51 protein-coding genes and 1 tRNA gene (2 of these 52 running past the window's edge) are annotated in these 56,492 nt (G+C 65.6%); 25 read left to right on the top strand and 27 right to left on the bottom strand.

Annotated features, from left to right (window positions below):
• Both AC1DSD_RS00470 and pyrE read left to right on the top strand, forming a co-directional pair.
• Positions 1–72, top strand: partial view of an alpha/beta hydrolase family protein gene (locus AC1DSD_RS00470; protein ID WP_478027654.1) — the 3' portion only. It extends 1,947 nt beyond the left edge of the window; the window shows 72 of its 2,019 coding nt (coding positions 1,948–2,019); its start codon lies off the left edge, out of view; it ends in the stop codon at positions 70–72.
• A gap of 90 nt (positions 73–162) precedes the next feature.
• Complete coding sequence (pyrE, locus tag AC1DSD_RS00465) at positions 163–756, top strand: orotate phosphoribosyltransferase (RefSeq protein ID WP_478027653.1); 594 nt, start codon at positions 163–165, stop codon at positions 754–756.
• Positions 757–836: 80 nt separating this feature from the next.
• On the opposite strand, the gene AC1DSD_RS00460 is transcribed toward pyrE, so the two are convergent.
• The 3 genes from AC1DSD_RS00460 to AC1DSD_RS00450 form a co-directional block, all read right to left on the bottom strand.
• Positions 837–1,586, bottom strand: a complete 750-nt coding sequence (locus AC1DSD_RS00460; RefSeq protein ID WP_478027652.1) for an isocitrate lyase/PEP mutase family protein — start codon at positions 1,584–1,586, stop codon at positions 837–839.
• Positions 1,587–1,699: 113 nt separating this feature from the next.
• Positions 1,700–2,497 (bottom strand): LytR/AlgR family response regulator transcription factor, encoded by a 798-nt coding sequence (locus tag AC1DSD_RS00455; protein ID WP_066826631.1) that lies wholly within the window; start codon positions 2,495–2,497, stop codon positions 1,700–1,702.
• Positions 2,494–3,654, bottom strand: a complete 1,161-nt coding sequence (locus AC1DSD_RS00450) for a sensor histidine kinase (RefSeq protein ID WP_478027651.1) — start codon at positions 3,652–3,654, stop codon at positions 2,494–2,496. Before AC1DSD_RS00450 ends, AC1DSD_RS00455 begins: the two co-directional genes overlap by 4 nt.
• Positions 3,655–3,773: 119 nt before the next feature.
• Here AC1DSD_RS00450 and AC1DSD_RS00445 point away from each other — a divergent pair, with 119 nt between their 5' ends.
• The 3 genes from AC1DSD_RS00445 to AC1DSD_RS00435 are packed head-to-tail and all read left to right on the top strand — an operon-like array spanning position 3,774 to position 7,819.
• The gene (locus AC1DSD_RS00445) at positions 3,774–4,184 is read left to right on the top strand and encodes a hypothetical protein (RefSeq protein ID WP_478027650.1); all 411 of its coding nucleotides are present in this window, start codon (positions 3,774–3,776) and stop codon (positions 4,182–4,184) included.
• A gap of 48 nt (positions 4,185–4,232) precedes the next feature.
• Positions 4,233–6,479, top strand: coding sequence for a TonB-dependent receptor (locus tag AC1DSD_RS00440; protein ID WP_478027649.1), 2,247 nt, complete (start codon positions 4,233–4,235; stop codon positions 6,477–6,479).
• Entirely contained in the window at positions 6,476–7,819 is a 1,344-nt protein-coding gene (locus AC1DSD_RS00435; protein WP_478027648.1) for a PepSY-associated TM helix domain-containing protein, read from the top strand. Before AC1DSD_RS00440 ends, AC1DSD_RS00435 begins: the two co-directional genes overlap by 4 nt.
• 115 nt (positions 7,820–7,934) lie before the next feature.
• On the opposite strand, the gene AC1DSD_RS00430 is transcribed toward AC1DSD_RS00435, so the two are convergent.
• Both AC1DSD_RS00430 and ligA read right to left on the bottom strand, forming a co-directional pair.
• Positions 7,935–10,679, bottom strand: coding sequence for a TonB-dependent receptor (locus AC1DSD_RS00430; protein WP_478027647.1), 2,745 nt, complete (start codon positions 10,677–10,679; stop codon positions 7,935–7,937).
• Between the two features lie 150 nt (positions 10,680–10,829).
• The gene (gene ligA, locus AC1DSD_RS00425) at positions 10,830–12,965 is read right to left on the bottom strand and encodes an NAD-dependent DNA ligase LigA (RefSeq protein WP_478027646.1); all 2,136 of its coding nucleotides are present in this window, start codon (positions 12,963–12,965) and stop codon (positions 10,830–10,832) included.
• A gap of 20 nt (positions 12,966–12,985) precedes the next feature.
• On the opposite strand from ligA, the gene AC1DSD_RS00420 reads away from it, so the two are divergent.
• On the top strand, positions 12,986–13,390 hold the full coding sequence (locus AC1DSD_RS00420) for a hypothetical protein (protein ID WP_478027645.1): 405 nt from the start codon (positions 12,986–12,988) through the stop codon (positions 13,388–13,390).
• A gap of 251 nt (positions 13,391–13,641) precedes the next feature.
• On the opposite strand, the gene AC1DSD_RS00415 is transcribed toward AC1DSD_RS00420, so the two are convergent.
• The 3 genes from AC1DSD_RS00415 to AC1DSD_RS00405 form a co-directional block, all read right to left on the bottom strand.
• On the bottom strand, positions 13,642–14,190 hold the full coding sequence (locus AC1DSD_RS00415) for a hypothetical protein (protein ID WP_478027644.1): 549 nt from the start codon (positions 14,188–14,190) through the stop codon (positions 13,642–13,644).
• A 46-nt stretch (positions 14,191–14,236) separates the two neighbouring features.
• A complete protein-coding gene (gene recN / locus AC1DSD_RS00410; RefSeq protein WP_478027643.1) occupies positions 14,237–15,901 on the bottom strand; it encodes a DNA repair protein RecN in 1,665 nt (554 codons plus the stop codon).
• 235 nt (positions 15,902–16,136) lie between these two features.
• A complete protein-coding gene (locus tag AC1DSD_RS00405) occupies positions 16,137–17,087 on the bottom strand; it encodes an outer membrane protein assembly factor BamD (protein WP_478027642.1) in 951 nt (316 codons plus the stop codon).
• Positions 17,088–17,229: 142 nt separating this feature from the next.
• On the opposite strand from AC1DSD_RS00405, the gene AC1DSD_RS00400 reads away from it, so the two are divergent.
• Together AC1DSD_RS00400 and AC1DSD_RS00395 are read left to right on the top strand one after the other, a co-directional pair.
• The gene (locus tag AC1DSD_RS00400; RefSeq protein WP_478027641.1) at positions 17,230–18,054 is read left to right on the top strand and encodes a class I mannose-6-phosphate isomerase; all 825 of its coding nucleotides are present in this window, start codon (positions 17,230–17,232) and stop codon (positions 18,052–18,054) included.
• A 50-nt stretch (positions 18,055–18,104) separates the two neighbouring features.
• A complete protein-coding gene (locus tag AC1DSD_RS00395) occupies positions 18,105–19,274 on the top strand; it encodes a glycosyltransferase (RefSeq protein WP_478027640.1) in 1,170 nt (389 codons plus the stop codon).
• On the opposite strand, the gene AC1DSD_RS00390 is transcribed toward AC1DSD_RS00395, so the two are convergent.
• The 5 genes from AC1DSD_RS00390 to yajC are packed head-to-tail and all read right to left on the bottom strand — an operon-like array spanning position 19,261 to position 23,897.
• Positions 19,261–20,511 carry a DUF3089 domain-containing protein gene (locus AC1DSD_RS00390; RefSeq protein ID WP_478027639.1) on the bottom strand — a complete coding sequence of 417 codons (1,251 nt, stop codon included), beginning with the start codon at positions 20,509–20,511 and terminating at the stop codon, positions 19,261–19,263. The two genes, AC1DSD_RS00395 and AC1DSD_RS00390, sit on opposite strands and share 14 nt — an antisense overlap.
• Positions 20,512–20,568: 57 nt before the next feature.
• Positions 20,569–20,940, bottom strand: coding sequence for an MTH938/NDUFAF3 family protein (locus tag AC1DSD_RS00385; protein WP_478027638.1), 372 nt, complete (start codon positions 20,938–20,940; stop codon positions 20,569–20,571).
• Positions 20,940–21,914, bottom strand: coding sequence for a protein translocase subunit SecF (gene secF, locus AC1DSD_RS00380; RefSeq protein WP_478027637.1), 975 nt, complete (start codon positions 21,912–21,914; stop codon positions 20,940–20,942). Before secF ends, AC1DSD_RS00385 begins: the two co-directional genes overlap by 1 nt.
• 13 nt (positions 21,915–21,927) lie before the next feature.
• A complete protein-coding gene (gene secD / locus AC1DSD_RS00375; protein ID WP_478027636.1) occupies positions 21,928–23,553 on the bottom strand; it encodes a protein translocase subunit SecD in 1,626 nt (541 codons plus the stop codon).
• Positions 23,553–23,897, bottom strand: a complete 345-nt coding sequence (gene yajC, locus AC1DSD_RS00370) for a preprotein translocase subunit YajC (RefSeq protein WP_478027635.1) — start codon at positions 23,895–23,897, stop codon at positions 23,553–23,555. Before yajC ends, secD begins: the two co-directional genes overlap by 1 nt.
• Positions 23,898–24,283: 386 nt before the next feature.
• On the opposite strand from yajC, the gene AC1DSD_RS00365 reads away from it, so the two are divergent.
• From AC1DSD_RS00365 to AC1DSD_RS00355, 3 genes are all read left to right on the top strand, one after another.
• Positions 24,284–24,360 (top strand) — tRNA-Pro (locus AC1DSD_RS00365).
• Between the two features lie 559 nt (positions 24,361–24,919).
• The gene (locus tag AC1DSD_RS00360; RefSeq protein WP_478027634.1) at positions 24,920–25,489 is read left to right on the top strand and encodes a cation efflux transmembrane domain-containing protein; all 570 of its coding nucleotides are present in this window, start codon (positions 24,920–24,922) and stop codon (positions 25,487–25,489) included.
• Between the two features lie 164 nt (positions 25,490–25,653).
• Positions 25,654–26,034, top strand: a complete 381-nt coding sequence (locus AC1DSD_RS00355; RefSeq protein WP_478027633.1) for a nuclear transport factor 2 family protein — start codon at positions 25,654–25,656, stop codon at positions 26,032–26,034.
• A gap of 94 nt (positions 26,035–26,128) precedes the next feature.
• Here AC1DSD_RS00355 and AC1DSD_RS00350 read toward each other — a convergent pair whose 3' ends face one another.
• Positions 26,129–27,745, bottom strand: coding sequence for an FAD-dependent oxidoreductase (locus tag AC1DSD_RS00350; RefSeq protein ID WP_478028227.1), 1,617 nt, complete (start codon positions 27,743–27,745; stop codon positions 26,129–26,131).
• A 41-nt stretch (positions 27,746–27,786) separates the two neighbouring features.
• Positions 27,787–28,149, bottom strand: coding sequence for a UBP-type zinc finger domain-containing protein (locus tag AC1DSD_RS00345; RefSeq protein WP_478027632.1), 363 nt, complete (start codon positions 28,147–28,149; stop codon positions 27,787–27,789).
• A gap of 91 nt (positions 28,150–28,240) precedes the next feature.
• Between AC1DSD_RS00345 and AC1DSD_RS00340 the strand changes: the two genes are divergently transcribed.
• Entirely contained in the window at positions 28,241–29,614 is a 1,374-nt protein-coding gene (locus AC1DSD_RS00340; protein WP_478027631.1) for an FAD-containing oxidoreductase, read from the top strand.
• Positions 29,615–29,782: 168 nt separating this feature from the next.
• On the opposite strand, the gene AC1DSD_RS00335 is transcribed toward AC1DSD_RS00340, so the two are convergent.
• Positions 29,783–30,679 (bottom strand): N-acetylmuramic acid 6-phosphate etherase, encoded by an 897-nt coding sequence (locus AC1DSD_RS00335; protein WP_478027630.1) that lies wholly within the window; start codon positions 30,677–30,679, stop codon positions 29,783–29,785.
• 239 nt (positions 30,680–30,918) lie between these two features.
• On the opposite strand from AC1DSD_RS00335, the gene AC1DSD_RS00330 reads away from it, so the two are divergent.
• The 4 genes from AC1DSD_RS00330 (at position 30,919) to AC1DSD_RS00315 (ending at position 35,912) form a co-directional block, all read left to right on the top strand.
• Entirely contained in the window at positions 30,919–31,791 is an 873-nt protein-coding gene (locus AC1DSD_RS00330) for a glucosamine kinase nucleotide-binding domain-containing protein (RefSeq protein WP_478027629.1), read from the top strand.
• Between the two features lie 244 nt (positions 31,792–32,035).
• Complete coding sequence (locus AC1DSD_RS00325; protein WP_478027628.1) at positions 32,036–33,088, top strand: serine hydrolase domain-containing protein; 1,053 nt, start codon at positions 32,036–32,038, stop codon at positions 33,086–33,088.
• On the top strand, positions 33,085–34,329 hold the full coding sequence (locus tag AC1DSD_RS00320) for an exo-beta-N-acetylmuramidase NamZ family protein (RefSeq protein WP_478027627.1): 1,245 nt from the start codon (positions 33,085–33,087) through the stop codon (positions 34,327–34,329). Before AC1DSD_RS00325 ends, AC1DSD_RS00320 begins: the two co-directional genes overlap by 4 nt.
• Positions 34,329–35,912 carry a sodium:solute symporter gene (locus AC1DSD_RS00315; RefSeq protein ID WP_478027626.1) on the top strand — a complete coding sequence of 528 codons (1,584 nt, stop codon included), beginning with the start codon at positions 34,329–34,331 and terminating at the stop codon, positions 35,910–35,912. The genes AC1DSD_RS00320 and AC1DSD_RS00315 overlap by 1 nt, the downstream gene beginning before the upstream one ends.
• 33 nt (positions 35,913–35,945) lie before the next feature.
• On the opposite strand, the gene AC1DSD_RS00310 is transcribed toward AC1DSD_RS00315, so the two are convergent.
• Positions 35,946–37,007 carry a class I SAM-dependent methyltransferase gene (locus AC1DSD_RS00310; RefSeq protein WP_478027625.1) on the bottom strand — a complete coding sequence of 354 codons (1,062 nt, stop codon included), beginning with the start codon at positions 37,005–37,007 and terminating at the stop codon, positions 35,946–35,948.
• Positions 37,008–37,157: 150 nt separating this feature from the next.
• Positions 37,158–37,559, bottom strand: a complete 402-nt coding sequence (locus AC1DSD_RS00305; RefSeq protein ID WP_478027624.1) for an SRPBCC family protein — start codon at positions 37,557–37,559, stop codon at positions 37,158–37,160.
• Positions 37,560–37,704: 145 nt separating this feature from the next.
• On the opposite strand from AC1DSD_RS00305, the gene AC1DSD_RS00300 reads away from it, so the two are divergent.
• Entirely contained in the window at positions 37,705–38,277 is a 573-nt protein-coding gene (locus AC1DSD_RS00300) for a bifunctional transcriptional activator/DNA repair enzyme AdaA (RefSeq protein WP_478027623.1), read from the top strand.
• A 180-nt stretch (positions 38,278–38,457) separates the two neighbouring features.
• On the opposite strand, the gene AC1DSD_RS00295 is transcribed toward AC1DSD_RS00300, so the two are convergent.
• Both AC1DSD_RS00295 and AC1DSD_RS00290 read right to left on the bottom strand, forming a co-directional pair.
• Positions 38,458–39,474, bottom strand: coding sequence for an LLM class flavin-dependent oxidoreductase (locus tag AC1DSD_RS00295; protein ID WP_478027622.1), 1,017 nt, complete (start codon positions 39,472–39,474; stop codon positions 38,458–38,460).
• Entirely contained in the window at positions 39,474–40,379 is a 906-nt protein-coding gene (locus AC1DSD_RS00290) for an ATP-grasp domain-containing protein (protein WP_478027621.1), read from the bottom strand. The genes AC1DSD_RS00295 and AC1DSD_RS00290 overlap by 1 nt, the downstream gene beginning before the upstream one ends.
• Positions 40,380–40,578: 199 nt before the next feature.
• Between AC1DSD_RS00290 and AC1DSD_RS00285 the strand changes: the two genes are divergently transcribed.
• The 4 genes from AC1DSD_RS00285 (at position 40,579) to AC1DSD_RS00270 (ending at position 45,082) form a co-directional block, all read left to right on the top strand.
• Positions 40,579–42,450, top strand: a complete 1,872-nt coding sequence (locus AC1DSD_RS00285; RefSeq protein ID WP_478027620.1) for an ABC-F family ATP-binding cassette domain-containing protein — start codon at positions 40,579–40,581, stop codon at positions 42,448–42,450.
• 164 nt (positions 42,451–42,614) lie between these two features.
• Positions 42,615–44,168, top strand: a complete 1,554-nt coding sequence (locus AC1DSD_RS00280; protein WP_478027619.1) for a WS/DGAT/MGAT family O-acyltransferase — start codon at positions 42,615–42,617, stop codon at positions 44,166–44,168.
• Positions 44,168–44,632 (top strand): phasin family protein, encoded by a 465-nt coding sequence (locus AC1DSD_RS00275; RefSeq protein WP_478027618.1) that lies wholly within the window; start codon positions 44,168–44,170, stop codon positions 44,630–44,632. The genes AC1DSD_RS00280 and AC1DSD_RS00275 overlap by 1 nt, the downstream gene beginning before the upstream one ends.
• Before the next feature lie 54 nt (positions 44,633–44,686).
• Complete coding sequence (locus AC1DSD_RS00270; RefSeq protein WP_478027617.1) at positions 44,687–45,082, top strand: endonuclease domain-containing protein; 396 nt, start codon at positions 44,687–44,689, stop codon at positions 45,080–45,082.
• A gap of 25 nt (positions 45,083–45,107) precedes the next feature.
• On the opposite strand, the gene AC1DSD_RS00265 is transcribed toward AC1DSD_RS00270, so the two are convergent.
• The 7 genes from AC1DSD_RS00265 to AC1DSD_RS00235 all read right to left on the bottom strand — a co-directional run bounded on the left by AC1DSD_RS00265 (position 45,108) and on the right by AC1DSD_RS00235 (position 51,387).
• Positions 45,108–45,893: an esterase/lipase family protein gene (locus AC1DSD_RS00265; protein WP_478027616.1), complete on the bottom strand. Its 786-nt coding sequence runs from the start codon at positions 45,891–45,893 to the stop codon at positions 45,108–45,110.
• 35 nt (positions 45,894–45,928) lie between these two features.
• On the bottom strand, positions 45,929–46,462 hold the full coding sequence (locus AC1DSD_RS00260; protein ID WP_478027615.1) for an N-acetyltransferase family protein: 534 nt from the start codon (positions 46,460–46,462) through the stop codon (positions 45,929–45,931).
• Positions 46,459–47,529, bottom strand: coding sequence for a PHA/PHB synthase family protein (locus AC1DSD_RS00255; protein ID WP_478027614.1), 1,071 nt, complete (start codon positions 47,527–47,529; stop codon positions 46,459–46,461). The genes AC1DSD_RS00260 and AC1DSD_RS00255 overlap by 4 nt, the downstream gene beginning before the upstream one ends.
• A gap of 98 nt (positions 47,530–47,627) precedes the next feature.
• Positions 47,628–47,975 (bottom strand): poly(R)-hydroxyalkanoic acid synthase subunit PhaE, encoded by a 348-nt coding sequence (locus AC1DSD_RS00250; protein WP_478027613.1) that lies wholly within the window; start codon positions 47,973–47,975, stop codon positions 47,628–47,630.
• Between the two features lie 177 nt (positions 47,976–48,152).
• On the bottom strand, positions 48,153–48,773 hold the full coding sequence (locus AC1DSD_RS00245; protein ID WP_478027612.1) for an Isoquinoline 1-oxidoreductase subunit: 621 nt from the start codon (positions 48,771–48,773) through the stop codon (positions 48,153–48,155).
• Complete coding sequence (locus tag AC1DSD_RS00240) at positions 48,770–50,923, bottom strand: xanthine dehydrogenase family protein molybdopterin-binding subunit (RefSeq protein ID WP_478027611.1); 2,154 nt, start codon at positions 50,921–50,923, stop codon at positions 48,770–48,772. Before AC1DSD_RS00240 ends, AC1DSD_RS00245 begins: the two co-directional genes overlap by 4 nt.
• Positions 50,920–51,387 (bottom strand): (2Fe-2S)-binding protein, encoded by a 468-nt coding sequence (locus AC1DSD_RS00235; RefSeq protein WP_478027610.1) that lies wholly within the window; start codon positions 51,385–51,387, stop codon positions 50,920–50,922. The genes AC1DSD_RS00240 and AC1DSD_RS00235 overlap by 4 nt, the downstream gene beginning before the upstream one ends.
• A gap of 100 nt (positions 51,388–51,487) precedes the next feature.
• Between AC1DSD_RS00235 and AC1DSD_RS00230 the strand changes: the two genes are divergently transcribed.
• The 4 genes from AC1DSD_RS00230 to AC1DSD_RS00215 form a co-directional block, all read left to right on the top strand.
• Positions 51,488–53,956, top strand: a complete 2,469-nt coding sequence (locus tag AC1DSD_RS00230) for a DegT/DnrJ/EryC1/StrS family aminotransferase (RefSeq protein ID WP_478027609.1) — start codon at positions 51,488–51,490, stop codon at positions 53,954–53,956.
• Positions 53,953–55,023, top strand: coding sequence for a glycosyltransferase family 2 protein (locus tag AC1DSD_RS00225; protein WP_478027608.1), 1,071 nt, complete (start codon positions 53,953–53,955; stop codon positions 55,021–55,023). Before AC1DSD_RS00230 ends, AC1DSD_RS00225 begins: the two co-directional genes overlap by 4 nt.
• 88 nt (positions 55,024–55,111) lie before the next feature.
• The gene (locus AC1DSD_RS00220; RefSeq protein WP_478027607.1) at positions 55,112–56,188 is read left to right on the top strand and encodes an acyltransferase family protein; all 1,077 of its coding nucleotides are present in this window, start codon (positions 55,112–55,114) and stop codon (positions 56,186–56,188) included.
• Positions 56,189–56,321: 133 nt separating this feature from the next.
• Positions 56,322–56,492, top strand: partial view of a hypothetical protein gene (locus tag AC1DSD_RS00215; RefSeq protein WP_478027606.1) — the start only. The gene runs 207 nt beyond the window's last position; 171 of the gene's 378 nt are visible here — the first part of the coding sequence; the start codon lies at positions 56,322–56,324; its stop codon lies beyond the right edge, outside the window.

The following is a 56,492-nucleotide window of genomic DNA, read 5'->3' as shown; positions in this document are numbered from 1 at the left end:
CGCGAATCCGACCGCGTCCAGTTGATGCAGGAGGTCAGGAAGTTCCTCGACCGTTTCAACCCGGCGACCTGATCGCGCCGGTTGACGCATCGCCGGGGTTGATCGAAGGAGGGGCGCCGCCGGCCGCGGTGGCGCCCTTTCCCTTTGCCCCGTGAGGACCCCATGGCCGCCTTGTACGACCGCGAAGCCCTTCGCACGCTGCTCGCCACGCGCACGCTCAAGCGTGGCGATTTCCTGCTCGTCTCGGGCAAGCGCAGCCGCATCTATTTCAATATGAAGGCGACGATGATGACGCCCGAGGGTGCCGCGCAATGCGCGCGCGGGCTGTTGTCGGTGCTCGATGGGCTCGATGCCGATTATGTCGCCGGGCTGGAGATGGGCGCGGTGCCGCTGCTCGGCGGGATCGCGGCCTTGAGCTGGGACGTCGGCCGGCCGATCGGCGCGGTGTTCGTGCGCAAGGCGGCGAAGGCGCATGGCACCTCACTGATGGTCGAGGGGCTCGACGATAGCGGCGGCGAGACGCTGCAGGGCAAGCACGTCGTGCTGATCGACGATGTCGCGACCAGCGGCGGATCGATCCTCAAGGCCGCCGAGCAGATCGAAGCGGCGGGCGGGATCATGAAGGACGCCATCGTCATCCTCGATCGCGAACAGGGGGCGGACGCCAATCTCGCCGAGCGCGGTATCACGCTGCACGCGCTGTTCACCGCGACCGATCTGGGGGTGACCGAGGCGGACAAGCAGCCGATCGAGTGAAAGCCGTCGCCCCGGCGGAGGCCGGGGCCTCAGGCCGTACCGCGACTCTCCTGCGATCCCGGCCTTCGCCGGGATGACGGTTATTTCCAGTTGATTGCCGGCCGCGCTTGCTCCTCGAGCCAGGCCATCGCCGCGAACCACGGGCTGCCGCCATAACTGACGCGCGCGACGCCGGCATCGGCGAGCGGCTTGGTTGGCGCGCCAGGACCGGGAATGACGTTGATCAGCGCGCCGGTACGCTTGACGATCTCGGCGATCGCCGTCGTATCGCGCAGACCGGGGACGAAAATGCCGCTCGCACCTGCCGCCATATAGGCCGCGGCGCGATCGACGGTTTCGTCGAGCATCGATGCGTCGTGCTGATCGGCCGGCGCGCGCAGATAGAGGTCGATACGGGCATTGATGAAGAACGCCTCACCCGCGCCCTTGCGCGCCGCCGCGACGCGGTCGGCCTGGGTCGCGATCGGATAGACGCCCTCACCGCCGATCACCGAATCCTCGAAATTGCAGCCGACCGCACCGGTCGCGGCGAGGCCGGCCAGATTGACGGTGATCCCGGCCGCGTCCCGGGCATAGCCGCTCTCGAAATCGATCGAGACGGGGACGTCGACCACATTCATGATCCGCTTCGCATTGTCGAAGACGAGATCGAGCGGCACTTCCTCGCCATCGCCGAAGCCGAGCGACCCAGCCGCGCCGTAGCTGCCGGTCGCGATCGCCTTAGCCCCCGCCTTGGCGATCGCCACCGCGCTACCCGGATCCCAGCAATTGTAGATGATCAGCGGGTCGCCAGGGACGTGGAGCGCGGTGAAGGTTTCAAAGGCGGACATGACGATTCTCCTGGAAGGCTCGACTTTTGTTGCCAATTTGTTCCGCACTGGTCAAGCGATGGGAATCCGGCGGAGCGAGCGGGGAGAGCCGACGTGACCCTCCCCGCTCGGCTCTAGTGGACGAAGCGCGCCACCACGTCGCGATAGCTGCGGCTGACTTTCACCTGGCCGCCCGAATCGAGCACCAGGAAACATTCGCCATTGGTATGCGGCTTGACCTGTCGGACAAGGTCGAGATTGACGATCGTCGAGCGATGCACGCGCTGGAAGCGGCGCGGGTCGAGCCGCTTTTCCAGATCCTTCATCGTCTGGCGCAGGATCAGCGTGTTGTCGCCGGTCTTGATGCACATGTAGTCGCCCGCCGCTTCGACCACCTCGATCGTGTCGACGTCGACGCGGAAGATCTTTCCACGATCCTTGATGTTGATCAGCTTTTCGAAGCGATTGGACGACACCTCGCCGCCATCGGCGATCTCCTCAGCTGCTTCCGGCGCAACCTCGGCGAGCGCTTCCTTGTATTTGCCGACTTCCTCGGCAGTGCGCTTCTCGCTCAGGCGCTGGCGGACGCGGTCGAGCGTGTCGGCAAGGCGCGATTCCTCGACCGGCTTGACCAGATAATCGGTCGCCTGTGCCTCGAAGGCGCGAATGGCGTGGTCGGAATAAGCGGTGACGAAGACGAACAGCGGCGGTTCGACTTCCATCAGGCCCTGGATCACCGAAAAGCCGTCGAATCCCGGCATCTGGATATCGAGAAACACCAGATCGGGCTTGTTTGTCTTGATACTGCGGATCGCCTCGCGTCCGTTGGCGCAACGATCGATGATTTCGACATCGTCATGCGCTTGAAGGCGGAGTTCGAGCCCCTGGATCGCGAGCGCTTCGTCGTCCACCAGGATGGTTCTTATGGTCATGCGGCCTCTCTATTCGGATCTTCCAACTGGTACGGAATCTCGATCTCCACAGCAAAGCCGCCCCCTGGTGTAGACCGAGCATCGAAACGGTGGTCAGGTCCGTACGCCTGAGCCAACCGATCTCTTATATTGGCGAGCCCCACGCCAGTTGAAAGGCTCGGCCCTAACTTGCTCTCGATCAAGCCAGGGCCAGTGTCCGAGACGGTAATCCGGACCCGTTCGCCGACGAGACGTGCCGAAACTGCGATTTCCGCCCCCTCCTCGCTCGGCGTGACCGCATATTTGATCGCGTTTTCGACCAATGGCTGGAGCAACAGCGAGGGCAAACGCGCGCGTTCGGCGCGAGGATCGATCTCGAATACCGGGCGCAGGCGCTTTTCGAACCGCATCTTCTCGATCTCGAGATAGAGTTTGAGCGTATGTACCTCCTGCGCGACCGTCACGTTCGCGGTAGGCTCGTAAATCAAGGTGAAGCGCAGGAAGTCGGCCAGCCGCGACAGCATCGCATTGGCGCGCTCGGTCTCCTTGAGCAGCACCAGGGTCGAGATCGAATTGAGCGTGTTGAACAGGAAATGCGGGTTGAGCTGATAGCGCAGCATCGCCAGCTGCGCCGACGACGCCTGATTGCCGAGCACCAGCAGCTGATCCGCCTGCTGTTCGACGATCAGGTAGAAATTGATCCCGAAATAGAGCGCCGACCATCCCGCCAACACGGTGAAATTGAGGAACAGCTGGCCGAACACCAGGCCGAGGTTGAGGCCCGGATTGTCCTTCATGATGCTGTAGGAGAAACCGTTGAGCACCGCCGCCAGGAACGTCGCGCCGGCCAGCGTCACCACCGTCAGCAGGATCGCGCTGATCCGCGGCAGGCGGCGATAATAACCGTACAGGGTCGAAAGCAGCAACGTGATGCAATAGCCGACGATCGATTCGATGATCCCGGGGACCAACGCCGACATCGGTGCGCCATTGGACACCGACGACACCGAGCGAAGCAGCAGATAGCCGCCCCAGCCGACACCCTGCAGGATCCAGAAGGCACGACTCTTGTCCTCGAAGAACGGACGCGAAAAGATCGCGGGAGTCCAGAAGCGGCGCTTCTGGCCCGTCAATGAGGTGTCGGCCGGCGCCGGCACGGGAGAGGAAATCGTGGCCATCGGGCTGGTCCCTTTATACCGGCCGGACCGGCCACGCAAAGCATCGCCTGTGCGCGGCTGTCCATGGACAGGAATATCAATGGCATCAGCACGGTCTTTTGCTTAGGAGCAGCCCCGCAATGAATCCCGCCACTCGCCCCGACATGCTTGGCCGCCGCTTCGGCTGGCTGCTGTTGCTGGTGGCCGCGTTGCTGGTGCGCAGCGTCGCTCCCGAAGGTTGGATGCCGGTGGTCAATGCCGCCGGCGGGATCGAGATCACCGTCTGCAACGGCACCGGCCCCGACGACGCGATGATATTGTCGCCCGACGGCAAGCTGCACCACAAGGCGCCAGGCAAAAGCCAGCCCGGGGACCATGTTTGCGCCTTTTCGGGGCTCGGCATTGCCGACGCGCCGCCGACGCTCGTTACGCTAGCCGCGCCGATCTTCGCTCCCGGCGCCGCGCCGACGCTCGATCCGATCGACGCCTTCCCCGGCCGCGGCCTCGCCGCGCCTCCGCCTCCCGCCACCGGACCGCCTTCCCTCGCCTGAACCGACGCTGCCTCCGGCAGCTTGAGCGATTCAGTAAGGGGAATGATTGTGACTATAGCCAAGCGCACCCTGTGGTGCGCCTCGCTCGCCGCGACGGCGAGCGTCATCGCGCTGCCCGTGCATGCCGCCGATGACCCAGCGCCGGGCGACGACCGCCGCGACGACATATTGATCACCGCGCAACGCCAGCAACAGACGATCGAGAACGCACCCTCGACACGCGCGTCGGTCGACGCCGACACGATCGCGCGGACGGTCAACGCGATGAACGTCGAAGACACGCTCAAATATCTGCCCAGCCTGATCGTGCGCAAACGCCATATCGGCGACACCCAGGCGCCGCTGGCGACGCGCACCGCCGGCCTGGGCGCCAGCGCACGCAGCCTGATCTATGCCGATGGCGCGTTGCTGTCGGCATTGATCGGCAACAACAACACCTCGGCCAGCCCGCGGTGGAGCGCGGTCAGCCCGCAGGAGGTGGCGCGGATCGACGTGCTCTATGGGCCGTTCTCGGCCGCCTATCCGGGCAATTCTATCGGCGCGGTGGTCAATATCACGACGCGCCTACCCGACGAACTCGAGGCGACCGCGACCGCGGGGGTCAGCGTCCAGACCTATGACCTCTATGGGCGGCGCGATACCTATCCGGCCTATCAGGCGGGGCTGACGATCGGTGATCGCTTCGGCCCGCTGGCGCTGTTCGCGAGCTACGATCACGTCACGAGTCGTTCGCAGCCGATCGGCTATGTCACCGGCGCCGCGGGCCCGGGCGTGGTCGGGGCGATCCCTGATCGCAACCGGACGGGACAGCCGATCACTATCCTGGGGTCGAGCGGGATCGAGCGTCAGGGGCAGGATCGCGTCAAGCTCAAGGCCGCGCTCGACCTGAGCAGCGATATTCGCCTGACCTATGTCGGCGGGCTGTTCCTCAACCGCACCAATGCCAGCGCCGAGAGCTATCTGACGGCGACCGCGACCGGCCTCCCCGCCTATCCCTCGGCATCGTTCGCCAGCGGCACCTACCTATCGCGCCAGCGCCACTGGTCGCACGCCGTGTCGCTCGGGGGATCGGCCGGCGCCGTCGATTGGCAAGTGATCGGAACGCGCTACCGCTTCGCCGATGACGAGCAGCGGGTGCCGACGGGCTCCCTACCCGCCGCTTTGTCGGGCGGTGCCGGCAACGTCACCCGGCTCGACGGCACCGGATGGGACACGCTCGATGCCAAGGCGGCCTGGAGTCGCGGCGGCAATGTGCTGAGCGCCGGTGCGCATTGGGACCGGTTCGTACTGGCTAGCAATCGCTATGCGACGACCGACTGGATCAAGGGCACCGACGGCGCGCTGAACCAGCAGTCGCTGGGGAAGACGCGCACCGCTGCCTTGTGGGCGCAGGACGCGCTCGACCTTCTGCCCAGGCTGACGCTGACGCTCGGCGGCCGCTACGAATGGTGGCGCGCCTATGACGGGGTCAATTTCTCGGCCTCGCCGATTGTATCCAATATCCAGCCCGAGCGTTCCGCCGCCCGCTTCTCGCCCAAAGCGTCACTGGCCTGGAAACCCGCCGACAAGTGGAAGGTGCAGCTGTCCTATGGCGATGCCTGGCGCTTCCCCACGGTCGGCGAACTCTATCAACTCGTCACCAGCGGCGTGCTCGGCGCAATCCCCAATCCCGACCTCAAGCCGGAACATGCTCGTTCGGCCGAGCTCGCCATCGAACGCGTGGATGCGAAGGGATCGATTCGCTTGTCCCTGTTCAACGAGGTCGTGACCGATGCACTCATATCGCAGACCGGCACCCTCACGGCGGTCAGCGGCGGGACGCTCACCGCGAGCTTCGTCCAGAATGTCGACCGCACGCGAGCGCGTGGCGTGGAACTGGCCGTCGTCCGCAACGACCTGATCCCGCGCATCGATCTGTCGGGGAGCGTGACTTATGCCGACGCCACGACGCGCGCCGATCCCGGTCTTCCGGCGGCGGTCGGCAAGCTGATCCCGACCGTACCGCGCTGGAAGGCAAATGCGGTCGCGACCTGGCGGCCGGTCGATGGCGTCTCGCTGTCGGCGGCGGCGCGCTATTCGAGCCGGATGTACGGCCAGCTCGACAATAAAGACGTGGTCGGCAACACCTATCAGGGCTTCTACAAATTCTTCGTCGTCGACCTGCGCGCGCAATTTGTCGTCGCGAAGAAGTATGCGCTCGGGCTCGGCGTGGATAATGTCAACAATGACAAATACTTCCTGTTCCACCCCTTTCCGCAGCGGACGTTCCACGCCGACCTGACGATCAAGCTATGAGCGTCCGGCCGCCCGGCTCGCGCTGGTACAATGCGGTCTGGCGCTGGCATTTCTATGCGGGGATGTTCTGCGTCCCGTTCGTTTTGTGGCTGGCGATCACCGGCAGCATCTACGCCTGGCGGCCGCAGATCGAGGCGTGGCTCGACCGGCCTTACGACTCGCTCGTCCCCATCGCTACGCGCGCGACGCCCGAGGCGATCGCCGCGGCTGCGGTGGCGGCAGTGCCAGGATCGCGGCTGCACAAATATGAGCTGCCGCAATCGGATAGGGCAGCGGTGCGAGTCCTGGTCGGCACCGATAGCGGGGATCGGCGTGTCTATGTCGATCCTTACAGACTGATACCGCTCAAGGTCGTGGCCGAAGACAATCGACCGATGCAAATCGTGTCGCGCCTACACGGCGAGTTGCTCGCGGGCGCCTGGGGCAGTTATATCGTCGAGATCGCGGCCTGTTGGACCCTGGTGATGATCCTGACCGGCCTGTATCTCTGGTGGCCGCGGGGACGAGAGAGATATGCGGGCGTGCTCTATCCCCGTCTGTCGGGCGGGCGCCGATTGTTCTGGCGCGACTTGCACGCCGTGACCGGCATCTGGGTATCGCTGCTCGCGCTGTTCGTGATCGCCACCGGTCTGCCTTGGGCAAAGGCATGGGGAAGCTATTTCAAGGAGATACGGACGGTGACCGGCACGCTCGACGGGCCGGTCGACTGGACGATTGGCGGCCGCAAACCCGCCGACGACCCGATGCTCGGCGATCATGCCGGACATATCGGCATGGCGATGGCGCACCAAGGCGTCCAGCCGGGAGAGCTGAATCGCGCGGTCGCCATGGCGACAGCACTCCACTTCGCGCCGCCGGTGCTCGTCTCGCCGCCGGGCAAGCGACCGCACGGCTGGACAGTCTCCTCCGATGCCGCCGACCGGCCATTGCGCGCACAAGCAGTGGTCGACGGCGCGGCGGGCGCCGTGCTCGCCCGCAAGGACTTCGCCGAACGCCACTGGATCGACCGTGCTGTTGGCTACGGCATCGCGACGCATGAGGGCCAGTTGTTCGGCATTGCCAACCAAATGCTGATCACACTTGGCGCGCTGATGCTGATGACGCTGAGCGTATCGGGAGTAATCTCATGGTGGCAGCGGCGTCCTTCGGGGCGACTTGGCGCACCTTTGCCGCTCTCGCGCCCGCGCTTCCACGCCGTGTTGATCGCAGTGATTGTCGCGCTTGGGCTGGCGATGCCGCTGTTCGGCGCGTCGCTGCTGGTGGTGCTCGCGGTTGAGCGCGGACTGAAACGCTGGTCGAGCGTCGCCCGCTGGTTGGGATTGCGAACCGCCCGGGGCTGACGCTTCAGCCATCGCGGCGCGGCCTCAATCCCCAACCGATCCGTCGCTGGCAAAAGAAAGCGCCGCCCCTGCCCGAAGGCAGGAGCGGCGCCCTTAGTCCGTCGATCGGTTCAAATCAGAACTGGAAGTTCAGCGTGCCGATGAAAGCGCGCGGGCTGCCGATCTGGACGAACGGTACCGAGTACTGGACCGTCGAGCCACCGGTGAAGCCGCCGACATAGTATTTATTGAAGATGTTCTGGACGTTGACCTGGAAGAAGGTCTTATCGTTCAGGCCGAGGAAACCGAGCTTAAGGCGCGCGTCGAAGTCGACGGTGCCATAAGCCGGCGTCTTCGCGCCATAGACCTGATAGACGAAGCCACGCGTCCCGGCGAACGCCGTCGTCGTGCCGCTGGTGTTCGCCAGCGTCGGGCAGACCTGGTTCACAAGCGACGCGGTGCACTGCAGGTTCGGCAGGTTCTGATCATTCAGATAGCGCGGACCAGTGACCTTGCCCTGAAGCGCAAGTGAGAGCGGGCCAACGTCACCCTGCAAACGCAGGCCGTAGGTATAGGTGGGCGAACCCGATTCGCGCTTGCCGGCCGTCGCGGCGTAGATCGGCGCACCGACCGAGGTGCAGTTCACGGTCTGAGTATTGGCGCACTCGCCGATCACAACGTCATTCTTGATTTCAGACTTAAGATACGAGCCCCAGGCATAGACAAGGACTTCGCGGATCGGACGATAAGCGAAGCTGGCATCGATGCCGTATTTGTCCACGCGACCCAGGTTGCGATAGATCGTCTGGTCGGTGGTAACGTCATAGGCGCTCGCCAGACGATTGGTGAAGCGCGTGTACCACGGGCTGAGCGTCGCCTGGATCTTGCTGGTCGTGTAGCGGACACCGGCGTCGAAATTGTCCGTCGTCTCCGGGGTCGGATGCGCCGCCGGATTGCTCAGGGCATAGAAGAAGCTCTGATACAGGTTATCCGTGCCAGGGACCTGCAGGCCCTTCGAATAGTTTACGTAAGCTGTGAAACCACCGCCGAACTTATAGGTCGCGCCGGCGTTCGGCAGCACCCGATTGTAGGTGAACACGCGGCGCTGGGGTGCGGACGCAAGTGGGTTCGCCGTAGCATAGACCGTGTTGTCGGCGGTGTTGCCGCGGCCGAGGCAGTCGACGTTGCCGTTCGCTGCCGTGGTGAAGCAGAAGTTGTTGAGGTTGCGCTTGAACCAGGGTGCGCGGACGCCGAGGTTCAGGGTCAATCCGCCGAACGTGCCGCGATACTCGCCCGCGACCTGGTCGAGGATCGCATACGACAGCCGGTCACGCTTCTCGACGAGGCGACCATTCGTCGCGGTGAGACCATTGTTGATCGGGAACACGTCGAACGGCACGCCGTTCGCCTGCAACTTGCCGAGCTCGCCCGTCTGACGGTGACGGCCGTAATCGTGCGAATAGGCGATACGGATCGAGTTGTTCTCGTTCAGATCGTAACGCAGCGACGAGATCAAGCCGTAGCGATGGGTGACCGTCTGGCTTGGCGCCAAAAGGGTGACCGTGTCGAGCTTGTCGCCGTCGCCGTTCAGATCGGTGCCAATATAATATTGGCCGCCGATGAAGCCGTAGAGCGGCGTGGTGATCGCGCCACGCGTCGCATTCGCGGTCTGCGTGTAGCCGGCGGTTTCGCGACCGGTAACCGTGCCGCCGCCGTTCGCCTTGACGTACTGGAAGCTCGGCTCGACCGTCAGGACAAGGCCGCGGGCCAGCGTAAAGCGCGAACTGATGCGGATATTGCCGGTGTTCGACGGATTGTATCGCTCATCGAAGCTCGTGCCGCACGCTATGCCGTTGTTGGAAGCGGTCGGATCGTTGACGGTGCCCGGCGCGTCGGCAACGCCGAATGTGCCCTGTTTCGTCTGGCAGCGCGCGATCGAATAAGGCAGCTCATCGCGATCGAACGGAAAACGGTTATTCGTGCCGGTGCCCGCCGTGCGCGCCGCACCGGTAAGCAGAATCGGGTTCAGCGGCGTCGCGACGACACCCCCAACCGTGCCCGAGGTCGCCTGGGTCAGGACGTTGCTGTCCGTCCGGAGCGGCGCCGAGCCGAAGAAGTTGTTGCGGTTGACGTTGTAATTGGCCGCGATCGAGATGAAGTCGCCGTTCGAACCGATCGGCTGATAGACGCGGCCGTTATACTGCGCCTTGCGGATCTTGCCGAAGTTGTTGAACACCACGTTGTTCTCGGCGTGGCTCATCGACAGCCAGGCCTTGGTGCCGAACTTGGTGAACTCGCCCGTGTTGATCAGGCCAAAAATGCGGAAGAAATTGTAGTCGCCGATCGAACCCTGCAGACGCGCACCGAACTCGTCGGTCGGCATGATCGTGCGATAGTTGACGGTCGAGCCCGATGCCGCGGCGGTCGGGCTGTCGACGTCGGTCGAGCCGTAGCTGACATTGACCTGCTCGATCAGTTCGGGGTCGAGCTGCTGGTTCGAATAGAGTGCGTAATTGCCCGTGTCGTTCAACGGAACGCCGTCGAAAGTCAGCGCGATGCGCGACGAATCGAAGCCGCGGATGGTCAGCGTGCCGCCGCCCGAACCGAACGGATCGTTATTCTGGAAGCTAACGCCCGGCAGTGCGTTGATCGTGTCGAGGATCGAGTTGCCCGGGGTCTGACGCGAGATGAACTCCTGGTTCAGCACGCCGCGCGCCTTGGTCGTGTCCGGAATCTGCATGCCGCCGACGCCCTTGGAATTGGTCGTCGCGGTGATAACGATGTCGCCTTCGAAGTCCGCCGAACCGGCCGACTGCGCAAAGGCTGCCCCCGGAAGCATGATCGCGGCCGCAGCCACGCCAATAAGAAATTGAGTCCGCATTATATTCCCCTTTGGGCGCGAGTCGCTGTTGAGCGCGGCGTTGTTTCACCGTCGCGAGGGCCCATGGAGACTGAATATTTCCGTTGGATGACAACGCAAGAGGGCGATGAGATTACTGTGGATTAAGCCATGCTGCGTTGCAAAAAAGCATCATCCCGCATCCGCCACGATTGCGGCCCATCCGGCCTCATCCATGACTTCAATATTGAGTTCGGCCGCTTTCTTGAGCTTTGAGCCAGCACCGGGGCCCGCGACGACCAGATCGGTCTTCGCCGAGACCGAACCCGACACGCGCGCGCCGAGCGCTTCGGCCTGCGCCTTGGCCTCGTCACGGCTCATCGTTTCCAGGCTGCCGGTGAACACCACGGTCTTGCCGCTGACGCGTGATTCGCGCGCCTTGAAGACGAAGGCGGGCGGGCTGACTTCCGCCAGCAGGTCATCCCACACCGCGCGGTTATGCGGCTCGTGGAAGAAATCCGCCAGCGCATTGCCGACCGCGGCACCGACATTGTCGACGCCGATATGCTCGGCGATCGCCTTGTCGCGCCGCGCGCGGAATTTCTGCTCGTCTTCCGCCAGCGCGGGGACGATGCTGTCGCGGAGTGCGATGATCTCGTCGGCCAGCGCCTTGATCTCCGGCAGGGTGGCATGGCGCTTCAGCAAGTCACGCGCGGTGACCACGCCGACATGTCGGATGCCCAGCCCGAACAGCAGCCGCACCGGATCGGGTGCGCGCTTCGCCTCGATCGCCTCGAGCAGATTGTCGACCGACTTCTCCTTCCACCCCTCTCGCCCGAGCAATTCCTCGCGATGCGCGGCGAGGCGGAAGATATCGGCCGGCTCGGCGATCCAGCCGAGGTCGAGGAATTCGCGAATCGTCTTGTCGCCCAGCCCTTCGATGTCGAGCGCGCCTCGGCTGACGAAATGGCGCAGCCGCTCCTGGCGTTGCGCAGGACAAATCAACCCGCCGGTGCAGCGGATATCGACCTCGCCTTCCTCGGCCAGAGCTTCCGAGCCGCATTCCGGGCAATGGGTCGGAAAGATCCAGGGATCGCGCGGTTCGTCGCGAGTCAGATTCTCGACGATTTGCGGGATGACGTCGCCCGCACGTTGCAGCACGACACGGTCGCCCGGGCGCACGCCGAGCCGCGCGATCTCGTCGGCATTGTGGAGCGTGGCGTTGGTAACGACGACGCCGCCGACCGTCACCGGCTCGAGCCGCGCGACCGGGGTCAGCTTACCGGTTCGCCCGACCTGGATGTCAATTCGCTCGAGCGTCGTCTGCGCGCGCTCGGCGGGGAATTTGTGCGCCAGCCCCCAGCGCGGCGCGCGGCCGACAAACCCCAATCGCGCCTGCCAGTCGAGCCGGTCGACCTTGTAGACCACGCCGTCGATGTCGAACGGCAAATCGGCGCGCTCAGCCTCGATTGCCTTGTATGTCGCCAGCGCCTGGTCGAGCGTGCCGCCCGGCTGGAACTGGCGCGTGACGGGGAAACCCCAGGCGCGGATCGCAGCGATCACCGCCGATTGCGTGTCGCCTGGTAGCGCGCTGGCATCCCCCCAACCCCAGGCAAAGAAGCGCAGGGGACGTGATGCGGTGACGGCCGCGTCCTTCTGGCGCAGCGACCCGGCCGCAGCATTGCGGGGATTGGCGAATTGGCGCGCTTCCTTGCCTGTGTCCTCGGCTTCGGCGAGCAGGCGCGCGTTGAGCGCGGCGAACGCCTGTTTCTCCATATAGACTTCGCCGCGCACCTCGAACAATTCGGGCGCGCCGGCGGGAAGCGTCGCGGGGATATCGTCGATCGTGCGGACGTTGGCAGTGACGTCCTCGCCGATCTGGCCATCGCCGCGCGTCAGCGCCTGGACCAGTCGCCCCATTTCGTAGCGCAGCGAGCAGCTCAGTCCGTCGATCTTGGGTTCGGCAGTCAGCGCGATCGCTTCGCCTTCGCCCAGATTGAGGAAGCGGCGGACGCGGCCGACGAAATCGCCGACCTCCGCGTCATCAAAGGCATTGTCCAGGCTGAACATCGGCCGCGCATGCGCCACCTTGGCGAGGTGTCCGGCAGGCGCGGCGCCAACTTTGCGGCTGGGCGAATCGTCGCGGATCAGATGCGGGAATGCCGCCTCGATCGCGCTGTTGCGGCGCATCAGCGCGTCATAGTCTGCGTCCGAAATCTCCGGCGCGTCGTCGGCATGATAAAGCCGGTTATGGTGCGCGATCTCCGCCGCGAGCTGCTCGAGTTCCTGAGCGGCGGCTTCATCGTTGGCGGGCAGCGGAATCGTCATGCGCCTTTCTTTAGCAGCCAATGCGGCGCAGGAAACCGCGCCGCTCGCCGCAATTGCGCCATGCGCGTCCGGCAAGTTCGACGGCGATGCTGATCGTCCTCCTCGCGATGCAGGCGGCGCCCGTCACCGGCGAGCGGACAATCCATTCCGGCAACGATCTCAACGAGTTCGACCTGGCCAAGGCCAAGCCCAAAGCCGCCGACAATGCATGCGGCGTCGACAACCCCGGCGACGATATCGTCGTCTGTGCGCGCCGCAAGATGATGGATATCGACACCAGCCGGATGCCCGATTTCGCCGAAAAACCGGTCCGCTCGGTCGTCGATCTTCCCGGAGGCGCCAAGGCCGGCCTCGGCACAACCTCGCGCGATGTCGGCGGATTCACCTCGAAAGCCATCATGGCGAAAGTGAAGATCCCTTTCTGAATTTCCCTCCCTGTAAGGGAGGGGCGTTTGCTAGATGGGCAGGTCGAAATGCCCCCCGGGCATTTCTAAATCATGCCGGGGGCATGATTTACCTGCCAATCTCGCAAACGGGGGTGGGTGTAGCGTCGGGCGAGGCTCGATGCCTCGTCCGGCGCTTTTTTTGTCGACGGTGCTGCTGAGTCTTTGAAGGCGCGCAGACGCGCGCACCCMCCCCCTGCCCCTCCCTTGTCAGGGAGGGGAGACCGGCTGACTTAATGCCCAATCACCGTCGCGACCACGAGCACGACGATCCCGGCCAACGACAGCAGCGACAGCCGCACCGTTCGCTCGATCCAGTATGAGCGCCGCCGCGTGAGCGCGAGCGTGGCCGCGATTTCGCGCGAAAAGGTCGTGAAGTTGGCGACATAGCCCCAGCGCGCGCGAAACAGGAACAGACAGATCGCGCTCGATCCGGCCAGCAACCCCATCAGCAGCAGGACGGGCACCATATGCGCGGTCGCGATGTCCAGCTTTGCCGTGTTACGCGCGATCAGGCCGAGAAAGGCCAGGATCAAGCCGTCGAACGAAAGGATTCCCCGCGCCTTGGTCAGCTGCCGGTCGACGATGCGATCGACATAAGCAACCGCCGCATCGCCATAACTCGGATGATCGTCGATCGCACCGTCATCGCTTTTTTCGTATCGCGCCGTCAGCGCTTCGTGATGCCCTTCGGTGCCGCCGGGAATGTCGGGAAACCACGTCATCGCCCAGATCGCGGCAACGATCAGCACCGTGACGAAGATCAGGTCGAACGTTCCCATTATAGTCCGCCGACCGTCCAGGCGGCGCGCGAGGAACGCGACGCGGTCATGCCGCCTCGAGCAAGCGTTCGGCTTGCGCCCGCGCCTCGTCGGTGATGGTCGCGCCCGACAACATGCGGGCAATCTCCTCGCGCCGCGCCGCGCTGTCGAGCGCGCTCACGCCGGTGCGTGTCACCAGGCCATCGGAGGACTTGGCGATGAAATAATGCTGCCCGCCGCGCGCCGCGACTTGCGGGCTGTGTGTGACCACCAGCAATTGCGTGCGATCGGCCAATCGCGCGAGCCGTTCGCCGATCGCGGAGGCGACTGCGCCGCCGACGCCGCGATCGATCTCGTCAAAGATCATCGTCGCCGCCCCGCCTTCCTCGGCCAGACTGACCTTGAGTGCGAGGATGAAGCGCGACAATTCGCCACCCGAGGCGATCTTGGTCAGCGGCGCGAACGGCGCGCCGGGATTGGTCGCGATCTCGAATTCGACGCGATCCTTGCCGCCCGGCCCCCATTGCTCGTCGGGCAAGGTCTCGATCATCGTGCGGAAGCGCGCGGCATCGAGCTTGAGCGGGGCGAGCTCGCCCGCCACCGCGGCATCGAGCCGTGTCGCAGCTGCGTGGCGTTCGGCGGACAAAGCGTCCGCAGCCGCTTCATAGGCAGCGCGCGTTTCGGCCACCCGGCGATCGAGTTGGGCGAGCCCTTCCTCCCCCGCCTCGATCGTCGCGAGTCGCCCGGCCATGTCCTCGGCGAGTTGCGCGAGATCGTCGGGCTGGACGCGATGCTTGCGCGCCATCGCGCGGAGATCGAACAGCCGCGCCTCATCTTCTTCAAGCGCACGCGGATCGAACATCAACGCGGCGCGCGCGGCCGCGAGTTGATCCTCGGCCAGCGCGCCTTCGTTGATCGCGCGATCGAGCGCCGCCAGTGCCTCGCCCAGCGCAGGATGCGCATCGGCGATACGCTCGAGCACGCGCGCGGCTTGACGCAGCCGGGCAAGGCCGCCGTCGGAACCGGCCAGATAGTCGTCGAGCGCCACCATATCTTCGGCGATCTTCTCGGCGCGCTGCATCGAGCGGCGGCGCTCGGCCAGCGTTTCCTCCTCGCCGGGTTCGGGTGCCAGTTGCCGCAATTCGGCGACGGCATGCGCGAGATAGTCGCGGTCACGGGCGGCGGCATCGATCTCCGCGCGCGCCACTGCCAGTGCATCCTCGGCGTCGCGCCAGGCGCGATAGGCTTGCGCCACCAAGCCGGCATGACAACGCCCGAACGCGTCGAGCAAGGCACGGTGACCGCGCGGGTTGAGCAGCCCGCGATCGTCATGCTGGCCGTGAACCTCGACCAGATATTGCGCGAGTTCGCGCAGCAACCCGGCCGAGGCCGGCTGGTCGTTGACGAAACCGCGGCTGCCGCCATCGGCCTTGACGATACGGCGGATGATCAGCGGCTCGCCCGGATCGATCTCGAGCGCATTCTCGGCGAGCAAAGAGGCGATCGGACCGCCATCATGCGGCGTGTCGAAGCTGGCGGTGACCGCCGCTTGCGCCGCGCCCTGGCGGACCAGCCCGCTATCGGCGCGCGCGCCAAGTGCGAGCCCCAGCGCATCGAGCAGGATCGACTTGCCCGCGCCGGTCTCTCCGGTCAGCACGCCCAGCCCGGCCCCGAAATCGAGTTCGAGCGCTTCGATCAGCACAACGTCCCGAATGGCGAGCGAGGTCAGCATCGCGCCATCCTTAGCGGCAAAAATGATGCCGGGTCATCATGCTAATTTGTCGCGCGCGTGCCGCTTATTCCCTCTCCCGCTTGCGGGAGAGGGAGGGGCCCGCCGCCGCAGGCGGTGGGAGGGTGAGGGTCTTCTTTCTTCTTCTGTTTCGGCACACGCTCGGAAGAAGGAAGAAGACCCTCACCCAACCCTCTCCCGCAGGCGGGAGAGGGCTAATGAGCAGGAGAGGACTAAATTACTTCGGGATCGGACCGTTGCCCGCGCCGCCGGTGTTGCTGGTGCCGGTCGAACCGCGACCTTCGTCCTTGGCGGCGACGCCCGGCGTGCCCGGCGCGATCGGCTGGGCATCCTTGAAGCCGACCGGGATCGGCAATTCGCCCGCCGCCAGCGGCGCCGTCGGCTTATAGGGATGGTCTTCCATCAATTTATAGGCGCGCTTGTACCAGTCGGTGCCGGGATAATTGGCGCCGAGCACGGCGGCCGATTTCTGCGCTTCCTCGGGCACGCCGAGCGCGAGATAGGTTTCGGTCAGGCGCATCAGCGCCTCCGGCACGTGAGTCGTGGTCTGATAGCCGTCGACCACCGCGCGGAAGCGGAGCGTCGCCGCCAGCCACTGGCCGCGCGTTTCGTAGAAACGGCCGATCTCCATTTCCTTGCCCGCGAGGTGGTCGCGGACCAGATCGATCTTGAGCCGGGCATCGGCGGCATATTTGGTGTTGGGATAGCGGCGGACCAATTCGCCCAGCGCGTCGAGCGCCTGCTGGGTGATCTTCTGGTCGCGGGTGACGTCGGCGATCTGCTCGTAATAGCCGAGCGCCACCAGGTAATAAGCATAAGGCGCGTCGCGATTGCCGGGATGGACCGCCAGGAAGCGCTGCGCCGACTGGATCGACTGCGTGTAGTCGGTGTCCATATAATAGCTGAACGAACTCATCAGCTGCGCGCGGCGTGCCCAGATCGAGTAAGGATGCTGGCGCTCGACTTCGTCGAACAGCACCGCCGCTTCCTTGTATCGACCCTGGTCGAGCCGGGTCTTGGCGAGCGTGTAGAGCGTGCCGACATCGCGCGCGATATAGGGCACGTCGCCCTTCTTCAGGCCGCCGCCGCGGCCGGCGCAGCCCGCCATTGGCAAAGCGAGGAGAGCGATGAGCGCGAACGCGACGGGACGGGACTTGGCAATACGCATGGCGCGTGGTCTTAGCGCAGCGCGCGCGGGGCGCAAACTATCCTTTTACGCGGCCCGTCGCGTTGCGATGACGTTGCGCGGGATCAGTCGCCGGGTCCATGCGTTCGCATCCTGAAACCGTTAACCGGGAGGGCTTTGACCGATGACCGCCACCTTGCTTGCCACCAAACGCGTCGAAAAGCCGTGGGGCCGGCACACTTTATGGCCAGGCTTCAGCGATCCGGCGCCCGGCGGCGACCCGGTCGGCGAGATATGGTTCCAGACTCCGGACGCGGGCACGCCCGACCTGCTGATCAAATATCTGTTCACCAGCGACCGGTTGTCGGTCCAGGACCATCCTGATGACGAAGCGGCGCGCGCGGCGGGCTATCCGCGCGGCAAGGATGAATGCTGGGTGATTCTCGACGCCGAACCGGACGCGACGATCGCGCTCGGTACGAAGGAGCCGACCACGCGCGAGAAGCTGCGCGCGGGCGCGCTCGACGGATCGATCGTCGACATGCTCGACTGGAAGCCGGTCAAGGCCGGCGACTTCCTCTATTCGCCGGCCGGCACCGTCCATGCGATCGGCGGCGGCATCACCTTGGTCGAGGTCCAGCAGAATGTCGATCTGACCTATCGCCTGTACGATTATGGCAGCGACCGCGAACTCCATCTCGATGCGGGGTTGAAGGTCGCCGATCCCAATCCATTCGTGCCCGAGCCGATCGTCGGCGAAGTCGAGCAAGGCCGCACGATCCTGTGCGAGGGCCCGAAATTCGTGCTCGAACGCTGGACCGGCGGCGATCGGACGGTCACCTTGCCGGATGGCGTCACCGGCTGGCTCACCCCGCTCAAGGGCGAAGGCGTCGCTGACGGCGTCGCGTGGCGTGCCGGCGAATGCGTGACGGTCAGCGGGACGGCGCACGTCCACGCCGCGATAGGAAGCGACGTCCTGTTCGCTTATCCCGGCGATACGCGCGTTTGAACTTGGGCCGCTCTAGCCCTCATTAACCATATCGGGTTTAGAACAGACGGATGCTGCGCGTCCTCACGCTTTCGACCCTGTTTCCCGACGCCGGCCGGCGCAATTTCGGGGTGTTCGTCGAGCGCCAGACATTGGGGCTGGCCGCGCATCCCGATGTCGAGTTGCGCGTGGTGGCGCCGATCGGACTGCCCCCCTTTCCGCTCGCGCTGCGCGGCCGCCATGCCCAGCTGGCGGCGCTCCCGCTGGGCGAGCAATGGAAGGGCGTCGACGTTTACCGGCCGCGCTTCCTCGCGATGCCGGCTACCGCCGGTCGGCTCCATGTCCATTTCCTGATCCGCGCCTTGGCCCCCTTGCTGACCGATTTGCGGCGCGAGTTCGCCTTCGACGTGATCGACGCTTCGTTCTTCTTTCCCGACGGCCCCGCCGCGGTCGCGCTCGGGCGGCGATTCGGCGTCCCCGTCTCGATCAAGGCGCGGGGCAGCGACATTCATCACTGGGGCACCGCCGCCGCAACCGCTGGCCAGGTCCGCGCCGCGGGCAAGGGCGCCGCCGGGCTGCTCGCCGTGTCGGACGCGATGAAGCGCGACATGGTGGCGATGGGCATGCCGGCCAAGCAGATCCGCGTCCATCGTACCGGGGTCGATCTTGGCCAATTCGCGCCGCGCGATCGTGGCGAAGCCAAGGCGGCGTTGAACGTTCGCGGACCGCTGGTGGTGTCGACCGGCGCGCTGATCGAGCGCAAGGGCCACGACATCGTCATCGAGGCGATCGCAGCGCTGCCCAACGTGCATCTGCTGATCGCCGGCGAAGGTGCCTGTCGCGGCGCCCTCGAAGCCAAGATCGCGGCGCTGGGACTAACCGATCGCGTCCGGCTGCTTGGCGCGGTGCCGCACGGCGACATGGCGGCCTTACTCGCTGCCGCCGACGTCATGGCGCTGGCGTCCGAGAATGAGGGCCTGGCCAATGCCTGGGTCGAGGCACTCGCCAGCGGCGTCCCGGTGGTGATCCCCGATGTCGGCGGCGCCCCGGAAGTCGTGACCGAACGCGCTTATGGCCGGATCGTCGGGCGCACCCCGGCCGGGTTCGCCTCGGGCATTGCCGCGGTGCTGTCGGACCACACGCCGCCAATGACCGTCAGGGCCGGCGCCGAGCGCTTCACTTGGGAAGCGAACACCGCCGGCCTGTACGATCACCTGAAAGCGCTGGTCACTTCTTCTTAGGCAGGTCCAACGGCGTCCCGCGCCAGGATGCCGCCTGATATTCGCTGAGGCTCACCAGATTGCCCATCTCGACCGGCATGTCGATCAGATGGAGTCCCCAATCCTTGAGCGTCGCGCCGTTGACGACGACATCGCCGACGATCGTATCGGTGCGCGGATCCTGGGGATTGGCGTTCACCGTCACCGCCAGATAATTGAACCCGCCGTTCGACACGCATTCGGCGGAGATCAGCCCGGGCACCGAGACGAACGGCGTGGTGACCGGTGCATTGTCGCTGGTCCACGGTCCCATCGGCGCGCTGGCGAGTCCTGCGCCCTTGGCGCCAAGGACCGCATCGGTCACTGCCTTGCCGCCACCCAGTGCCGCCGGATTGACGCAGGCCGCGACCATGCCGGGCTGTGGCACCTTGCCGAAGCGGCTATTCTCGGGTGGGGGCGAATCGGCACGGAAGGTCACGTAGCTGACGACGCAGCCATATTGATCCATCGCCTTGCACAGCTTAGTCCGCTTGAAGTCGCCCCCGACATCGCCGCCCACCGGCACCGCGACATTGGTGCCGAGCAGATAGGCAGCGATCAGCAAGCGGCGCTGGCTGGGGTCATTCTCGATCACCTCGGCGAGCAGTTGCTTGAGGATCCCTGCTCCCTGGCTGTGGCCGATCAGCACGACGCCGCGGCCAGCCTGATATTTGTCGCGATAGGCGCGCCACGCCGCCTCGATATCGAGATAGGCGAGCTTGCGGTCGGCGGCGCTCGCCTTGCCGGCCATGATGTCGCGCAGCGCGGTCAGCGTGACCTGGCGATAGAGCGGCGCATAGACGCGGCACTTGGCGCTGAAGCGCGCGGCCTGCGATGCCGCGACCTGCTTTTCCTCCGGCCCGATATTGAGATCGCTGTTGGGCGTCGGGTCGAGCGACACGGTCGGATAGACGTAGAAGCAATCATATTTGGGCGCAGGGTCGGCCTTGAACTTGACCACCTTGCGCTTGCCGTCGCCGGTGATGACGGTGACGTTCTGGTCGACCGCACAAGCGTCCTGGCGGCCGGGCAGGCAGAGCCAGCCCGCGTCGGCGTTGTAATCGGGCGCAGGGATGGCGGCGAATTGCGGCGGGGGCGGTGCCGGCACGACGATCGGCGCGGGTGGTGCCGCTGCCGGCGATACCGTCGGCGCGGTTTGCGCCATGACGGGCGCGGCGAACGCCGTCATCAGCGCGCCCACGAACAGCAACCTCTTCATGTCAAGACTCCCCTAGCTTTTATGCCCGGGCGGAGCCTAGCCGAGCGCGCGCCGGGATCAAGCCACGGGGTAGAAGGCGCCGACGACCCAGCGTCCCTCGCCGCGCAACATGCCCCAGGCGCGCGCCGCCGCGCGGCTGTCCATCGCCTCGATCCCGATACCCCGCGCCTCGAGCGCGCGAACCAGAGTCACCGGTGGCCGAACCAGCGTCTGGCCGGTCCCGAGCAACAGGAATTCGGGGCGCGGGTCGAGCGCCAGCACCAGCTCTAAATCGCCCTGAGCGAGCGCCGCGAGCGGTGGCGGCGTCCAGCCATCGGCGCGCTCGGGCGTGATCGCCAGCGCGTGATAGACATTGTCGTCGACGCGAAAGCCGGCCGCGCTCAGTCCCGAGACGACCGGCCCGTCGCTACGGGCACGGTCCATCCGCATCAGTTGTTACCCGGTCCGACGCGCTCCGCCCCGGTCGCCGCATTGGGCTTGCCCGGCTTGTCCGGCGTCGGCTCGGCGCGCAGGCCGAGCGTGATCAGCAGAGACGACGACACGTAGATCGACGAATAGGTCCCGACGATCACGCCCAGGATCATCGCCGCGGTGAAGCCCCGCAGCACGTGTCCGCCGAAGATCAGCAGCGCGACCAGCGCGAGCAGGATGGTCAACGAGGTCATCACGGTCCGCGGCAGCGTCTCGTTGACCGACAGGTTGATGATCTCGCGCATGTCCATCTTGCGATAGCGGCGCATATTCTCGCGGATGCGGTCGTCGATGACGATCTTGTCGTTGATCGAATAACCGATGATCGTCAGCACCGCGGCGACGATGTTGAGGTCGAATTCGAGCTGGGTCAGCGCGAAGAAGCCCAGGGTCATCAGCACGTCGTGCATGATCGCGACCACGGTCGAGACGCCGAATTGCCATTCGAAGCGGAAGATCGCGAACAGCCCGATCAGCAGCACCGCGACGACCACCGCGAGAATGCCGTTCCACACGAGTTCGCCCGACACCTTGCCTGACACCGCGTCCTGCTTGGAGAATTGCGCGCCGGCGAAGTTCGCCGCCAACGCCGCCTTGACCTTCTCGACCACCTGGTTGGTCGCCGCCGGATCGCTGCTTTCCGGACGCGGCAGGCGGATCGACAGCGTGGTCGGACCCCCGACCTGTTGCAGCGACGCCTCGCCGACCTTCAGGTCGTCGACCACCTTGCGCACCTTGTCGACGCTCGGCGCGACCATGAACTTCTCTTCGATCATGATGCCGCCGACGAAGTCGACGCCCATGTTGAGGCGGTGGATGAACACCAGCGCCACCGCTGCGATGGTCAGCAAGGTGGTCAGCCCGAACGCCCAATAACGCAGGCGGACGAAATCGATATTGGTATCGTCGGGGACGATCTTGAGCAGGCGCATGGTGAGCGGCCCCTTAAATGTTGATGGTCTGCGGACGATGCTTCCGCAGCCAGAGGACGACGAGCATGCGGGTGAAGGTCACCGCGGTGAACACCGAGGTCGCGATGCCGATCAGCAGCACGACCGCGAAGCCCTTCACCGGGCCCGATCCCAGCAACAGCATGACAACGCCCGAAATGGCGTGAGTCATGTTCGCCTCGAAAATGGTGCGGCTGGCTTCCTTATACCCCAGCTCGACCGACTGCATGACGCTTCGCCCGCGCCGTCGTTCTTCGCGGATACGTTCGTTGATCAGCACGTTGGCGTCGACCGCGGTGCCGATCGTCAACACGAAACCGGCGATACCGGGCAAGGTCAGCGTACCGTTGAGCACCGCGAGCACGCCCATGATGACGAGCACGTTGATGACCACGGCGTAATTGGCGTAGAGGCCGAACCGGCCATAGGTCACCAGCATGAACAGGACGACCAGGATCACGGCGATGATCGACGCCTTGATACCGGCATCGATCGAGTCCTTGCCGAGTTCGGGACCGACAGTGCGTTCCTCGATCACCTTGAGCGCGACAGGCAGCGCGCCCGACTTGAGCTGGATCGCGAGATCATTGGCGCTCTGGAAGGTGAAGCCGCCCTGGATGACGCCGCTGCCGCCCAGGATCGGCCCTTCGATATTGGGGGCCGAAATCACCGAGCCGTCGAGGATGATCGCGAACGGCTTGTTGACGTTCTCCTGCGTGGTCTTGGCGAAGCGCTTGCCGCCTTCGGTATTGAACTGGAACGCCACGACCGGCGCGTTGGTCTGCGGATCGTTCTGGACGCGCGCGTCGGTCAGATCCTGACCGGTGATGATCGCGGCGCGGCGCACCGCGATGACCGGTACCTTGTTCGCCGGATAGCCGACATAGGGATAGCCGCGGCCCGCGGCACTCGGATAGGGCAAAATCTGGTCGCCGATCGGCGACTGTCCCTGCGCCAGTTTGGCGGTGTCGGCCGTCGTATCGACCAGCTTGAACTCGAGCTTGGCGGTCTTGCCCAGCAGCGCCTTGAGCGCGGTCGGATCCTGCAGGCCCGGCACCTGGACGACGATACGTGTCGCGCCTTGGCGGATGATGGTCGGCTCGCGCGTGCCGAGCGAGTCGATGCGGCGACGCACGACTTCCGTCGCGCCGCTCATCGCGCTGTCGATCGCCTCGTCGACCCCGGCCTTGGTCGGCGTGATCACGAAGCGCGTCGAATCGACGACCTGGATGTCCCAATCCCGCTGCCCGGTCATCTGCGCGCCCGTGGTCATTTGCGACAGGCGCTGGCGCGCATCCTCCAGCTGGGCGACATTGCGCAGCATGAAGCTGACCTTGCCGCCGTCGGTGGTGATATCGCCGACGTCGATCCGGGGCGCCTTGCGCATCGCGGTCGCGACGCTGTCGCTCATCAGGTTGACGCGGTCGGTCACCAGCTGGCTGGTATCCGCTTCGAGCAGCAGATAGCTGCCGCCGGCGAGATCGAGACCCAGGTTGATGCGCGGATGGACCGGCCAGCCTTTGGTCATGTCCTCGGGGAAGAAGCTCGGGATCGCGAGCGCCATCAGCACCGCGAGGAACCCGAAGATCGAGAGGACTTTCCAGCGCGGGAAATCGAGCATCAGTCGTTCGCCGGCTTTGCCGTGGTCGGCGACAGGATCTCGGTGATCGCGCCGCGCGCGACCTGAACCTTGACGTTAGGCGCGATTTCCAACTCGACATAGCTGTCGGTGGTCTTGCTGACCTTGCCCAGGATCCCGCCCGAGGTGATCACTTGATCGTTCTTCTTGAGCGCGTCGATCGCGTTGCGCAGTTCCTTCGCGCGCCGCTGTTGCGGGCGGATCATCAGGAAATAGAAGCCGACGAACAGCAGGATGAAGGGAGCGAAGTTGACCAGCAGGGCGAAGGGGTCGGAACCGGGAGCGGCGCCGCCGGCGACCTGGGCATAAGCTGAAGGAATGAACATGAGCATCCTGAAAAAAGGGCATGGCTGACGCGCCCGTCAGGGGCGCTACCGTAAGCGCCGCGCGCTATCACCATGCGGAGCGCGGTGCAACACATCGCCACCGTCCCACCACCCGGCACCAGGGTGCTTGCTCAGACTACTTCCATAGCGTGCCTAGGCTCCAGTGACTTCCGGCGTCATCCCGGCCTTGTGCCGGAATCCAAGGCGCCGCGAGTCCTGGGCAAGAGGTTCGAGCCGATCCCTCAGCCGCTCGTTGGACCCCGGGACAAGCCCGGGGCGACGGCAGGGCTCGTAACGAGCGACTCCGGCACGCTTGCATCGCGTGCGCCAAGCGCTTAGAGGCGCCCGCTCCGGCCCGCACCTAGATGGCGCGGGTTCGCTCTGGTCGGGGCGTAGCGCAGCCTGGTAGCGCATCACACTGGGGGTGTGGGGGTCGCAGGTTCGAATCCTGTCGCCCCGACCAATTATTTCCATGAGTTAGCACGCGGCCATCGGCCACACGCCCGCTGGCCGTTATTTGAACGCCCTTGCGATCTGCCAGATCAACATACCGAAAGTGGCGATAGTCGCGATGAAACATACAGCGGTGGCAAAATAGAGCCAGCGCTCGCTGGAGCCATTGTCAGCGGACCTCTGCTGACTCCCTGTCCTCGGCGACACAGCTGAATCTGGCGATCCGGCGACAGGCTTCTGACGAGGAAGCCAAAATCGAGGGGCGGCGTCCCAAAAACGACGGTCCGATCCGCAGAGGCCAGGCCCCGGCCTTGAAACAGCAGTCCGTTTGGGTTCGCCATCGATAGTGCGCGGCATGGAACACACCTCCGCAATCCTCATGCAGGATCAGCGCGCACGCCACGATGCGTAATGTTCCGGATATTCGCAGTTCCGATATACTCCCGGTAAGCACCGATCACCGCTCTCGAGTGTCTCCGGATAGCGACGACGCCGACCCCATATTACTTTCTATCGATTGACGGCGTTGCTACCGCCTGGCGATGAAAAGCGATCTTTCGAGCCATCTTTTGCGGCGTGCCGTTTTATGGGTCGCGACTCTCAACCTCGCCTATTTCGGCGTCGAATTCTCGGTCGCGCTCACTATCGGTTCGGTGTCGCTGTTCGCCGATAGCGTCGATTTTCTCGAAGACGCACTGGTGAACGTCCTGATCCTTGTCGCGCTCGGTTGGACGGCAAAGAACCGGGCGCGCGTCGGAATGGCGCTTGCGGCGATCCTGTTGGTGCCGGGACTCGCGACCTTGTGGACCGCTTGGGAAAAGCTCAAGGTACCGGTCGCGCCGTCGCCCTTTGCGCTGTCGGCCACCGCGATCGGCGCGCTGGCGATCAACCTGCTTTGCGCTCTCCTGCTGGCAAAGCACCGCCATCATAGCGGAAGCCTTACGCGAGCCGCGTTCCTGTCCGCTCGCAACGATGCGCTCGCCAATATCGCCATGATCGCGGCGGGATTGGTCACGGCGTTCGCCTGGCATTCGGCATGGCCCGATTTGATTGTCGGCCTGGCCATTGCGGCGATGAATGCGGACGCCGCGCGAGAGGTTTGGAATGCCGCTCGCGATGAACATGGCGCGGCGGCTTAGCCGCCTCAACGGTTGAGGAATTCCGACCCCTTCTAAATCACCACCGGATTTGCGGTGCCACGTGCAACAATCCCAAACTCTCCCTCCGAGGATGCCAACTCAAATACGCAACGTCACGATCATCAGTTTATATCCGCGCCACTACAGAAGCACAGGAGACCCGGATGGACGATCGAACCGCGCTGGCGGTGCTGGAGCGTCATTGGAACGCCTCGGACGCCGGCGATTTCGCGGCGGAACATGACATCTATTGCGACGACGCCATGCTCGATTATCCGCAATCGGGCGAGCGGATTCGCGGCCGGGACAACATCCGGGAGAGTCGCTACGTTCAGCCCAGCAAGAAGCGCTTCGCGGTTCGGCGGATCATCGGTCGCGGCGACCTTTGGGTCACCGAATTCACCCTCACTTATGACGACACGCCGTCCTATGTCGTGAGCATCATGGAGTTCCGCGACGGACTAGTGGCGCACGAAACACAGTATTTCGCCGAGCGCTTCGAGCCAGGCCCTTCGCGCGCGCATCTCGTCGAACGAATTGTGTGAGTCGCCTAGACGGCTCAACGTTCAGCGTTGGTGCCCGGTGGATGCCGGCACAAGGCCGGCATGACGAATTGGAGATATTGAATATCGATCAACCCTAGCGGTTCAGAAACTCCCACACCTTCGAAATCACCACCGACCCTTCACCCACCGACGATGCCACGCGCTTGACCGAGCCGGCGCGCACATCGCCGACCGCGAAGATGCCGGGGCGCGAGGTGGCGTAAGGCGAGGCCCCGCCGACCGCATCGCCGGTCAGCACGAAGCCCTTGTCGTCAAGATCGACCAGGCCGGACAGCCAGCCCGTATTCGGCGCGGCGCCGACCATCACGAACACGGCGCAGGCCGGTGCCTGGCGATGCGTGCCGTCCTGGGTGTTGCGGATCGTCACCGCCTCGAGCTTCTCATCGCCGTGCAGGCCGGCGACTTCGACGCCATATTCGATGGTGACCGCCGGATCCGCCTCGAGCCGGCTGGAGAGATAGCTGGACATCGAGGCGGCCAGCGACGAGCCGCGCACCAGCAGCCGGACATGCGCGGCGGTGCGGCACAAGAACATCGCCGCCTGCCCCGCTGAATTGCCGCCGCCGATGACGAAGGTCTCGGCTTCGCGGCAATAGCGTGCTTCCATCTCGGTCGCGGCATAATAGACGCCGGCGCCTTCGAACTCGGCGAGCCGGTCGATCGGCAGGCGGCGATATTGCACGCCGGTAGCGACGACGATCGCCCCCGCGCTGACGCGGCGGCCATTGTCGAACGTGGCGCAGAAGCGGCCACCCTCGAGCGTTTCGAGCTTCGCGACGCGGCGCGGCATCGCGAACTTCGTGCCAAACTTCATTGCCTGGATCTCGCCGCGCCACACCAAGTCCGCGCCCGAAATGCCGGTGGGGAAACCCATGTAATTCTCGATCCGGCTCGACGTGCCGGCCTGGCCGCCGATCGCGGTATCCTCGATCACCAGCGCATTGAGTCCCTCGGCGCCGGCATAGACGCCGGCGGCAACGCCGGCGGGGCCGCCACCGACGATCAGCACGTCGAATTCCTGATCCTCGGCAAAATCATGATTGACGCCGAGCAGCCGCGCGACCTTGCCCGGAGTTGGGTCGGTCACCACGGTATCGCGGCCGAAGATCACCGCGGGCTGGCTCGCCGAAATCCCGCTGCTCCGCGCGACATCCTCGGCCTCGGGCGATCCGAGCGGCAGCGAGGTGAAGGGCAGGCGATTGCGGCTGACGAATTCGGCCACGCGCCGGACGTCGCGGCTGGCATCCTCGCCGATCAGCACCAACGCTGCGTCGCGCGCCTCGAGCTGGCGGCGGCGGCGGGCCGACAGGACGGTGATGATGATGTCCGACATTTCGGGAATCTGCGACATCAGCCGCAGCATGTCGGCGCGCGGCACTTCGATCACCCTGGTATCGACGACCGTGCGCATCGGCATCGACCAATTGCCGCCGCTCAGCAGCGCGATCTCGGCCATGAACTGAGTGGGACCGAGCGTGGAGGGAACCAGGCGCTCGCCGGTGAAGGCGTTGACCACCTCGATCTCGCCATGCTCGACATAGACGAAGCGGTCGATCGGCTCACCCGGGCGGCACAATATCGTGCCCGCCGGATAGTTCGCCACTTGCCCCGCCGCGCGCAGTGCCGACACATGCGATGGCGCGAGCGGCGTCCGCTGCATCTCGCGCAAGTCGCGGCCGATCGTCTCCATCATTCGTCCCCGTTCGTCGTCGTCCTGCCCCCTATCGGTTGCTAGACTTGCGGTTTCAACCCGCGGATCGCCGACGGTATCAGCCGACCATAGTCGTCGATGAAGCGCGGGATCGGGCCGCGCTGCTCGGTAGTAGCGCCCTCGAAATCGACCTCGACCTCATCGACAAAACACCAGCCCCAGCCCTCGGGCGGGTCATAGCCCTCGATGATCGGGTGCCCGCTGGCGTGGTAATGCGCGGTCGCGTGCCGGAAGGGCGAATCGTCGCAGCAGCCGACATGCCCGCAGGTCCGGCACAGCCGCAGATGCACCCACCAGCTGCCGTTCTTGAGGCATTCGGCGCAGCCCAGCGTTTGCGGCGTCACGGTGGCGATGGTGTCGAGATGATCGCAAGTCGTGGCCATCGATTCCTCCTGGGGCGATTCTTCCTCGGGCGATTCCATCATGGCGCGCTCCGGCCGCGGAGGCTACCGTTCGCGCGATGGATTTGACCCGATGACCCGATACGATGCCATCATCGTCGGTGCCGGCCAGGCGGGACCGCCGCTTGCCGGGCGATTGACCGACGCGGGGATGCGGGTCGCGCTGATCGAGCGCAAGCTGGTCGGGGGTACGTGCGTCAACACCGGCTGCATGCCGACCAAGACATTGGTCGCGAGCGCCTATGCCGCCCACCTCGCGCGCCGCCGCGATCTCGGGGTCATAACGGGCGATGTCGCCATCGACATGGCCGCGGTGGCGGCGCGCGCGCATCAGGTGACGATCAACGCCCGGACCAATAACGAGACGTGGTTGGCCGGGATGAACGGCCTGACCCTGCTGCGCGGCCACGCCCGGTTCACGGGCCCGGCCAGCATTGCGGTCGACGGTGTAGAGATCAGTGCCCCGCGCATCTTCCTCAATGTCGGGGGGCGCGCGTCCGTGCCCGACATGCCCGGCGTCGGCGAAGTGCCGTATCTCGACAATACCGACATGGTCGCGCTCGACCGCGTGCCGCGCCATCTCGTCGTGATCGGCGGCAGCTATATCGGCCTCGAATTCGCGCAAATGCACGCACGGTTCGCCGCGACGGTAACGGTGATCGAGCGCGCCGATCGCCTGGTGCCGCGCGAGGATCCGGAGATTTCCGCCGCGATCCAGGCCATCCTGGAGGATGAGGGCATCGCCGTCCGCATCGGCGCCAATTGCATCGGCTTTCGTCCGCATCCGGACGGTGTCGCGGTGTCGGTCGACTGCACCAGCGGCGCGCCCGAGGTGATCGGCAGCCATGTCCTCCTCGCGGTCGGACGGCGGCCCAATACCGACGATCTGGGTCTCGACGCCGCCGGCGTCGCGGTCGACCAGCGCGGCTATGTCGTGGTCGATGACCGGCTCGCGACCAACATCCCCGGCATCTGGGCGCTGGGCGACTGCAACGGGCGCGGCGCGTTCACCCATACCGCCTATAACGATTTCGAGATCGTCGCCGCGAATCTGCTCGACGGCGGCGACCGCAAACTCAGCCAGCGCGTTCCCGGCTATGCCTTGTATATCGACCCGCCGCTCGGCCGCGCCGGCATGACCGAGACCGAAGCCCGCGCCAAAGGCCATGACGTGCTGGTCTCGACACGTCCGATGACGCGGGTCGGCCGCGCGGTCGAAAAGGGTGAGACCAAGGGGATGATGAAGGTCGTCGCCGACCGCGCCACGCGCCGCATCCTGGGGGCGGCGATCCTGGGCACCGGCGGCGACGAGGCGATCCACGGCATCCTCGACGCCATGTCGGCGGACGAGCCGTTCGACACGTTGCGCTGGGCGGTGCCGGTGCATCCGACCGTTTCGGAGCTCATTCCGACGTTGCTGCTAGGGCTGGAGGCGAAGGGCGGTTGATCGATCGACCCGTCGTTAGAATCCTTCAATCACCTTTAGCCGTCATGCCGGACTTGTTCCGGCATCCAACGTGCAACGCCGGCTGGATTCCGTGATGGAGAGTTGGACCCCGGCACAAGGCCGGGGTGACGATTTAGATTGTTAGAATTCAACTACAGATGGCTGACGTCACTCGGCTTCGGCTTGCCTCAAAGTCGCGAGTGCATCGCCTAGATTGCCCCCGGCGCTTGCCAGCCGCTCAGCGGCCTCCTCCGGGCTCACGCCGCGAGCGATCAACACCGCCCGCCTGAGATCGTTGCCGGCGAGCTCGAGTGCGTCCGCGGCCCGGGCTTCATCGATGCCGGCCAGCGTCGCCACCATGCGCCGCGCACGCCGGAAGAGCTTTTCGTTGGAAATGCGCATATTGACCATCAACCCGCGATGGACGAGCCCGCAGCGCAGCATGATCGCGGTCGACAGCATGTTGAGCGCGGCCTTTTGCGCGGTACCCGCCTTCATCCGGGTCGAGCCCGCGACGATCTCCGCGCCGGTATCGGCGACGATCGGGTGATCGGCGGCAGCCAATAGCGGCGTGCCGGGATTGTTGGCGATGGCGATGGTCAGTGCACCACGCCCGCGCGCCGCTTCGAGCGCCGCGACGGCATAAGGCGTACGACCGCTCGCGGCGACCGCGATCAGCACGTCGTTCGGCCCGACCTCCGCCGCCGCGACTTCCTCTCGCGCCGCCTCGACATTGTCCTCGGCGCCTTCGACGCTGCGCATCAATGCGCCTGTACCGCCGGCGACCAGGAAGACGAGCCGGTCCGACGGCCAATTATAGGTCGGGGTGAGCTCCACCCCGTCCTGCACCGCCAGCCGCCCCGACGTGCCGGCGCCGGCATAGACCAGCCGCCCTCCCTGGTGCATCCGCAAGGCGGCGGCCTCCGCCGCGGCGGCGATCGCACCGGTCTGGTCCTTGAGCGCAGCGATCGCGGCAAGCTGCCCTTCGAGCATCGTTTCCACCACCGACAGAGTCGGCCAACGGTCGACATCGGTGTAGCGGGGATCAACGGTTTCGGTCGGCATCGGGACCCTCGAAGGCAAAGTGCTGTTGGCTTGTCGCGACCCTGACTACCGGGACTGGCCGGGCGCGCAAAGCGCGGGCGCTATAACCAACATGACACTAGCCATAACCGCGGCGAACACCTCTGTCAGATTGAGGCTCGACACCGCCGCGCCCTTCCGCAATGCCATAGCCATGCCAGGCACGAGTCCAGTTCGAGCGGCAATCACTCATGGTCCGGCCTTCGCGGGAAAGCAGGCGCGTGGCTGAAATCTATCTCGGCGTCGATGCCGGCGGCAGCCATTGCCGCGTCCGCGTGACCGACGCTGCCGGCCAGGTGCTCGGCAGCGCCGAAGGCGGCCCCGCCAACACGCGGATGGGGCTCTACCCGCTCTACGACCGGTTGCTGAGCGTCACCGGCGAGGCGCTCGAGGCGGCCGGCATCCCCGAGCGGCGCTGGAACGAAGTCGCCGCCGGCATGGGCATTGCCGGCATTCGCCGCCCAGGCATGTCGAAGGCGTTGGCCGCGCTCGACTTTCCGTTCGCGAGCATCTCGCTCGACAGCGACGCCGCAATCGCCAATCTCGGCGCGCATAACGGGGCGGACGGAGCGATCCTGGTGCTCGGCACCGGATCGATCGGATTCGCCCAGGTCAATGGCGAGCGGTTCACGGTGGGTGGCTACGGCTTCCCGATCTCGGACGAAGGCAGCGGCGCCGCGCTCGGATTGAGCGCCGTGCGTCACGCGCTGCGGGCGATGGATGGGCGGACCAAGCGTACATCTTTGTCCAAGGAAATCGCCGGGAAATTCCGGCACGACACATTGCGCGCGATTGCCTGGATGGATCAGGCGACGCCGGCCGATTATGCCGGCTTTGCCCCGCTCGTGATGAATTATGCCGAAGCGGGCGACGAGATCGCGCTGTCGATCGTCGAGGATGCGGTGCTGCACATCGAACGCTTCATCGCAACGATCTTCGCGCGCGGCGCCCCGCGGCTAGCGCTGGTCGGCGGGCTGTCGGCGCGGCTGCGCCCCTGGCTCCGCGTCCGCACCTCAGAGCGCCTGGTCGAGCCGCTCGGCGATCCGGTATCGGGCGCGCTGCTGCTGGCGAGAGGAACGGCGGTGCATGACTGAGCGGAAGGTGGCCAGTTTGCGATCCGCGGCGCTCCTGCGGAAGCAGGAGCCCAGGGTAGCGAAGTACTGGACGGCCCTAGGCTCCTGCTTCCGCAGGAGCACCTATGTCCTGGCCACAGCCGCCGGCGCTCTCATCCTGGCGGGCCAGCCCGTTCCGGCCGCGACCTCGTCCCCCACTCCAGCGCTACAACTCATCGTCGCGACTGCCCGGCAAGACACGCGCTTTGCCCCCGCCTTTGCCGAGGTGGACGCCTGGGTCGCCAAAAGGGCGTTTCCCGGCGCGGTGCTCGCGGTCGGGCAGCATGGCCGGCTGCTCGCGCTCAAGGCGTTCGGCCGGATCGACTCCTCGGCCGATGCGCCGCCGATGCCGGTCGACGCGATTTTCGACCTCGCCTCGCTCACCAAGGTGATCGGCACGACCACCGCGGCCGAGATCCTCTACGATCGCGGCCAGCTCGACATCGACGTTCCGGTCGTGCGGTATCTGCCTGAGTTCGGCGGCACGCCCGGGCACGACACAATCACCGTGCGCAACCTGCTCAGCCATAGTTCGGGGCTGCAGTCGGCGGATGGTCTGTGGCGGAACGCCAAGGATCGGAAGGATCTCCTGCGCCAGATCTACGCCACGCCCACGCTTACACCGCCAGGGACGGTGTTCGCCTATCGCGACACCAACATCATCCTGATGGGGGAGATCGTGCAGCGTCTGTCCGGCCAGCCGCTCGACCGTTTCCTCACGCGCGAAGTCTTCGGCCCGCTCGGCATGAAGGACACCGGCTTCCGGCCGTCGCGCGCCCTGCTGCCGCGCATCGCGCCGACCGAGCAGGACGACACTTTCCGCCACATGCTGGTGCGTGGCATCGTTCATGACGAGAATGCCTATATGATGGGCGGCGTCGCCGGCCATGCCGGGTTGTTCTCGACCGCGCGGGACTTGGCGGCGCTCGCCCAGCTCTATCTCAACCATGGCAGTTATCGCGGCAAGCGGCTGATCAAGGCGAGCACGATCGCCTTGTTCGAAGCCCCGCAGAACATGCCGCCCGGCAGTTCGCGCGCGCTCGGCTGGGACATGCCGTCGCCCGGCGGCTTCACCGGTCCGCTCGCCTCGCCCCACGCGATCATCCATACCGGCTTCACCGGCACGTCGATCTATATCGACCCCGATCGCGACGCGTTCGTCGTCCTGCTCACAAACCGCGTCAATCCGACCCGCAACAATGCGTTGATCGGTCAGGCGCGACCGGCGATCCACACGGCGGTGCTGTCGGTGCTGGACGGGACCGCCCCGAAACAATGAGGCGCGGGCTCTTCCTCGTGCTGCTCGCACTGGTCGCGGCGACGCCCGCCGCCGCGCGTGTGCGGACGGGGATCGACGTGCTGGAGGACCAGCGGTTTGCACCGTTACGTGAGATCGCGGCACGCCATGGCGGGCATCTGCGACTCGGCGTGCTCGCCAATCCTGTAAGCCGGGATGGCCAGGGGCGCCGAACGATCGACATATTGCGTGAGGATGCCCACGCTGCCGTGCCGGGGCTCGATGTGGTGCGACTGTTCAGCGGCGAGCATGGCATCGACGCCGCGACCGACGACACCAATATCGACGACGAGATGGACAGAGCCAGCGGGCTGCCGATCGTCAGCCTTTACGGCAAAACCGACGCCGAGCGGCATCCCAACGCGCAGCAGCTCACCAACCTCGATGCAATCGTCATCGACCTGCAGGATGTCGGCGTGCGCTACTGGACCTTCCAGACGCTGACCAAATATTTCCTCCGGGCAGCGGCCGCCAACAAGGTCGAGGTAATCGTGCTCGACCGGCCCAATCCGATCAACGGGATCGCGGTGCAGGGACCGGTCTCCACCGCGGGGATCGAGGACTATACCACGCCGTTCCCCGAGCCGATGCGCCCCGGGATGACGCTCGGCGAACTGGCGCGGATGTTCAACGGCGAAGAGCGGATCGGCGCGCGGCTCACCGTGATCCGCATGACCGGCTGGAAGCGCGGCGACTGGTATGACGATACCGGGCTTATGTGGATCAACCCCTCGCCCAATCTGCGCAGCGTGAACCAGGCGACCGCGTACGCCGGCACCGCTCTGCTCGAAGGGACCAACGTCAACATCAAGGGACCCGGCGACGCGCCGTTTCTCCGCTTCGGCGCGCCATGGATCAAGGGCACCGAACTTGCCGCTTATCTAAACGCGCGCGCGATCCCGGGAGTCAGCTTCCTGCCGGTGAGCTATGTGGCGGCGGCCGACAAACTCTACCCATTCGCCGGGCAACGCGTCGAAGGCGTCGAAATCCTGATCCACGACCGCAGGCGGCTCGACGCACCGGCGCTGGGCGTGGAGATCGTCGCTGCCTTGTGGAAACTGTATGGCACGACCTTCCAGATCGATCGCGTCGACCGATTGCTGCGCAACCGCGCGGTGTTCGACCAGATCAAGGCCGGCAAGGACCCACGGGCGATCGTGATGAGCTGGCAGGCAGACCTCAACCGCTTCAAGGTGCGCCGCGCGCGCTATCTGTTCTACTGATGGCGACGTCGCTGCCATTCGGCCTGCTCGATTGGGTCGTGATCCTCTTCTACATCGCGCTGCTCGTCGTCGGCGGCTGGTGGTTCACGCCTCGACATACCGGCACCGCGAAGGAGTATTTCCTCGCCGGCGGCAACGTCCCCGCCTGGCTCGCCGCGATCTCGGTTCTGTCCGCGACCCAGTCGGCCGCGACGTTCCTGGGCGGGCCCGATTTCGGCTATCATGGTGACTTCACTTATCTCGGCACCAATCTGGGCGGTCTGATCGGTGCGATCTTCGTCGCGCGCGTGTTGATCCCGCGCTTCTATGCCGCGCGAGTGACGACCGTCTACGAGTTGCTGACCTTGCGCTACGGGATGCTGGCGACGCGCTGCACAGGCGCGATGTTCCTGATCGGCCGGGTATTGGCCAATGGCGCGCGGCTCTATCTGGCGGCGATCGCCGTCGCGATGGTGATGACCTCGACGGTCAGCGCGCAGGGCATCGTCATCGCGGCGACCGTGCTCGTCGTCGCCAGCTTCCTGTCGACCTTTGTCGGCGGATTGCGGTCGGTGCTGTGGATCGATCTCTTCCAGTTCGTGATCTTCCTCGGTTCGGCGATCGCCGTGCTGGTATTCCTGCGCCTGTCGATCCCGGCGACCAATGCGGAGATCATCCAGGGCCTCGCGCACGCGCCGGGGAATATCGACAAATTGCGGCTGTTCGACTTCTCGCTCGATCCGTCCAAGCCCTTTTCGCTGCTCGCGATCGTCACCGGGATCGCGCTGCTCTACGTCGCGTCGTCGGGGCTCGACCAGGACACGACGCAGCGGCTGCTCGCGTGCCGCGATGCGAAGACCGGCGCGCGCAGCCTCTATTGGTCGGTGTTCGCCACGGTGCCGGTAGTGGCGATCTTCATCACGATCGGGCTGCTGCTCCACGTCTTTTACGATCGCGCCGAGTTGATGGGCGGCACCACCGCGATCGCCGGCCAGGCGTTCGATGGCGAGAAGATCAGCATCTTCATGCACTATATCCTGACGCAATTGCCGTCGGGGCTGCGCGGGCTGGTCACTGCGGGCATCGTCGCCGCCGCCGTCGCCACCACCAATTCCGCGCTCAACGCCATGTCCTCGGTGCTGATCCAGGATTTCTACCGGCCCTGGCGCGAGCGGCGAAGCGCGGCCGCCGAATATCACTATGTCCAGGCCGGGCGCGCCGGGATGGGCGTGATCGGCGTGGCGATGCTCGGGGTCGCGGTGCTGTCCTTCTATTGGCAACATTATGCCAAGCTCGGCCTGCTCGAGTTCGCGCTGCAGGTGATGGTGTTCGCTTATGCCGGATTGCTCGGCGTCTATTTCGCCGCCGTCCTGACACCGCGCGGGAATAGCGGATCGGTGATCGCATCGCTGATCGCCGGTTTCGTCACGGTGCTCCTGCTCCAGCCGGGGATCGCCACGGCGATCGGCCTGCCGACGGCGCTATGCCACCTGGCCTTTCCGTTCCAGCTCTGCATCGGGACGGCGGTCGCCTTCCTGATCGCGATCACGCCTCGCGGCACGCCAAATCCGGAAGGCTCCACCGCAGGGACGGCGGGCGGCTGATCCTCGACCGCCACTCCGACCGATTCTCCGACCTCACCGCGCCTCGAGCACCATGTTGAACGGTCCCTCCGCCGCGCGCCGGACTGACTCGAACCCGCCTTGCAGGATGACCTCGGTCAGCTTTGCCTCGCCGGCCTGTGCGCCCAGGCCCTCGCCGACTTCCTGATCGAGCGAGGTCGGCACGCAGATCATCGTCGAGGCATTGTAATAGAGCCGGCCGACCGGGTTCATATTCTGCGCCGGCGCGTCGCCGGCGATCGGCTCGACGATCATCCAGCTGCCGCCCGGCGCCAGGATGCGCCGCATATGCCCAGCGCAACCGCGCGGGTCGCCCATGTCATGCAGGCAATCGTACATCGTGATCAGGTCGAAGCCCTGTTCGGCGATATCCTTCGCGGTCGCCACCTCGAACCGCACGCGATCGCCCAGCCCATGCTCGCCGGCATGGCGCCGCGCTTCGTCGATCGACGGCTCGTGGAAATCGTATCCGACGAAATTGCTCTCGGGATAGGCCTCAGCCATCAGCAGCGTCGAAAATCCGACACCGCACCCGACATCTGCAACCCGCGCGCCGGCGTGCAGCTTGGCCTCCACCCCGTCGAGCGCGGGAATCCAAGCCTGCACGATATTGTTGACATAGCCCGGGCGGAAAAAGGCACCGGTCGCGCAGAACAGGCACCCGGCATGGTCGCCCCAGCGCACGCCCTTGCCCTCGCGAAAACATTCTTCGACCTTGGGCTCGGCCTCGATCATCGCGGCGACCAGTTCGAACGCGCCGGCGAGATAGACCGGGCTGTCGCGGTGGTGGAACACCATCGCCTGTTCGGGCGACAGGCTGAATTGCTCGCTGGCGGGGTCGTAATCGATATAGCCGTTGGCGGATTGGGCCAATGCCCATTCTCGGACATAGCGCTCGTGCAAACCACCCGCGCGGTGCGCCAGTTCGGCCGCGGTTGCCGGAGAATCGGCAAGAGCATCGAACAACCCCAAGCGAAGGCCCAGGCGGACGGTCGGCACGCTCATCGCGCCGCCCAGGTCGCCCAGCATCTTTCCGACAAAAGCGTGAAACTTCGCGTCGTCGATAGCCGCAGCCATGGCATGTCTCCCCATGCGTGATGCGCCCGGCACTCCATCTTTCGTGGAGTCACGGAGATCGTATCACAGGGCCAACGCGGCCGCGACTCCGAGTGGCGAACTATCCCGAGGATCGCCCAATTGGTTGATGGTCGAATAGCATCTCACCGCTCAGCGATTTCCCTCGAAATGCGCCTTCATCATTGCCAATCCATGCGCCATCGCGGGCGAGACCTGATCGGCCAGCGCGTCCGGCAGGAGATCGGCGGTCCAGGTGACGTGCGCGCCATCGGCTGCCGCCGTGACGGTCAGGACGCCGTTATGATGCTCGAACTCCTTGATCGTCCAGACGAGACGCCGAGCCGCGTCGTCGATCGAGACGATCGTCTCGTCGACCACCCGTCCGTTGACGAAAGTGACGCGGCGGACCGGCGCGCCCTCGCCGGGCAGCATCTCGGTGGCGGTGACGAAACCCGGCACGAGGCGATCGTGCAGGCGGCCGACGTCGCGGGCGGCGCTCCATATCTCGTCGGGGTCCGCCGCGATGAAAGTCTGGTGATGTATCGAGGCCATGACATTCTCTCCGATCGTTAGGATTGACCTCGGATATCGCCATTGCCCCCATCCCGCTGGCAGGATTCGGACGCGGTCAACGGGATCGGGCGACAGGGGCCGCACAACCATCTATATTCGGATGGCGATGACAGGGTCTGCCGTCTTGCCAACCGAACTCGATTTCGATTTCTGCGAGCGCGTGCGTTATGCGCGTGATCCCGCGTTCGACGGCGCGATCTTCATCGCCGTCACCTCGACCCGGATCTATTGCCGGCCGGTCTGCCCGGTGCGCCAGCCCATGTCGCGCAACGTCCGATATTTCCCGAGCGCGGCCGCGGCGGAGGCCGCCGGTTTCCGGCCATGCCTGCGTTGCCGGCCGGAAACCGCGCAGCATTCGCCGGCCTGGCGCGGCGCGCGCGCCACGGTCGATCGCGCGCTCCGACTGATCGAACAGGGTGCGCTCGATCAGGCCGGCGTCGAAGCGCTGGCCGACCGCCTTGGGATCGGAGGGCGCCATTTGTCGCGGCTGTTCCGGCGCTATCTCGACACGACGCCGCTCGCGGCGGCGCGTACGGCGAGGATCCAGCGCGCCAAACGGCTAATCGACAGCACCGATCTCGGCATGACCGAGATCGCGCTCGCATCGGGATTCGGCAGCGTGCGGTCGTTCAACGCCGCGTTCCAGCAGGTCTATCGTCGCCCGCCCACCGCGATCAGACGTCGTGTAGTGCAATAGGGTTGAGCGAGTGGAGTTGAGCCAGCACCACCCCGGCGAAGGCCGGGGCCCAGTTGCGACACATCCGCGGCGGTGGGGTGCCATCTCCACGTCATCGAACCTGGGCCCCGGCCTTCGCCGGGGTGGGACTCAGAGCAAATGGATCGAACTCCGAACGCAACGGCAGGTCGGCCAAGCGCGTCAGGCGGTGCCCATCACCTGCACTGCGAAGCGTTCCATTTCCTCGGCTTGCGGGCTCATCTGGAGCAGCAACAGGTCGAGCCCGGCATCCTCATACTCCGCAATGCGCTCCTTGAGCTGTTCGGGCGTGCCGACCAGATTGGGGCGCAGGCCACGGTTCGACACCGAATATTCCTGGATCTTGAGTTCGCGCTCAAGCTGAGTGCCCGACAGCCATTGGTCGAAATTGGCATAGCCCGCGGGCAGGTCGCTGACCGTGGTGATGCGGTCGAGCTCGCGCTTGGCCTCGGCCTCGCTGTCGCGGACGATCGCATAGGCCGCCATGCCGTAGTGCATCGGCGCGCCGCCGGCCGCCTCGCGCCGTGCCGCCATATCGGCGATCTTGGGCGCGATCGCCTCGGCCGGATCGCCGTGCATCACATAGGCGTCGCATTGCGCCGCGATCATCGTCTTGGCCTTCTCGCTCTCGCCGCCGGCATAGACCGTCGGGCGTTTGGCGGGTTTTGGCGAGCAGATCGCATCCTCGGTCTTGTAGAACTGGCCGTCGAAGCTGAAGCGTTCCTCGGTCCACAGCCCGTCGACCACCTTCAGCCATTCCTCGGTCCGCGCGTAGCGATCGTCATGCTGATCGAACTGCAAGCCATATTGCCGCGCCTCGTCTGCCCACCAGGACGACACAACGTTGAGCGCGAGCCGCCCGTTGGAGATACGATCGATATTCGCCGCCGCTTTGGCGAACAAAGCCGGGTGGTGGAAATTGGGGCGTACCGCGACCATCAGCTCGATCTTGTCGGTCACCGCCGCCAGCGCCGCCGCGGTCGACCAGGCGTCGAGCGCGGGCTGCTCGACGCCCTTGATGTCGTTGAGGTTGAGCTCGGCGATCAGCGACAGGTCATAGCCCCATTGTTCGGAGCGCCGGGTCAGCCGCTTCACATAATCCCAGCTCGCCTGCATCCCCTCGTCGGGCACGTTCCTGAGCCAACCGCCGAACACCGGCATCCAGTAACCGTAGCGCATCAGGATTTGGCCTCCGCAATGAGAGTATCGAGCCAGTCGATCAGCTTTTCGTGCGGATCCCAACCGAGGACGTTCAGCGGCTGGGCGACGAAATTGGACAGAGCGTTGATATCGTAGAAGCGCGGCGTGCCGTCGCGGTCGTCGATCATCACTTCGATCCCGCCGACGTCGAGGTTCATCGCCTCGGCGATTGTTTCGACCGCGGCGATCAGCTCGGGCGCGGGATCGATCGCCTTCATGCTGATGGTCGAATCGGCGACGCAGGCATCGGCCGGGCAGAGATCGAACGCCCCGCCTCCGGCGATCTCGATCGCATAAAGGTATTTGCGGTTCAGGGTCTCGATCCGCGTGATCGTCCCACCCCGCGCGGGCACGTAATCCTGGACCAGCAGGACGCCATCGACGCTGACCGGCAATTGCTTCTCGGCCACCGCCCAGCGTAGTTCGGCCATATTGTCGAAACGCATGATCCCCGCGCCCGATCCGCCGATATTAGCCTTCACCACCAGCGGGAACGACAGAGTCGCCGCGGCCGCTTCGATATCGGCGGCACGATGGACGATCCGTGTCTCGGGAATGCCAAGGCCCAGGCTGGCGATCAGCGCGAGCTGGCGCGCCTTGGACGTGTCGATCGCCATGACGTCGGCGCCGTTGACCACGCGTGCGCCCGAGCGGCGCCAGTGATCGAGTAAGGCCATAGTGTGGAAGATCGGATGCTCGTCGGCGCGCAGGAAACTCGACATCGCGATGCGGTTGAGCACCACCGGCGCGGGGATTTCGGTGTTGGCCGGGTTCCAATAGCCGTCGGGACCGAACGAATTGTAGGAAACGCCGCGGCGATCGAGTGCGGCGAACAGCGGGGCGAACCACTGAGGATGTTCGTAGAGAATCGCTAGGTCGGTCACTTCATTCCTCGTCACCCCGGCCTTGTGCCGGGGTCCAAAGCGCAACTGGGACTCGCTCGAGCCTCGCCTCCGCCGCTTGCCGCCCGTTGGACCCCGGCACAAGGCCGGGGTGACGGTTTTGGGTAGCGCGCAGTAAATAAAGGCGCTGCCTGCCTGTGGATAGGCAAGCCCGTCACCACCTGCTACAGGCGCGGCCCTCATGCTCAATCTGACCGACATCACGGTCCGCCTCGGCGGGCGGACGATCATCGACGGCGCCACCGCGAAGCTGCCGCCGCGCAGCCGCGTCGGGCTGATCGGGCGCAACGGCGCCGGCAAGACGACGCTTGTCCGCGTCATCGCCGGGATGCTCGAGCCCGATACCGGATCGGTCGACATGCCGCGTGGTAGCCGGCTCGGCTATATCGCGCAGGACGCGCCGGCGGGCGCCGCGACACCGTTCGAGACCGTACTCGCCGCCGATGTCGAGCGCGCCGCGTTGATGCATGAGTCCGAAACCAGCCACGATCCCGACCGGCTAGGCGAGATCCACGAGCGGCTGAACGCGATCGACGCCCACACCGCACCGTCGCGCGCTGCGCGCATCCTGGTCGGGCTCGGTTTCGACGAGGAAGCGCAACATCGCCCGCTCGACAGTTTCTCGGGCGGCTGGCGGATGCGCGTCGCGCTGGCGTCGCTGCTATTCTCGCAGCCCGATCTGCTGCTGCTCGACGAGCCGTCGAACCACCTCGATCTCGAAGCGGTGCTGTGGCTGGAGGATTTCCTCAAATCCTATCCCGCGACGATCGTGCTGGTCAGCCACGAGCGCGACTTCCTCAACAACGTCGTCGACCACATCCTCCACCTCGAGCGCGGCAAGACCTGGCTCTATCCCGGCGGCTATGACGCGTTCGAACGCCAGCGGGCCGAGCGCCAGGCGCAGGCCGCCTCGGCGCGCGCCAAGCAGCAGGCCGAGCGCGAGAAATTGCAGGATTATATCGCGCGCAATTCGGCACGCGCGTCGACCGCCAAACAGGCACAGAGCCGCGCCAAGGCGCTCGCGCGGATGCAGCCGATCGCCGAAATCGTCGACGATCCGTCGTTGAGCTTCGACTTCCCCAATCCCGGCGAATTGCGCCCGCCGCTGATCACGCTCGACATGGCGGCGGTCGGTTACGGCGAGACGCCGGTGCTCAGGAAGCTCAATTTGCGGCTCGATCCCGACGATCGCATCGCGCTGCTCGGCCGCAACGGTAACGGCAAGACCACGCTCGCGCGCCTGCTTGCAGCCCAGCTCGCGCCGATGGAAGGCGCGATGAACGCGACCGGCAAGATGAAGGTCGGCTATTTCACCCAGTATCAGGTCGAGGAGCTCGACAGCGGCGACACCCCGCTCCAGCACATGACGCGGATCATGAAGGGCGCGACGCCGGGCGCGGTGCGCGCGCAGCTCGGCCGCTTCGGTTTCTCGGGCGACAAGGCGACGACGATGGTCGGCAAATTGTCGGGCGGCGAACGCGCGCGGCTGGCGCTGGCGCTGATCACGCGCGAGGCGCCGCATCTGCTGATCCTCGACGAGCCAACCAACCACCTCGACGTCGATGCGCGCGAAGCTCTGGTCCAGGCGCTCAACGCTTATTCGGGCGCGGTGGTGATCGTCAGCCACGACCGCCACATGCTCGAGATGAGCGCTGACCGGCTGGTGTTGGTCGATAACGGCACTGCGTCGGATTTCGACGGCAATCTGGACGATTATATCGCGTTCGTGCTGGCGAAGGATGCCGGGAGCGAAGGGTCGTCCGAGGCCAAGGTCAGCCGCAAGGACGCCCGCCGCGCCGCCGCCGAAGCGCGCGAACAGAGCCAGGGGCTGCGCAAGGCGGCCAAGGCAGCCGAGGCCGAGCTGGCGAGGCTGACCGAGCAGCGGAGCGTGATCGATCGCGCGATGTTCGATCCGTCGTCAGCGGCGCCGGATCTCGCCAAGCTGACGATGACGGCGCTGATGAAGCACCGGGCGGAGGTCGAGGCGAAGATCGAGGCGGCCGAGGCTGCGTGGCTGGAAGCGAGCGAAAAGCTGGAGCAGGTCGCGGCCTGATTTTCGTCATCCCAGCGAAAGCTGGGATCTCAAGCCGCATCGCGCCGCCTCTTGAGACCCCAGCTTTCGCTGGGGTGACGGCTGTTGGCGATTCGCTCCCGGCTCCTCCCCATGATACGCTCCCTCCCCGACCGGCCTGCGCCGGCGCATGGGGAGAGAGCCTGATGCAGCAATTGAGCGCGCAGGATGCGTCGTTCGTCTATCTCGAAACTCCGCACACGCCGATGCATATCGGATCGGTCGGCATCTACGATCCATCGACCTCGCCCGGCGGGTTCGTGCGGTTCAAGGACATCCTCCGCTTCATTGCCAGCCGGCTCCAGGGCGCGCGCAGTTTCCGCCAGCGGCTGGTCCGCGTGCCGTTCGACGTCGACCATCCCTATTGGATCGAGGATCCCGAGTTCGACCTCGAATTCCATGTCCGCCACATCGCTTTGCCCAAGCCCGGCGACTGGCGCCAGCTCTGCATCCAGGTCGCGCGGCTGCACGCGCGCCCGCTGGATCTGTCGAAGCCCTTGTGGGAATTCACCGTGGTCGAGGGGCTGGACAACATCCCCGGTCTGCCACCGGGGTGCTTCGCGCTCGTCTCCAAGGTCCATCACGCCGCGATCGACGGCATGTCGGGAGTCGAGATGTCGGCCGCCGTCCACGATCTCGATCCGTTGATGGCCGAACCCGACAAGCCCGACACATGGCAGCCCGAGAACATGCCGCGCGTCGCCGATCTGCTGACCCGCAGCTATTTCAACAATCTGCTCCAGCCGATGCGCATCGCCGAGACGATCGGCCGCTCGCTGCCCGGCATGGCCAAGCTCGCGGTCCAGGCGGGCAAGGGCGATGTCAGCCTCAAGAACACACGTCCCGCGCCCAATACGCGGTTCAACGGCAAGGTCGGCGCGCATCGCGTGTGGGGCGCGGTGCCGTTCAAGCTGGCCGAGGTACGCGCGGTCAAGGACGTGGTGCCGAACGCCACGGTTAACGACGTCATCCTGACCGTCGTCGGCGGCGCACTGCGCGCCTATCTGCTCGACAAGGGCGAATTGCCCAAGGAAACGCTGACCGCGATGGCGCCGATTTCGGTGCGGCAGGAAGGCGAGAAGGCCGCGCTCGGCAATCTCGTCTCGGCGATGGTGGTCGGGCTCGGCACCCAGATCGCCGATCCGCTCGAGCGGCTGCGCTTCGTCCATGGCGAGGCGGTCAATTCGAAGGCGATGACCAATGCGGTCGGCGCGCGGACCTTGGCCGATTATTCGAAGCTGATCCCGTCAGGGCTCGCCGGGCTCGGGGCGCGGCTCTACACGCGGGTGGGTGCAGCGAACATGCACGCGCCGGCGTTCAATTGCGTGGTGACCAACATCCCCGGCCCGCGCGTGCCGCTCTACTTCTCCGGCGCGAAGATGCTGGCGATGTACGGCACCGCGCCGGTGTTCGACTCGATGGGGCTGATCAATCCGGTCTATTCCTATGGCGACACGATCGCGGTGTCGTTCACCGCCGACCGCGACATGCTGCCCGATCCGGACAATTACGCCCAGGCGCTGCGGGAGTCGTTCGAGGCGCTGAAGGCCGCGGCGACGCAACCGGCCACCAAGCCCGCCAACGAGAACAAGCCTGCGCCAAAACCTCGCGCCGCGGCGAAGCTGCGCGCGGCCGCTAAACCCAAAATTCCTGCTAAACCCGCCGCCAAGCGGGCACCTCGTGCCAAAGGAGCGAAATGATGGCGAAGAAGGTCAAGGACGCGATCGACAAGGGCGCCAAACGCGCCAAGGACGCGACGGACAAGGCCGCCGCGGCGACCAAGAAGGCAACCGACCGCGCGGCGAGAGCCGCAAAGGACGCCACCGACAAGGTTGCGGGCAGCGCAAAGGCCGCCGCCGATCGTGTCGAGGGTGCGCGCGAGACCCTCAAGAAATCGGGCGAAAAGATCAAGGCATCGGGCGAGAAGATCGCCAAGCAGGGCTCGGCGGTCAGCATGAAGATGATCGAGCATGCCGAGGAGAATACGCACCAGGCCTTCGCTGCGATGCGCGCGGCGGCGAGCGCGAAGAACCCGGCGGAAGTCGCCAAGATTCAGGGCGACTATCTCAAGCAACAGGGCGCCCGCGCGCTGGCGCATGCGCGAGAGATTGGCGAACTGATCCTGCGGTTCGGGCGCGATGCCGTGGGAGAAGGGAAGAAATAGCGTTGCGATGTAAAGCCCCTCCCCTTCAGGGGAGGGGTTGGGGTGGGGGAGTCGATGGCCACCGAAGCCGAACTTCTAAGGCGCGCTCACGAAATGCGCCGCAATCCGACCGAGCCGGAAAAGCGGCTTTGGCGATCTCTCTCCAACGGGCAGCTCAACGGTTTCAAATTTCGCCGACAGCACGTCGTGTTTGAAGCTCAAGCGATTGTCGACTTCTTCTGCCCTTCGATTGGTCTGTCCGTCGAAGTCGACGGTGATACCCACGACGATCGAAGCGACGCTTCGCGCGATGCGCGGCTGAAGGCTCTGGGATTTACGGTCATACGGTTCGGAAATACCGATGTTATTTCGAACATCGACGGCGTCGCTTGGCAGCTTCTCGATACGGCGAGTTCATTGCCTAGGCGCTGGCTAGGAAGAGACACTCCCCCACCCCAACCCCTCCCCTGAAGGGGAGGGGCTGTTCTTCTTACTGTCAGGCGTGCCCCGCCGACGGATACACCAGCGCCCTGAGCCCCGTTCGCTCGAATGGATGCCAGTCATCCTCCGCCTGCGCCAGGCGATCCGCCACCGCGTAGAGCACGCTGGCGTTGATCCCGAGGCCGCAATGGCTGCCATAGACCTCGATATTGTCGCTGGTCGGGCCGACTTCCTCGCAGCAATTCTGCCACGCGACCACGCCGTCGGCGCGCGAATAGATCGCGGTCGAAGGGACCGGCGGCGGGGCCGAGACCTCGTTCAATTGCGACTTGGTATGCGCATCATCGATCTTCTGCCCGGTCATCATCTCATAGGCACGCCAGACATTCGACGCCTTGGGGCTGCCCGAGAATGGCGAACCGAGCGTGATGACCTGGCGCACCGCATGCGGAATCCGCTTGGCGACCAGCCGTGCCATCACCCCGCCCAGGCTCCACCCGACGAGGCTGACTTTCTTGCCGGTCGCTTCGTGGACCGCGAGGATGCGCGCGATCAGCTTCTCGCCCTGATGCCCGATCGCCTTGGGCCCCAGATTGCGGCCGAGTTCCCAGGCATGCGCGTCATAGCCCAGGCCCTTGAGGAACGCGCGCAACACGGAGGTCGAGCGATCGCTGGTGACGAAGCCGGGCAGAACCATCACCGGATGTCCGTCGCCGCGCGGCGCCGTGGCGAGCAGCGGCGCGGCCCAGGGCAGCGCGCCGAGCTCGGCCAGCGCGCGCGGCAACTCGGTCAGCGCGAGCAACGCCGAGGGTGGTTTGGTCTGGATATCGGTCTGCGGCATAGTGTCTCCAACCCGGCGTCTACGCGCCGTCCCCATCATTCGATCCCTGTCGCGGCATGAAGCGCCGCCACCCGCGCGGCGTCGTAGCTCAGGATCGCGACGTCGTGGCTGCGACCATCCGCGCCGCGCACCTGATCCTTGAGCATCGCTTCGGCGCGAAATCCGACGCCTTCGAACAAGGCGATCGACCCCGTCTGATCGATCGTCATCCGCGCGACCAATTTGGTCAGGCCGCGATCCTTGGCGATCATGAAGACGCCCTGGAGCAGGTCGCTGCCGAGCCCCGCGCCGCGCCGACCGGGCGCGACCAGCAACCGTACTTCGCCGACATGCGCGCTCCAGCTCAGCGGATCGCGGACCAAAGCGGCGGTGGCGACGATTTGTCCGCCATCCTCGGCGATCAGGCTGTCGATCTCGCCATCCTCGATCGCCTTGAGCCAGGCTGCGACCACACGTGGTTCGCGCACGTCGCGGCTGAGGAACAGCAGATCGTGTTCGGGCAACGACCGGGCAAAGCCGACCATCGCTTCGGCATCGTCGGAACGGAAACGGCGGATGGCATGGCTCATATCGATCGCACTCCAAGCCACTCCACCAGATTGGGCCACAGCCGCTTGATCGCATTGCCGCCGGCGACCAGGCTGACATGCCCGCCCTTGAGCATGATCTCGTTCTTGTCCTTGGAGCCAACCATCCCGACCAACGGTGCCGAGGCGGCGGTCGGCACGATATGGTCGTGCTCGGCGGCGACGTGGAGGAACGGCACATTGATATTACCGAGGTCGACCCGGCGGCCGCCGACCTCGAGCGCACCCTCGATCAACTCGTTGTCCCACATCAGTTTCTTGGTCGTCTGGCGGAAATATTCGCCCGCTAGCGGCAAGGTATCCGCCGACCAGCGATCGAACATGCGATACGACTTCACAAAATCGTCGTTCCACAGATTGTCGTAGAGCCGGATATTGCCCGCCGCGCGCTGGCCGGGGCGCAGCATGTCGAAGGCGGTGTACAGATAATCACCCGGGCAATTGCCGAACGTGTCGACCAGACGATCGACGTCGAAGAAGCGGCGATCGGCCCAGCTCTGGAACATCTCCATCCTGGAGAAATCGACCGGCGTGGTGAAGGTGACGAGATTGGCCAGCCCGTCATCGGGATGGAGGGCGGCCCAGAGCAGCGACAACACGCCGCCGAAGCAATAGGCAACGACGGTGACGTCGTCCTCGCCGCTCTCCTCCTTCACGCGCGCGACCGCGGCGGGAAGGAAATCGAGCACATAGCTTTCGAGGCTGAGAGAGCGCTCGTCGGCGCGCGGCGCGTCCCAGTCGAGCATGAAGACGTCGAACCCGGCATCGAGCAGATATCCGACCAGGCTCTGGCCGGGCACCATGTCAAAGATGTAGCCGCGATTGGTCGTCGCCATGACCAGCAGCAGCGGCACGCGGTACACGTCGTCGGTGCGCGGATGATAATGATAAAGCCGCATCGTGCCGCGCTCGATCAACACGTCCTTGGGCGTCGCGCCGAGAATCGGACCGCTCGTCTGGAAATATTCGAGCCCTTTGAGATTGCGCTGCATCGCACGTTCGAACTCGCGGGCGGCGCCGTCGAGGACGTCGAAGGCCGCGGTGGCCACCTAGCCGCACTCCTGCGAAAGCAGAAGTTCAGAGCCCCACGCGATCCGCTCGTGACCCTGGTTTCCTGCTTTCACAGGAATATTGGGGAATAACAGGCTCAGCCCTTCTTCTCCGGTGGCTTGCGCGTCCGGCTCGGCTTGGGCCGCGCGGGCCGGTCGGGCTTGCCACCCAGCGCCGCCTCGATCCGACCAAGCTGGTCCTCGATCCGCCCCAGGCGCGCCGACAGATCCTCGATCTCGGTCCGGCTCGGCATATTGGCGGCGGCGAGCGCGCGGGTCATCATCGCGCTGATCGCTTCCTGCGTGCTCATCGTCGCGGCGGTGGCACCGTGCATCGCACGGGTGAATTCGTCGGATCGGGCGAAGTCGCCCCCGACCTTGTTGGCCATCTTCTCCCATTCGCCCAGCATCTCGCGAAAGAACGCGGCTGGATCGGTGCTTGTCATGGGAGCATCCTGAGTCTCGGTGCCGATTACGTCAAGCGAGCATTTTGCTGCGGGTTGAGGTGCGGCGCTGCGAACTCCCCTCCCTGGAAGGGAGGGGTCGGGGGTGGGTGGCGAGCGGAGCGAGCTCCCTTCGGTCGCACCCACCCCTAACCCCTCCCTGGAAGGGAGGGGAATAGCTCACTTCGGACAGGCAGCCCCGCTTTCCACCCAGGCTTTCGTCAATTCTCCAAACTCGGCCTGCGTCCCCGGCGCGGGGATACGGCCCGGTCCCGGTTTCCAGCCCCAGCCGACCAGCTCATCCTTGCCATTATGGTCGATCAATTGCTCGAGGCTGAGCCCGCCATTCTTCTTCGTATCCTTGATCACCGCGCAGATCTGGCCGAGCGTCAGTCCCTGCCAGGCCATGCTGCGCGGTGCCAAATGCCATTTGGGATTGCCCGGCACCGATCCACCGCCATTGCCGAAGGCGGCGTTGCGCGGACCGTGGCAGGTCGCGCATTCCATCCCCGGCGCGCCGAACCCATCCGGCCCGCGCGTCACCGGCGGCGAATGGAGCAGCATCGCATCGCCCTGGGTCGGGCTGTCGGTGCGCGGATGGCAATTGAGGCAGCGCGGCGACATCAGCACCTTGCCCATTTCGGTGAAGATCGCCGCCGAGCGCGCATTGCGATCGGCGATGCCGGCAAAGGCGCTGGCGGGCTTGAGCCCCGACGCCTCGCCACCGCGAGCGATCGACAGCGGCAGGATGATGATCGAAGCGATCAGGGCGATAACGCCGAAGCGCGGGAGCGAGATCATGCTTTTCCTCCCAGCGTCGCGAGATTGGAAGGGTGCGCGAAGGGCAATCGTTCGACCACCTTGCCGGTCAGCCGCCGCCAGGCATTGGCCACCGCCGGCGCGGCGGGCGGCAAGCCGGGCTCGCCGATCCCGGTCGGGCTCTCGGTCGACTTGATGATCGCGACCTCGACATCGGGCATCTCGCCGATCCGCAAGGATCGATAGGTGTCGAAGTTCGACTGCTGCACTACCCCGCCCTCGCCCAAGGTGATCTCTGCATAGAGCGCGTGACCCAGGCCATAGCCGATCCCGCCTTCGACTTGCGCGCGCATGACGTTGGGATTGATCGGCACGCCGCAATCGATCGCCGCCCAGATCTTGTGCACCTTGGGCAGGCCGTCGGCCCCGACCGACACCTCGGCGATCTGCGCGACATACGACCCGAAACTCTTGTGGAAGGCGACGCCGCGGGCGCGGCCCGATTTGGCGGTCAGCCCGCCGGCAAGCTCGGCGACGCGTTTGAGCACGGCCTTGGCGCGCTCCTCCTTCATCAGCGCAAGTCGCGCCTGGATGGGGTCCTGTTTGCCGAGCTCGATCAGCCGGTCGAGGAAGGTCTCCATAACGTAGGCGGTGTGGGTGTTGCCGACCGAGCGCCACCACAAGGTCGGCACGCCGTTCTTCATCACGTTCACGCCGACGCGGTAATTGGGGAAGCCATAAGCCGACTTGGTCAGTCCCTCGACCATCGCGTCGTCGAACGGCTCCTTGGCGTCGAAGAACGGCGTGCCAATCATGAACGACTGGCCGGTGGTGATCGCGTCGAGCGCGACGATCGCGCCCTTGGCGTCGATCCCACCACGCAGCTTGTGGACCATCAGCGGGCGATAGCGGCCGCCAGTGATGTCGTTCTCGCGGGTCCACATATGCTTGACCGCCTGGGTGCCGCCAAGCGCCTTGACCGCTTGGGCGGATTCGACCGCATGGCCCATGTCAGGGGTAGCGCGACGGCCGAAGCTGCCGCCGGCATATTGCTCGTGGAGCGTCATGCCGGTGAACGGCACGCCGAGCACGCCCGCCACCGCAGCGGTATCGCCGACCTGGAACTGGCTGCCGCACCAGAAATCGGCGCCGCCCGCTTTGGGCTCGATCACCGCGTCCATCGGCTCCATCGGCGCGTGCGCCAGGAACGGGAAGACATAGGTCGCCTCGATCGTCTTGGCGGCGCCCGCAAGCGCCTTGGCCGCGTCGCCATTGGCTTCGCATTGCGTGCCGGGATTCGCCGCCTGCGCCATATAATCGCGCAGCATCGCCTCGGTCGACCGCGTCTCGGCTTGGCTAAGATCCCAGTCGACCGTGAGCGCGTTGCGGCCCTTCATCGCCGCATAGGTTTCCTTGGCATAGACGACCACACCTTGCGGGATCGCCTTGACCGCGACCACTCCGGGCACCGCCAGCGCCGCCTTGTCGTCGACCGACTTGACCTTGCCGCCGAACGCAGGCGGATGCTGGATCACCGACACGACCATGTTCGGGCGCTTGATGTCCATCGTGAATTGCGCCGCGCCGGTCGATTTGATCAGGCTGTCGATCTTGGGAACGTCGGTGCCGATCAGGGTCCATTGTTCGGGCGTCTTGAGCACCGGCTTGTCGGGGACCGGCATCGTCGCGGCGGTCGCGGCGAGATCGCCGAAGCTCGCTTTCCTAGCGCCATGGCTGACGACGCCCTTGGCTACCTTGATCTCACTCGCGGGCACGTTCCAGGTCTTGGCGGCAGCCGCAACCAGCATCGCGCGCGCCGCGGCGCCGGCATTGCGCATCTGCATCCAGCTATTGGCCATCGCGGTCGAGCCGCCGGTGCCCATCGTGCCGAAGGCGAGATTCTTGTAGAGCGGGTCGTTGGCCGGCGCAAACTCGACGCGCATCTGGGTCCAATCGGCATCCATCTCGTCGGCGACGATCGTCGTCAGGCCGGTCGCCGGCCCCTGGCCGAACTCGACATGCTTGATCGCCACGCTGACCGTGTTGTCGGGCAGAACCCGAACGAAGGCGTTGGGCGCGAAGATCGGCCCGGCGGGAGCCATTGCTTTCGCGCCGCGCATCGGCAGCACCAGGCCGAGCACCAGGCCGGACCCGGCGAGGAACTGGCGGCGGTCGGTCGCGACGGCGGTCATGCCGACACCTTCGTGCCGGCGGCCGCATCTTTGATCGCCTGGCGGATACGGACATAGGTCGCGCAGCGGCAGATATTACCCGCCATCCCCGCGTCGATATCGGCATCGGTTGGCTTTGGCTTCTGCGCGAGCAGCCCGATCGCGCTCATCACCTGGCCCGATTGGCAGAAGCCGCATTGCGGCACGTCGATCGCGACCCAGGCCTTCTGCACCGCTTCGGCGATCGGGCCCGAAACGCCCTCGATCGTCGTCACGGCTTTGCCGGCGACCGTGTCGATCGGCGTCACGCACGACCGCCGGTTCTTGCCGTCGAGATGGACGGTGCAGGCGCCGCATTGCGCGATGCCGCAGCCATATTTGGTGCCGGTCAGCCCGGCATGATCGCGGATCACCCAGAGCAACGGCGTGTCTGGATCGCCGTCGAATGACATGTGCTTGCCGTTGAGGAGGAATTCGACCGCCATGCCAGCGTCTCCGTGGTGTTCTCTTGAGAAGGTTAGCCACGCAACTGTCCGCCGCCAAGCGTAACCTGTTTTTAGGCCCACGCCGCTAAGCCGGACGGCGATGGTTCAACTCCGCTACCCGCTGGTCGATCCCAATCCGCCGCGTCTCAGCGAGCATCTCGACGTGCTGACGCGCGTCGAGCAATCGGGCATTTATTCGAACAACGGGCCGGAACTTCGCGCCTTCGAGGCGGAAGCGACCGATCGCTTGTTCGGCGGCCAGGGCGCGTGCCTCGGCGTGGCCAACGCGACTTTGGGGCTGATGCTCGCAATCCGTCAGGCGATGGGGCGCGAGCGCGGTACGGGCAAGCTCGCGCTGATGCCCGCCTTCACCTTCGCCGCGACCGCGCAAGCCGCCGAATGGAGCGGGCTGACCCCGCTGCTCGCCGATATCGACCCCGACGACTGGTCGATGTGCGCCGCCGCCGAGGAGCGCCTGCTTCAGAAGCATGCCGGGCAGATCGCGGTCGTGGTGCCCTATGCGACCTTCGGCAATGCGATCGACCTCGACCGCTATGCCTGGATGATGCGGCGGCACCAGGTTGGCGTGGTCGTCGATGCCGCCGCCTCACTCGGCACGATCGATACCGACGGCCAGGGATTCGGCGCGGGCGCGCCCTTTCCAATCGTCTATTCGCTGCACGCCACCAAGACGTTCGCGGTCGCCGAGGGCGGGTTGATCCATTGCGGCGACCCGACCCTGATCGACGAACTGCGCGCGATGGCGAATTTCGGTTTCGCCGGCAGCCGCTCGGCGGCGATGCCGGGAATCAACGCCAAAATGTCCGAATTGGTCGCGGCGATGGCGCGGCTGAAGCTCGCCCAATTGGACGATGTGGCCGCACGCCGCGCGGAGATCGAAGCAAGCTATCGTCAAACGCTCGACGGCATGACGTTGCAAGCGGTCGAGGGGGCGCGCCGAGCTCTGCAATTCATGCCGGCTTTGCTCCCAGACCAGATCGATCGCGACCGTTTCGTCGCCGCGCTGGCCGCGGACGGCATCGGCTGCGGCACCTATTTCAGCCCTCATCTCGGCCAGCAGCCGTGGATCCGCGATCATGCCGTTGTCGGTTCGACCCCGGCCGCCGACCGTGTCGCCGATCGCATTGTCTCGCTCCCCATTTCCGATCGCATGACTGCGGCCGACGCGCACCACATCGCGGCGCGGGTCAATGCCGCGATCCGCGCCCAGGGCATGCCTGCGAACGCGCGCGACGCCGACGCGATGCTGATCGTCGGTGGTGGTCCGGCCGGGACCGCGCTCCTCACCGCCGCGTCGAAACAGGATCGGCTGGTTGCGCTCGCGCGGGCGGGCCTGACCGTCGTCGAACGCGACGATGCGCTCGGCGGCGGGCGGCTGGGGCAATATGCGATTTCATCGGATTCGACCGCGGAGACCTTTTTGTCGGCGGTCAGGAATAATCCGCACCCGGAGATCGCCGCGCTGATCGACCATCCGGCAGCCCGGCAGGTCGCCAGGTTCGTCGACGCGCTTGGTGTGCCGTTGAGCGATGCCGGCCCATTGCTGCGCGTCACCGGCGACCGGCTCGGCGCGATCGTCGCGGCCAATGGCGGCAATGTCGCCACCGGGCACGAAGTGGTCGAAGCGCGGCGCTCGCCGCAAGGCGGCTGGACGACGCGGCTGCGGCGGCTGGCCGACGGCAGCGAGAGCGAGCGGCGATCGCATAACATCGTGATCGCGACCGGCGGGCACCAACCGCTCGACGAGCTGGTGGCGCGCGAGATCGCGGGCGTGCCGTTGCACCGCCTTGCCGACGGCCGTCTGATCCAGTCCGACGAATTGCTCGCTTTGGGCGGGCTCGATCGCGCGGCCGATTTGCTGCGCAGCAAACGCAATCCGAAAGTGGCGGTTATCGGCGGCTCGACCAGCGCGCTCGCCAGCGTCGCCTTGCTGTTGCGCAGCCGTCCCGGGATCGCCTTCGGCGCCGGCGGCATCACCCTGCTCCATCGCCGGCCGCTGCGGCCGTTCTACCATAGCGAAGCCGCGGCGCGGGCGGACAATTTCACCGATTTCGGCCCCGACGACATCTGCCCGGTCTCGGGATTCGTCTATCGCCTGGGTGGCTTTCGGCTGGAAGCCCGCGAACTCGTGCTGCGCATGCTGCAGGTCGACGGCCGCGTGCCGGATCCCCGCGTGGCGAAGCATCGCATCGTGGACGATGACGTCGAGGCGCGAACGATCGTCGAGACTGCCGATCTGGTGATCGCCGCCTTGGGCTATCGCCCGCGCGCTTTGTCCCTGCTCGACACCGACGGAACGCCGGTTGCGCTGGCGGCGCATGCCGGGCGGCCGATGGTCGACCGCTATTGCCGCATCCTCGACGCCTACGACCAGCCGATCCCGGGCGCTTTCGGCATCGGGCTCGCGGCAGGGTTCGTGCCGTGGGGTCGGATGGGCGGCGAGGCGAGCTTCCGCGGTCAGGCCAATGGCCTGTGGCAATGGCAGAACGATGTCGGCCAGATGATCGTCGATCAGGTGCTGGGCGAGCGCCAAAGGGCGGTGGCATGAGCGGCCCGCACGCCGCCCCGACCGTCAGCGTGGTGATGGCCGCCTATAACGGCGCGACGCTGATCGGGGAGACGCTCGACAGCCTGTGGGCGCAGAGCTTCGCCGATTTCGAAGTGATCGTGGTCGACGATTGCTCGACCGATGACACTCTCGCGGTGCTGCGTGCCTGTCCCGACCCTCGCCTCCGCGTGATCGCGGCGGAGCGGAATGCCGGGCCGGTGCGCAGCCGCAACCGCGCTTTCGCCGAGGCGCGCGGGCGCTATATCGCCGGGCTCGACCAGGACGATATCTGCCTGCCCGGCCGGTTCGCACGCCAGGTCGCCTTTCTCGACGCACATTCCGACATCGCCTTGGTCGCGGCGAGCGCTGCGATTCTCGAGAACGGCGCGGTTACGTCGAGCATCAAGTCGCCGGTCACGACGCCGCGGTTGGTCGAATGGCTGTTATGGATCGAGAATCCGCTGGTCTGGTCGACCGTCATGCTGCGCCGTGACCGCGTTTCGCCGAATGACGAGTTCACCCGGCCCGATTATCTCTATGCCGAGGATTTCGACCTCTATCACCGGATGGCGCGTCAGGGAGGGATCGCCCGGATCGACGATCCGCTGCTGCTCTATCGCAAGCATGGCGGCGGCGCGTCGCAACTCTATGCCGAGACGATGAGCACCAACGCGATGCGGGTGCTCGCGGACAGCTATGCGGCCGAAGGGTTCGACGATGCGGAGGTTGGCGCCAAGCTGATCATCGAGCATTTGATGCGCGCCGTGCCCGTCTACGACCGCGCCACATTCGAGCGGCTAGGCCACACGATCGGCGCGCTGCAGGCGCATTTCATCGCCACGCGCGAGGTCGATGCGGACAGTTTGAGGATGATCCGCTGGGAATCGGCGCTGCGCTGGGGTCGCGTGGTCCGCACCGGGCTCAAGGCCGGCACGATCGGGCTGATGGCGGCCATGGCGGTGCGGCCCGACCATCTCGGCCTGGGCTATTCGAGCATGGAGGAACTGGTCGGCTCGCGGCTGATCGGCGGTGCGCGAACGGCTGTCGGGAAAGGCCGCGCCGCGTAAGGCACCAGCTCGGCCAAACGCCGGCGCCATATCGCTTGCCATCGGCCGCGCCGCGCGCGATGTCTCGTCGGACTGAGAAGGGGGCAATGTGTCGAACCGCACCGGTGGCGCCGATCTGATCGGGCCGCTTACCAGCATCCGCTTCTTCGCCGCGTTCGCGGTCGTCCTTTATCATTCGGGCGCAGCCTTCGCCGCCGCCAGCCCGCACATCGCCACGCCGCTCAAGACATTGCTGTTGAACGGCTATCTTGGCGTGACCTTCTTCTTCGTGCTGTCGGGATTCATCCTGCACCTGACCTATCGCGGCAGGATCGCGACATCGAACCAGATCAAACGGTTCGGGATCGCACGTTTTGCGCGGCTCTATCCGGTATATGTGCTCGCGGTGCTGGCGATGCTGCCGTTCGCGACGCTCAAGGGCTGGGCGGATGTGCCGCAGTTCCTGCTGATCCACTGGTGGATCCCCAATGGCGCGCTCGGCTGGAACGACTGGAACATGCCGACCTGGACGCTGTCGGTCGAATTCTTCTTCTATCTCTGCTTCCCGCTCCTCTCGCGCCTGGCCGAGAGGCTGGGGAGCGGATCGCTATTGCTGCTGATCGCCGCCTTGCTCGCGTTCGCCGCGATCACCGGCAGTTCGGCGCTGATCGACAATCAGTTCGCGTTGTTCGCCTGGATGAAGTGGACGCCGGTGCCATTGCTCCGCCTGCCCGAATTCCTGATCGGTGTGTTCGTCGCGGAACTGCACCTCAGGGGTCATAGGATGCGGATACCCGCCTGGCCGATCGCCTTGCTGCTGGTCGTGGGTCTGGCTCTCGCGACATCGCCGCGGATCGCGGCGTTCGCGACCGCGATGTCGGCGCTGTTGATCATGGCGATCGCCGGCGACCAGCAGTCCCGCTTCGCCCGCGCCTTGAGCGCCCGCTGGTTGGTCCTGCTCGGTGCCGCGAGCTACGCTTTGTACCTGATGCACCAGCCGGTCCATTTCGCGGTACTGGCGCTGCTCGGATCGTCCAAGGCGATGGTCGCGCTGCAATATCCGATCCTGATCGCAGGATCGGTCGCGTTGTTTCTGCTTTACGAGGAGCCGGCGCGGGAATGGATCCGGAAGCGGGCCGCGTTGAAGCCGTCGACCGGCGAAGAGATCGCGACGCATCCGGTGTGACGTCGGCATCCGAGCAGGCTTTCTATGCGCGGCGTTGGCTGCACCATGATCAAACGGCGCACCCGCTGGTTGCGCACATCGCGCCCCGATGCCAATCTTGGATAAAAGGGGTCGATGTTTGAGAGCTATGGACTTGGCCATCATCCTGCCGCTGACGCTTTGTGTCGCCGGCTGCGGCGTGCTGCCCGCAGATGTGCCAGATGGATGCTACCGGTTCGACGATGGCACTCCCTTGTTCAAGATCGCGGGCAAACAAGGCTACGTTCTATCGAAGGGACAGGTGAAGACGTTCCGCATCGGCGGA

This window comes from Sphingomonas sp. P4_D12 (genome assembly GCF_056401895.1).
The sequence above is the reverse complement of the archived record's forward strand: the minus strand, read 5'-3'. Positions and strand labels throughout refer to the sequence as shown.

What these genes read in the sequence shown, in the direction of transcription:
- pyrE (WP_478027653.1), top strand. Translation starts at nt 163, where the DNA reads ATGGCCGCCTTGTACGACCGCGAAGCCCTTCGCACGCTGCTCGCCACG.
- AC1DSD_RS00460 (WP_478027652.1), bottom strand. Translation starts at nt 1,586, where the DNA reads ATGTCCGCCTTTGAAACCTTCACCGCGCTCCACGTCCCTGGCGACCCG.
- AC1DSD_RS00455 (WP_066826631.1), bottom strand. Translation starts at nt 2,497, where the DNA reads ATGACCATAAGAACCATCCTGGTGGACGACGAAGCGCTCGCGATCCAG.
- AC1DSD_RS00450 (WP_478027651.1), bottom strand. Translation starts at nt 3,654, where the DNA reads ATGGCCACGATTTCCTCTCCCGTGCCGGCGCCGGCCGACACCTCATTG.
- AC1DSD_RS00445 (WP_478027650.1), top strand. Translation starts at nt 3,774, where the DNA reads ATGAATCCCGCCACTCGCCCCGACATGCTTGGCCGCCGCTTCGGCTGG.
- AC1DSD_RS00435 (WP_478027648.1), top strand. Translation starts at nt 6,476, where the DNA reads ATGAGCGTCCGGCCGCCCGGCTCGCGCTGGTACAATGCGGTCTGGCGC.
- AC1DSD_RS00430 (WP_478027647.1), bottom strand. Translation starts at nt 10,679, where the DNA reads ATGCGGACTCAATTTCTTATTGGCGTGGCTGCGGCCGCGATCATGCTT.
- ligA (WP_478027646.1), bottom strand. Translation starts at nt 12,965, where the DNA reads ATGACGATTCCGCTGCCCGCCAACGATGAAGCCGCCGCTCAGGAACTC.
- AC1DSD_RS00420 (WP_478027645.1), top strand. Translation starts at nt 12,986, where the DNA reads ATGCGGCGCAGGAAACCGCGCCGCTCGCCGCAATTGCGCCATGCGCGT.
- AC1DSD_RS00415 (WP_478027644.1), bottom strand. Translation starts at nt 14,190, where the DNA reads ATGGGAACGTTCGACCTGATCTTCGTCACGGTGCTGATCGTTGCCGCG.
- recN (WP_478027643.1), bottom strand. Translation starts at nt 15,901, where the DNA reads ATGCTGACCTCGCTCGCCATTCGGGACGTTGTGCTGATCGAAGCGCTC.
- AC1DSD_RS00405 (WP_478027642.1), bottom strand. Translation starts at nt 17,087, where the DNA reads ATGCGTATTGCCAAGTCCCGTCCCGTCGCGTTCGCGCTCATCGCTCTC.
- AC1DSD_RS00400 (WP_478027641.1), top strand. Translation starts at nt 17,230, where the DNA reads ATGACCGCCACCTTGCTTGCCACCAAACGCGTCGAAAAGCCGTGGGGC.
- AC1DSD_RS00395 (WP_478027640.1), top strand. Translation starts at nt 18,105, where the DNA reads ATGCTGCGCGTCCTCACGCTTTCGACCCTGTTTCCCGACGCCGGCCGG.
- AC1DSD_RS00390 (WP_478027639.1), bottom strand. Translation starts at nt 20,511, where the DNA reads ATGAAGAGGTTGCTGTTCGTGGGCGCGCTGATGACGGCGTTCGCCGCG.
- AC1DSD_RS00385 (WP_478027638.1), bottom strand. Translation starts at nt 20,940, where the DNA reads ATGCGGATGGACCGTGCCCGTAGCGACGGGCCGGTCGTCTCGGGACTG.
- secF (WP_478027637.1), bottom strand. Translation starts at nt 21,914, where the DNA reads ATGCGCCTGCTCAAGATCGTCCCCGACGATACCAATATCGATTTCGTC.
- secD (WP_478027636.1), bottom strand. Translation starts at nt 23,553, where the DNA reads ATGCTCGATTTCCCGCGCTGGAAAGTCCTCTCGATCTTCGGGTTCCTC.
- yajC (WP_478027635.1), bottom strand. Translation starts at nt 23,897, where the DNA reads ATGTTCATTCCTTCAGCTTATGCCCAGGTCGCCGGCGGCGCCGCTCCC.
- AC1DSD_RS00355 (WP_478027633.1), top strand. Translation starts at nt 25,654, where the DNA reads ATGGACGATCGAACCGCGCTGGCGGTGCTGGAGCGTCATTGGAACGCC.
- AC1DSD_RS00350 (WP_478028227.1), bottom strand. Translation starts at nt 27,745, where the DNA reads ATGGAGACGATCGGCCGCGACTTGCGCGAGATGCAGCGGACGCCGCTC.
- AC1DSD_RS00345 (WP_478027632.1), bottom strand. Translation starts at nt 28,149, where the DNA reads ATGGCCACGACTTGCGATCATCTCGACACCATCGCCACCGTGACGCCG.
- AC1DSD_RS00340 (WP_478027631.1), top strand. Translation starts at nt 28,241, where the DNA reads ATGACCCGATACGATGCCATCATCGTCGGTGCCGGCCAGGCGGGACCG.
- AC1DSD_RS00335 (WP_478027630.1), bottom strand. Translation starts at nt 30,679, where the DNA reads ATGCCGACCGAAACCGTTGATCCCCGCTACACCGATGTCGACCGTTGG.
- AC1DSD_RS00320 (WP_478027627.1), top strand. Translation starts at nt 33,085, where the DNA reads ATGAGGCGCGGGCTCTTCCTCGTGCTGCTCGCACTGGTCGCGGCGACG.
- AC1DSD_RS00315 (WP_478027626.1), top strand. Translation starts at nt 34,329, where the DNA reads ATGGCGACGTCGCTGCCATTCGGCCTGCTCGATTGGGTCGTGATCCTC.
- AC1DSD_RS00310 (WP_478027625.1), bottom strand. Translation starts at nt 37,007, where the DNA reads ATGGCTGCGGCTATCGACGACGCGAAGTTTCACGCTTTTGTCGGAAAG.
- AC1DSD_RS00305 (WP_478027624.1), bottom strand. Translation starts at nt 37,559, where the DNA reads ATGGCCTCGATACATCACCAGACTTTCATCGCGGCGGACCCCGACGAG.
- AC1DSD_RS00295 (WP_478027622.1), bottom strand. Translation starts at nt 39,474, where the DNA reads ATGCGCTACGGTTACTGGATGCCGGTGTTCGGCGGTTGGCTCAGGAAC.
- AC1DSD_RS00285 (WP_478027620.1), top strand. Translation starts at nt 40,579, where the DNA reads ATGCTCAATCTGACCGACATCACGGTCCGCCTCGGCGGGCGGACGATC.
- AC1DSD_RS00280 (WP_478027619.1), top strand. Translation starts at nt 42,615, where the DNA reads ATGCAGCAATTGAGCGCGCAGGATGCGTCGTTCGTCTATCTCGAAACT.
- AC1DSD_RS00275 (WP_478027618.1), top strand. Translation starts at nt 44,168, where the DNA reads ATGGCGAAGAAGGTCAAGGACGCGATCGACAAGGGCGCCAAACGCGCC.
- AC1DSD_RS00270 (WP_478027617.1), top strand. Translation starts at nt 44,687, where the DNA reads ATGGCCACCGAAGCCGAACTTCTAAGGCGCGCTCACGAAATGCGCCGC.
- AC1DSD_RS00265 (WP_478027616.1), bottom strand. Translation starts at nt 45,893, where the DNA reads ATGCCGCAGACCGATATCCAGACCAAACCACCCTCGGCGTTGCTCGCG.
- AC1DSD_RS00260 (WP_478027615.1), bottom strand. Translation starts at nt 46,462, where the DNA reads ATGAGCCATGCCATCCGCCGTTTCCGTTCCGACGATGCCGAAGCGATG.
- AC1DSD_RS00250 (WP_478027613.1), bottom strand. Translation starts at nt 47,975, where the DNA reads ATGACAAGCACCGATCCAGCCGCGTTCTTTCGCGAGATGCTGGGCGAA.
- AC1DSD_RS00245 (WP_478027612.1), bottom strand. Translation starts at nt 48,773, where the DNA reads ATGATCTCGCTCCCGCGCTTCGGCGTTATCGCCCTGATCGCTTCGATC.
- AC1DSD_RS00240 (WP_478027611.1), bottom strand. Translation starts at nt 50,923, where the DNA reads ATGACCGCCGTCGCGACCGACCGCCGCCAGTTCCTCGCCGGGTCCGGC.
- AC1DSD_RS00235 (WP_478027610.1), bottom strand. Translation starts at nt 51,387, where the DNA reads ATGGCGGTCGAATTCCTCCTCAACGGCAAGCACATGTCATTCGACGGC.
- AC1DSD_RS00230 (WP_478027609.1), top strand. Translation starts at nt 51,488, where the DNA reads ATGGTTCAACTCCGCTACCCGCTGGTCGATCCCAATCCGCCGCGTCTC.
- AC1DSD_RS00225 (WP_478027608.1), top strand. Translation starts at nt 53,953, where the DNA reads ATGAGCGGCCCGCACGCCGCCCCGACCGTCAGCGTGGTGATGGCCGCC.